General features: G+C 71.6%; 55 protein-coding genes, 3 pseudogenes and 1 riboswitch (2 of these 59 only partly in view). Of the genes and pseudogenes, 38 read left to right on the top strand and 20 right to left on the bottom strand.

Annotation, left to right across the window (positions count from 1 at the left end):
• From AC6F7H_RS29875 to AC6F7H_RS29860, 4 genes are all read right to left on the bottom strand, one after another.
• A protein-coding gene (locus tag AC6F7H_RS29875) for an acyl-CoA dehydrogenase family protein (RefSeq protein ID WP_500760518.1) crosses the window boundary here: on the bottom strand, positions 1 to 298 show its beginning. It extends 824 nt beyond the left edge of the window; only the first 298 of its 1122 coding nucleotides appear in the window; its start codon is at positions 296 to 298; its stop codon lies beyond the left edge, outside the window.
• Positions 295 to 1533, bottom strand: a complete 1239-nt coding sequence (locus tag AC6F7H_RS29870; RefSeq protein WP_500760516.1) for an acyl-CoA dehydrogenase family protein — start codon at positions 1531 to 1533, stop codon at positions 295 to 297. Before AC6F7H_RS29870 ends, AC6F7H_RS29875 begins: the two co-directional genes overlap by 4 nt.
• Positions 1530 to 2507 carry an NADPH:quinone oxidoreductase family protein gene (locus AC6F7H_RS29865; RefSeq protein WP_500760514.1) on the bottom strand — a complete coding sequence of 326 codons (978 nt, stop codon included), beginning with the start codon at positions 2505 to 2507 and terminating at the stop codon, positions 1530 to 1532. Before AC6F7H_RS29865 ends, AC6F7H_RS29870 begins: the two co-directional genes overlap by 4 nt.
• A 94-nt stretch (positions 2508 to 2601) precedes the next feature.
• Positions 2602 to 3174, bottom strand: a complete 573-nt coding sequence (locus tag AC6F7H_RS29860) for a helix-turn-helix domain-containing protein (protein WP_500760512.1) — start codon at positions 3172 to 3174, stop codon at positions 2602 to 2604.
• A 62-nt stretch (positions 3175 to 3236) separates the two neighbouring features.
• On the opposite strand from AC6F7H_RS29860, the gene AC6F7H_RS29855 reads away from it, so the two are divergent.
• From AC6F7H_RS29855 to AC6F7H_RS29840, 4 genes are all read left to right on the top strand, one after another.
• Complete coding sequence (locus AC6F7H_RS29855; protein ID WP_500760510.1) at positions 3237 to 4235, top strand: NAD(P)/FAD-dependent oxidoreductase; 999 nt, start codon at positions 3237 to 3239, stop codon at positions 4233 to 4235.
• Positions 4236 to 4398: 163 nt separating this feature from the next.
• Entirely contained in the window at positions 4399 to 4863 is a 465-nt protein-coding gene (locus AC6F7H_RS29850; protein WP_500760508.1) for an NUDIX hydrolase, read from the top strand.
• Positions 4864 to 4940: 77 nt separating this feature from the next.
• Positions 4941 to 6326: an NADP-dependent succinic semialdehyde dehydrogenase gene (locus tag AC6F7H_RS29845; protein WP_500760505.1), complete on the top strand. Its 1386-nt coding sequence runs from the start codon at positions 4941 to 4943 to the stop codon at positions 6324 to 6326.
• A gap of 25 nt (positions 6327 to 6351) precedes the next feature.
• The gene (locus AC6F7H_RS29840; RefSeq protein ID WP_500760503.1) at positions 6352 to 6588 is read left to right on the top strand and encodes a DUF6213 family protein; all 237 of its coding nucleotides are present in this window, start codon (positions 6352 to 6354) and stop codon (positions 6586 to 6588) included.
• A gap of 42 nt (positions 6589 to 6630) precedes the next feature.
• Here AC6F7H_RS29840 and AC6F7H_RS29835 read toward each other — a convergent pair whose 3' ends face one another.
• Together AC6F7H_RS29835 and AC6F7H_RS29830 are read right to left on the bottom strand one after the other, a co-directional pair.
• Positions 6631 to 7293 (bottom strand): TenA family protein, encoded by a 663-nt coding sequence (locus tag AC6F7H_RS29835; protein ID WP_500760501.1) that lies wholly within the window; start codon positions 7291 to 7293, stop codon positions 6631 to 6633.
• A gap of 183 nt (positions 7294 to 7476) precedes the next feature.
• A complete protein-coding gene (locus tag AC6F7H_RS29830) occupies positions 7477 to 8703 on the bottom strand; it encodes an acyl-CoA dehydrogenase family protein (protein ID WP_500760499.1) in 1227 nt (408 codons plus the stop codon).
• Positions 8704 to 8875: 172 nt separating this feature from the next.
• Between AC6F7H_RS29830 and AC6F7H_RS29825 the strand changes: the two genes are divergently transcribed.
• On the top strand, positions 8876 to 9517 hold the full coding sequence (locus AC6F7H_RS29825) for a TetR/AcrR family transcriptional regulator (RefSeq protein WP_500760497.1): 642 nt from the start codon (positions 8876 to 8878) through the stop codon (positions 9515 to 9517).
• A 2-nt stretch (positions 9518 to 9519) separates the two neighbouring features.
• Here the strand turns inward: AC6F7H_RS29825 and def are convergent, their stop codons facing one another.
• Entirely contained in the window at positions 9520 to 10065 is a 546-nt protein-coding gene (gene def / locus AC6F7H_RS29820; protein WP_500760495.1) for a peptide deformylase, read from the bottom strand.
• A 148-nt stretch (positions 10066 to 10213) separates the two neighbouring features.
• On the opposite strand from def, the gene AC6F7H_RS29815 reads away from it, so the two are divergent.
• The 8 genes from AC6F7H_RS29815 (at position 10214) to AC6F7H_RS29780 (ending at position 18780) form a co-directional block, all read left to right on the top strand.
• Complete coding sequence (locus AC6F7H_RS29815) at positions 10214 to 11452, top strand: Mur ligase family protein (RefSeq protein WP_109380728.1); 1239 nt, start codon at positions 10214 to 10216, stop codon at positions 11450 to 11452.
• Between the two features lie 43 nt (positions 11453 to 11495).
• Entirely contained in the window at positions 11496 to 12224 is a 729-nt protein-coding gene (locus AC6F7H_RS29810; protein ID WP_109380729.1) for a type 1 glutamine amidotransferase, read from the top strand.
• Positions 12225 to 12472: 248 nt separating this feature from the next.
• Positions 12473 to 13498: a 6-phosphofructokinase gene (locus AC6F7H_RS29805; RefSeq protein ID WP_109380730.1), complete on the top strand. Its 1026-nt coding sequence runs from the start codon at positions 12473 to 12475 to the stop codon at positions 13496 to 13498.
• Positions 13499 to 13653: 155 nt separating this feature from the next.
• Positions 13654 to 14604, top strand: coding sequence for a cytochrome c oxidase assembly protein (locus AC6F7H_RS29800; RefSeq protein WP_500760491.1), 951 nt, complete (start codon positions 13654 to 13656; stop codon positions 14602 to 14604).
• Positions 14605 to 14700: 96 nt separating this feature from the next.
• On the top strand, positions 14701 to 15471 hold the full coding sequence (locus AC6F7H_RS29795) for a LytR/AlgR family response regulator transcription factor (protein WP_500760489.1): 771 nt from the start codon (positions 14701 to 14703) through the stop codon (positions 15469 to 15471).
• 9 nt (positions 15472 to 15480) lie between these two features.
• On the top strand, positions 15481 to 15840 hold the full coding sequence (locus AC6F7H_RS29790) for a hypothetical protein (RefSeq protein WP_457455373.1): 360 nt from the start codon (positions 15481 to 15483) through the stop codon (positions 15838 to 15840).
• Positions 15841 to 15865: 25 nt separating this feature from the next.
• Positions 15866 to 17578, top strand: coding sequence for a sodium/solute symporter (locus AC6F7H_RS29785; RefSeq protein ID WP_500760486.1), 1713 nt, complete (start codon positions 15866 to 15868; stop codon positions 17576 to 17578).
• The gene (locus AC6F7H_RS29780; RefSeq protein ID WP_500760484.1) at positions 17575 to 18780 is read left to right on the top strand and encodes a sensor histidine kinase; all 1206 of its coding nucleotides are present in this window, start codon (positions 17575 to 17577) and stop codon (positions 18778 to 18780) included. Before AC6F7H_RS29785 ends, AC6F7H_RS29780 begins: the two co-directional genes overlap by 4 nt.
• A 21-nt stretch (positions 18781 to 18801) precedes the next feature.
• Here AC6F7H_RS29780 and AC6F7H_RS29775 read toward each other — a convergent pair whose 3' ends face one another.
• Complete coding sequence (locus AC6F7H_RS29775) at positions 18802 to 18978, bottom strand: hypothetical protein (RefSeq protein WP_500760482.1); 177 nt, start codon at positions 18976 to 18978, stop codon at positions 18802 to 18804.
• 74 nt (positions 18979 to 19052) lie between these two features.
• Here AC6F7H_RS29775 and AC6F7H_RS29770 point away from each other — a divergent pair, with 74 nt between their 5' ends.
• From AC6F7H_RS29770 to AC6F7H_RS29750, 5 genes are all read left to right on the top strand, one after another.
• Complete coding sequence (locus AC6F7H_RS29770; RefSeq protein ID WP_500760479.1) at positions 19053 to 19547, top strand: Lrp/AsnC family transcriptional regulator; 495 nt, start codon at positions 19053 to 19055, stop codon at positions 19545 to 19547.
• Positions 19548 to 19706: 159 nt separating this feature from the next.
• Positions 19707 to 20504, top strand: a complete 798-nt coding sequence (gene ddaH, locus AC6F7H_RS29765) for a dimethylargininase (RefSeq protein ID WP_500762131.1) — start codon at positions 19707 to 19709, stop codon at positions 20502 to 20504.
• Entirely contained in the window at positions 20501 to 21727 is a 1227-nt protein-coding gene (gene rocD, locus AC6F7H_RS29760) for an ornithine--oxo-acid transaminase (RefSeq protein WP_500760476.1), read from the top strand. Before ddaH ends, rocD begins: the two co-directional genes overlap by 4 nt.
• Positions 21728 to 21911: 184 nt before the next feature.
• Entirely contained in the window at positions 21912 to 24434 is a 2523-nt protein-coding gene (locus AC6F7H_RS29755) for a SpoIIE family protein phosphatase (protein WP_500760473.1), read from the top strand.
• A gap of 24 nt (positions 24435 to 24458) precedes the next feature.
• On the top strand, positions 24459 to 25685 hold the full coding sequence (locus tag AC6F7H_RS29750) for a SpoIIE family protein phosphatase (protein WP_500760471.1): 1227 nt from the start codon (positions 24459 to 24461) through the stop codon (positions 25683 to 25685).
• 24 nt (positions 25686 to 25709) lie between these two features.
• On the opposite strand, the gene AC6F7H_RS29745 is transcribed toward AC6F7H_RS29750, so the two are convergent.
• The 3 genes from AC6F7H_RS29745 to AC6F7H_RS29735 all read right to left on the bottom strand — a co-directional run bounded on the left by AC6F7H_RS29745 (position 25710) and on the right by AC6F7H_RS29735 (position 28988).
• Positions 25710 to 26165, bottom strand: coding sequence for an RpiB/LacA/LacB family sugar-phosphate isomerase (locus AC6F7H_RS29745; protein ID WP_500760469.1), 456 nt, complete (start codon positions 26163 to 26165; stop codon positions 25710 to 25712).
• 363 nt (positions 26166 to 26528) lie between these two features.
• Complete coding sequence (locus AC6F7H_RS29740) at positions 26529 to 27539, bottom strand: cytochrome d ubiquinol oxidase subunit II (RefSeq protein WP_500762129.1); 1011 nt, start codon at positions 27537 to 27539, stop codon at positions 26529 to 26531.
• A 39-nt stretch (positions 27540 to 27578) separates the two neighbouring features.
• Entirely contained in the window at positions 27579 to 28988 is a 1410-nt protein-coding gene (locus tag AC6F7H_RS29735; protein ID WP_500760466.1) for a cytochrome ubiquinol oxidase subunit I, read from the bottom strand.
• Positions 28989 to 29609: 621 nt separating this feature from the next.
• Here AC6F7H_RS29735 and AC6F7H_RS29730 point away from each other — a divergent pair.
• Complete coding sequence (locus tag AC6F7H_RS29730; RefSeq protein WP_500760464.1) at positions 29610 to 30632, top strand: zinc-dependent alcohol dehydrogenase family protein; 1023 nt, start codon at positions 29610 to 29612, stop codon at positions 30630 to 30632.
• 215 nt (positions 30633 to 30847) lie between these two features.
• Here AC6F7H_RS29730 and AC6F7H_RS29725 read toward each other — a convergent pair.
• A pseudogene (locus AC6F7H_RS29725) lies at positions 30848 to 30976 on the bottom strand (IS701 family transposase); the annotation flags it as partial.
• Positions 30977 to 31393: 417 nt separating this feature from the next.
• Here AC6F7H_RS29725 and AC6F7H_RS29720 point away from each other — a divergent pair.
• Positions 31394 to 32119: a lysophospholipid acyltransferase family protein gene (locus AC6F7H_RS29720; protein WP_500760461.1), complete on the top strand. Its 726-nt coding sequence runs from the start codon at positions 31394 to 31396 to the stop codon at positions 32117 to 32119.
• Between the two features lie 81 nt (positions 32120 to 32200).
• Here the strand turns inward: AC6F7H_RS29720 and AC6F7H_RS29715 are convergent, their stop codons facing one another.
• Complete coding sequence (locus AC6F7H_RS29715) at positions 32201 to 32497, bottom strand: type II toxin-antitoxin system Phd/YefM family antitoxin (protein ID WP_500760459.1); 297 nt, start codon at positions 32495 to 32497, stop codon at positions 32201 to 32203.
• 68 nt (positions 32498 to 32565) lie between these two features.
• On the opposite strand from AC6F7H_RS29715, the gene AC6F7H_RS29710 reads away from it, so the two are divergent.
• The 3 genes from AC6F7H_RS29710 to AC6F7H_RS29700 all read left to right on the top strand — a co-directional run bounded on the left by AC6F7H_RS29710 (position 32566) and on the right by AC6F7H_RS29700 (position 34535).
• On the top strand, positions 32566 to 33201 hold the full coding sequence (locus tag AC6F7H_RS29710) for an ATP-dependent Clp protease proteolytic subunit (RefSeq protein ID WP_500760457.1): 636 nt from the start codon (positions 32566 to 32568) through the stop codon (positions 33199 to 33201).
• 7 nt (positions 33202 to 33208) lie between these two features.
• Complete coding sequence (locus AC6F7H_RS29705) at positions 33209 to 33517, top strand: hypothetical protein (protein WP_500760455.1); 309 nt, start codon at positions 33209 to 33211, stop codon at positions 33515 to 33517.
• Between the two features lie 410 nt (positions 33518 to 33927).
• Positions 33928 to 34058: riboswitch (cyclic di-AMP (ydaO/yuaA leader) on the top strand.
• Between the two features lie 3 nt (positions 34059 to 34061).
• The gene (locus AC6F7H_RS29700) at positions 34062 to 34535 is read left to right on the top strand and encodes a C40 family peptidase (RefSeq protein ID WP_500760452.1); all 474 of its coding nucleotides are present in this window, start codon (positions 34062 to 34064) and stop codon (positions 34533 to 34535) included.
• Between the two features lie 95 nt (positions 34536 to 34630).
• Here AC6F7H_RS29700 and AC6F7H_RS29695 read toward each other — a convergent pair whose 3' ends face one another.
• Positions 34631 to 35089 carry an ATP-binding protein gene (locus AC6F7H_RS29695; RefSeq protein ID WP_500760450.1) on the bottom strand — a complete coding sequence of 153 codons (459 nt, stop codon included), beginning with the start codon at positions 35087 to 35089 and terminating at the stop codon, positions 34631 to 34633.
• Between the two features lie 211 nt (positions 35090 to 35300).
• Here AC6F7H_RS29695 and AC6F7H_RS29690 point away from each other — a divergent pair, with 211 nt between their 5' ends.
• On the top strand, positions 35301 to 36161 hold the full coding sequence (locus AC6F7H_RS29690; protein ID WP_500760447.1) for a helix-turn-helix domain-containing protein: 861 nt from the start codon (positions 35301 to 35303) through the stop codon (positions 36159 to 36161).
• Between the two features lie 9 nt (positions 36162 to 36170).
• A complete protein-coding gene (locus AC6F7H_RS29685; RefSeq protein WP_500760444.1) occupies positions 36171 to 36395 on the top strand; it encodes a DUF397 domain-containing protein in 225 nt (74 codons plus the stop codon).
• 87 nt (positions 36396 to 36482) lie between these two features.
• Here AC6F7H_RS29685 and AC6F7H_RS29680 read toward each other — a convergent pair whose 3' ends face one another.
• Positions 36483 to 37610: an 8-amino-7-oxononanoate synthase gene (locus tag AC6F7H_RS29680; RefSeq protein ID WP_500760442.1), complete on the bottom strand. Its 1128-nt coding sequence runs from the start codon at positions 37608 to 37610 to the stop codon at positions 36483 to 36485.
• Between the two features lie 299 nt (positions 37611 to 37909).
• Here AC6F7H_RS29680 and bioB point away from each other — a divergent pair, with 299 nt between their 5' ends.
• From bioB to AC6F7H_RS29660, 4 genes are all read left to right on the top strand, one after another.
• Positions 37910 to 39136, top strand: coding sequence for a biotin synthase BioB (bioB, locus tag AC6F7H_RS29675; RefSeq protein WP_500760439.1), 1227 nt, complete (start codon positions 37910 to 37912; stop codon positions 39134 to 39136).
• On the top strand, positions 39129 to 40418 hold the full coding sequence (locus AC6F7H_RS29670; protein ID WP_500760437.1) for an adenosylmethionine--8-amino-7-oxononanoate transaminase: 1290 nt from the start codon (positions 39129 to 39131) through the stop codon (positions 40416 to 40418). The genes bioB and AC6F7H_RS29670 overlap by 8 nt, the downstream gene beginning before the upstream one ends.
• Before the next feature lies 1 nt (position 40419).
• Positions 40420 to 41151 carry a dethiobiotin synthase gene (gene bioD, locus AC6F7H_RS29665; protein WP_500760434.1) on the top strand — a complete coding sequence of 244 codons (732 nt, stop codon included), beginning with the start codon at positions 40420 to 40422 and terminating at the stop codon, positions 41149 to 41151.
• Positions 41152 to 41273: 122 nt separating this feature from the next.
• Entirely contained in the window at positions 41274 to 41978 is a 705-nt protein-coding gene (locus AC6F7H_RS29660) for a class I SAM-dependent methyltransferase (RefSeq protein WP_500760432.1), read from the top strand.
• Here the strand turns inward: AC6F7H_RS29660 and AC6F7H_RS29655 are convergent, their stop codons facing one another.
• Positions 41979 to 42353, bottom strand: coding sequence for a fic family toxin-antitoxin system, toxin component (locus AC6F7H_RS29655; RefSeq protein ID WP_279337238.1), 375 nt, complete (start codon positions 42351 to 42353; stop codon positions 41979 to 41981).
• Between the two features lie 4 nt (positions 42354 to 42357).
• Positions 42358 to 42636, bottom strand: coding sequence for a toxin-antitoxin system HicB family antitoxin (locus AC6F7H_RS29650; RefSeq protein WP_500760430.1), 279 nt, complete (start codon positions 42634 to 42636; stop codon positions 42358 to 42360).
• 234 nt (positions 42637 to 42870) lie between these two features.
• Here AC6F7H_RS29650 and AC6F7H_RS29645 point away from each other — a divergent pair, with 234 nt between their 5' ends.
• From AC6F7H_RS29645 to AC6F7H_RS29635, 3 genes and pseudogenes are all read left to right on the top strand, one after another.
• Positions 42871 to 43743: an ABC transporter ATP-binding protein gene (locus AC6F7H_RS29645; RefSeq protein WP_500760428.1), complete on the top strand. Its 873-nt coding sequence runs from the start codon at positions 42871 to 42873 to the stop codon at positions 43741 to 43743.
• Between the two features lie 4 nt (positions 43744 to 43747).
• On the top strand, positions 43748 to 46315 hold the full coding sequence (locus AC6F7H_RS29640; RefSeq protein ID WP_500760426.1) for an ABC transporter permease: 2568 nt from the start codon (positions 43748 to 43750) through the stop codon (positions 46313 to 46315).
• Between the two features lie 80 nt (positions 46316 to 46395).
• Positions 46396 to 46608, top strand: a pseudogene (locus AC6F7H_RS29635) (GNAT family N-acetyltransferase); the annotation flags it as partial.
• Positions 46609 to 46699: 91 nt separating this feature from the next.
• Here AC6F7H_RS29635 and AC6F7H_RS29630 read toward each other — a convergent pair.
• Positions 46700 to 48031 carry an ATP-binding protein gene (locus AC6F7H_RS29630; RefSeq protein ID WP_500760423.1) on the bottom strand — a complete coding sequence of 444 codons (1332 nt, stop codon included), beginning with the start codon at positions 48029 to 48031 and terminating at the stop codon, positions 46700 to 46702.
• A gap of 102 nt (positions 48032 to 48133) precedes the next feature.
• Positions 48134 to 48811 (bottom strand): response regulator transcription factor, encoded by a 678-nt coding sequence (locus AC6F7H_RS29625; protein ID WP_500760420.1) that lies wholly within the window; start codon positions 48809 to 48811, stop codon positions 48134 to 48136.
• A gap of 288 nt (positions 48812 to 49099) precedes the next feature.
• On the opposite strand from AC6F7H_RS29625, the gene AC6F7H_RS29620 reads away from it, so the two are divergent.
• The 3 genes from AC6F7H_RS29620 to AC6F7H_RS29610 all read left to right on the top strand — a co-directional run bounded on the left by AC6F7H_RS29620 (position 49100) and on the right by AC6F7H_RS29610 (position 52498).
• Positions 49100 to 50254 carry an AbrB family transcriptional regulator gene (locus tag AC6F7H_RS29620; protein WP_500760418.1) on the top strand — a complete coding sequence of 385 codons (1155 nt, stop codon included), beginning with the start codon at positions 49100 to 49102 and terminating at the stop codon, positions 50252 to 50254.
• 529 nt (positions 50255 to 50783) lie between these two features.
• Complete coding sequence (locus tag AC6F7H_RS29615; protein ID WP_500760415.1) at positions 50784 to 51320, top strand: polysaccharide deacetylase family protein; 537 nt, start codon at positions 50784 to 50786, stop codon at positions 51318 to 51320.
• Positions 51320 to 52498 carry a YncE family protein gene (locus AC6F7H_RS29610; protein ID WP_500760413.1) on the top strand — a complete coding sequence of 393 codons (1179 nt, stop codon included), beginning with the start codon at positions 51320 to 51322 and terminating at the stop codon, positions 52496 to 52498. The genes AC6F7H_RS29615 and AC6F7H_RS29610 overlap by 1 nt, the downstream gene beginning before the upstream one ends.
• A gap of 436 nt (positions 52499 to 52934) precedes the next feature.
• Here the strand turns inward: AC6F7H_RS29610 and AC6F7H_RS29605 are convergent, their stop codons facing one another.
• Positions 52935 to 53570: a DedA family protein gene (locus tag AC6F7H_RS29605; RefSeq protein ID WP_500760411.1), complete on the bottom strand. Its 636-nt coding sequence runs from the start codon at positions 53568 to 53570 to the stop codon at positions 52935 to 52937.
• A 568-nt stretch (positions 53571 to 54138) separates the two neighbouring features.
• On the opposite strand from AC6F7H_RS29605, the gene AC6F7H_RS29600 reads away from it, so the two are divergent.
• The 3 genes and pseudogenes from AC6F7H_RS29600 to AC6F7H_RS29590 form a co-directional block, all read left to right on the top strand.
• Positions 54139 to 54558, top strand: coding sequence for a GNAT family N-acetyltransferase (locus AC6F7H_RS29600; RefSeq protein WP_500760408.1), 420 nt, complete (start codon positions 54139 to 54141; stop codon positions 54556 to 54558).
• A gap of 43 nt (positions 54559 to 54601) precedes the next feature.
• Positions 54602 to 54854, top strand: a pseudogene (locus AC6F7H_RS29595) (GNAT family N-acetyltransferase); the annotation flags it as partial.
• 202 nt (positions 54855 to 55056) lie between these two features.
• Positions 55057 to 55576 carry the beginning of a hemolysin family protein gene (locus AC6F7H_RS29590; protein ID WP_500760406.1) on the top strand. It continues 905 nt past the right edge of the window, so only the first 520 of its 1425 coding nucleotides appear in the window; it begins with the start codon at positions 55057 to 55059; the stop codon falls past the right edge of the window.

Here is a 55576-nt window from a genome sequence, read left to right as displayed (position 1 = left end):
CGACGGCCCGCCCCAGCTCCTCCAGTACGACGGCGGCCTCCCGGTGGGTGGCGCCCTGGCCGCCGCGGTCCTCGGGCACCAGCAGACCGGCCAGGCCCATGCCGTCGGCGAGCGACTTCCACAGTGCCAGGTCGTGCGGGGTGTCCGACTCGGCGCGGGAGATCACCCCGGCCGCGTCGCAGTGGTCGGTGAGCAGGTCCCGGACGGCGGCGCGCAGCGCCTCTTCCTCCTCCGAGTAGAGCAGGTCGGGCTGCGGATCCTCCAGGGGCGTCGTGCTCGTCGTGTTCGTCGTGTTCATCGGGGCAGGTCCTTCCACGCGACGTCCTTGTCGGTACGCGGCTCGGACGGCAGCCCCAGGACGCGCTCGGCGACGATGTTCAGCAGGACCTCGCTCGTCCCGCCCTCGATGCTGTTGCCCTTGGAGCGGAGATAGCGGTAGCCGGCCCCGCGGCCGGTGAAGTCGACCAGTTCGGGGCGGCGCATGGCCCAGTCGTCGTACAACAGGCCTTCCGCGCCGAGGAGTTCCACTTCCAGGCCGCTGATCTGCTGGTTGAGGCGGGCGAAGCCCAGCTTCAACCCGGCGCCTTCGGGGCCGGGCTGGCCGGCCGCGAGCCGCTGACGGAGGCGTTCGCCGGTGAGCCGGGCGACCTCGGCCTCCACCCAGAGCCCCAGCAGGCGCTGATGCAGGTCATGGGTGCGCAGCTCGGGCTGCTCGCGCCAGGTCCTCGCGACCGGGCCGATCATGCCGCCCTCGCGGGGCAGCCGCGTGCCGCCGATGGCGACGCGTTCGTTGTTGAGCGTGGTCCGCGCGACCCGCCAGCCGTCGCCGACCTCGCCGAGGCGGTGGGAGTCGGGGATGCGGACGCCGGTGAGGAAGACCTCGTTGAACTCGGCCTCGCCGGTGATCTGGCGCAGCGGCCGCACCTCGACACCGGGGTCGGTCATGTCGCAGACGAAGTAGGTGATGCCCCGGTGCTTGGGCACGTTCGGGTCGGTGCGGGCGATGAGGATGGCCCAGCGGGCGAGATGCGCGCTGGAGGTCCACACCTTCTGCCCGTCGACCACCCAGTCCTCGCCCTCACGGACCGCCCGGGTGCCGAGGGCGGCCAGGTCGGATCCGGCGCCCGGCTCGCTGAACAGCTGACACCAGACCTCCTCGCCGGTCCACAGCGGACGGAGGAAGCGCCGCTTCTGCTCCTCCGTGCCGTACTGCAGGATCGTCGGTGCCGCCATGCCCAGCCCGATGCCGATGCGCCGCGGGTCGTTGTCGGGTGCCCCGGCGGCCTCCAGCTCGGCGTCGACGACGGCCTGGAGGGATCGCGGGGCGCCGAGTCCGCCGAGCCCCTCGGGGTAGTGCACCCAGGCGAGGCCCGCGTCGAAGCGGGCGCGCAGGAAGTCGAGGCGGTCGGTGTCGGCAGACGAGGGGGGCGGGCCCGCAGGGCCCTCGGTCGAGGGTGGTGGCGGGAGACGGGTGGGCAGCTGTGCGGCCAGCAACTCCCGGGTGCGGCGCCTCAGTTCGGTGGCGTCGGTCATGCCGCGGCTCCGTTCTGCGGTACGGGCAGCACGGCGACGCGTCCGGTGGTGACGCCGTCCGCGACCCGCTGCACGGCGTCGGCGGCGCCGGCGAGCGGCACGCGCTCGCTCACCAGTGGCTTGACGGCACCGCGTGCGGCCAGGTCGGTGAGCTGTTCGTGGCAGTGCTGGACCAGCTTGGGGTTCTTGGTGTTGTACAGGCCCCAGTGCAGGCCGAGGATCGAGTAGTTCTTCACCAGGGCGTGGTTCAGCGCCGGGCTGGGGATCGTGCCACTGGCGAAGCCGACGATCACGATGCGGCCCTCGAAGGCGACGACCTTGGCGGACTGGGCGTAGGCCTGACCGCCGACCGGGTCGTAGATCACGTCGGCGCCCCTGCCTCCGGTGGCGTCCTTCACCGCGGCGATGACGTCCTGCTCACGCCGGTCGATCACCACGTCGCAGCCCAGTTCACGGGCGACGGCCGCCTTCGCGGCGCCGCCGACCACGCCGATGACGGTGGCGCCCGCGGCCTTGCCCAGTTGCACGGCCGCGCTCCCGACACCGCCCGCCGCGGCGTGCACGAGCAGGGTCTCGCCGGCCTCCAGACCGGCCCTGCGGTGCAGCCCGAACCAGCCGGTCTGGTAGCCGATGTGCAGGGCGGCGGCCTCGGCGTCGTCCAGCGCGTCCGGGGCGTCCCGCAGCGCGGCGGCGTCCGCGACGGCGTACTCGGCGAACCCGCCGTACGGCAGCGCGGGGTTGGCGATCACCCGGCGCCCGTCCTCGGTCTCACCGCAGATCTCCAGGCCCGGGGTGAACGGCAGCGGCGGCCTGACCTGGTACTGGCCCCGGCACATCAGCGCGTCCGGGAAGTTGATGTTCGCGGCGCGCACCTTCAGCAGGACCTGACCGTCGCCGGGCGCCGGCCGCGCCACGTCCGTGAGGCGCATGGCCTCGCCCGGCTCGCCGATCTCGTGCACTTGCCATGCCTGCATGGGGAGCCTCCACGGGACTGTGAACGTCGTGTCCGCCTGACCGGGTCCCTCGCATACTAAGCGGTCGCTTGCCGACAGGGAACCGTCGCTCACCTCACGGCCGCCTGGGGCGTGCCCGTACGTGCATCCGCTCCCCCTGCGGGCCGAACAGGCTGAGGAACTCCACCGGCCCCTCCCCCGTCGACCCGAACCAGTGCGGCACGCGCGTGTCGAACTCCGCCGCCTCCCCCTCCGTCAGCACCACGTCGTGCTCACCGAGCACCATCCGCAGCCTGCCGGACAGCACGTACAGCCACTCGTAGCCCTCGTGGGTGCGGGGTTCCGGCTCGAGCCTGCGCTGTGGTTCGAGCACCTTGTACGCCTGGAGCCCGCCGGGCTGGCGGGTGAGCGGCCAGTGGGTGCGGCCGTCACGCCGGATCGGCTCGGAGCGGACGCGCGGATCACCGACCGGCGGCGCACCGACCAGTTCGTCCAGCGGCACCTGGTGGGCCTGGGCGATCGGCAGCAGCAGCTCCAGGCTGGGTTTGCGCAGTCCGGACTCCAGCCGGGAGAGAGTGCTCACGGAGATGCCGGTCGCCTCGGACAGCGCGGCGAGCGTCACCTCCCGCTCCTTCCTGATCCGCCGCAGCCGGGGGCCCACATCCGCGAGAACGTCATCCGTGGTCATACCGATATTGCAGGACCGGCAAAGTCGTTTGTCAATCCGGCAGCAGCTGGGCGACCGTCGTCGTGGAGGTGGTCACGATGGACGAGACACACAAAGACGAGAGCCACAAGAACCAGGCAAGCCGCGAGAACCACGCGAACCACGACGTGGTCGTCGTGGGCGGTGGTACGGCAGGGCTGTCCGCCGCGCTGGTGCTCGGCCGGGCGCGCCTGCGGACGCTGGTCGTCGACGCGGGTGAGCCGCGCAACGCTCCCTCGGCCCACATGCAGGGCTACCTGTCCCGGGACGGGATCCCACCGGCCGACTTCCTGGCGCTCGGCCGGGAGGAGATCTCCCGCTACGGCGTGGAGCTCTGCCGGGACCGGGCCACGGACGTCACCGAGGAGGAGGGGCACTTCACCGTCGTACTGGAGGCGGGACGCACCGTGCGCGCCCGGCGGCTGGTCGTCGCGACCGGGCTGAAGGACGAGCTGCCCGCGGTCCCCGGGGTCGCCGAGCGGTTCGGGCGGGACGTGCTGCACTGCCCGTTCTGCCACGGCTGGGAGGTGCGCGACGAGCCGTTCGGTGTGCTCGCGTCGAGCGCGACGAGCGTGCACCAGGCGCTGATGGTGTCCCAGTGGTCGAAGGACGTCACCTTCTTCCTGCACCGGGTCGCCGAGGCGGAGCTGTCCGACCAGGACCTGCGCCGGCTGGCCGCCGCCGAGGTCGACGTGGTGCCCGGTGAGGTCGCGGAACTGGTGGTCGAGGACGACCGGCTCACCGGCGTCCGCCTCGCTGACGGCTCCGTCCACGCCCGCTCCGTGCTCTTCGTCGGGCCGCGCCCGGTGCCGCAAACGGGCCTGCTGGAGCGGCTGGGCGCGGAGATGAACGAGACCCCGTTCGGCGCGTACCCGGTCGTCGACCCGACCGGTCTGACCTCGGTGCCCGGCGTCTGGGCGGCGGGCAACGCGATCGGTTTCTCCGAGCAGGTCGTCCACGCGGCGAGCGGCGGCTACCGCGCGGCGGCCGCGATCGTCGGGGATCTGTTGATGTCCCGCCTGGACGCCGCCGTGGGCGGGTGACCGTCGAACGCGGCCGGGGTGTGGAGCGCCCGCCCCCGTAGCACCATGGCCGCATGGGCACCACCCTCCGCTTCGCCCGCGTGGTCCGCTACCGCGAGGGCAAGCGCCCCCAGGAGGCGGACATGGTCCAGACGCTGCTCGCCGCGCACCCCGGGGTACGGCCGTGACGGGTGCCCGAAGCGCCGGCCTGCTGGTGTTCCGGCGCACCGGTCACGGGCTCGAGGTGTTGCTCGGGCATATGGGCGGCCCGTTCTTCGCCCGCCGGGAAGCCGGTGCCTGGACCGTACCGAAGGGCGAGTACGACCCCGGCGAGCCGGCCTGGGACGCGGCCCGCCGCGAGTTCCGGGAGGAGCTGGGGCTGCCGCCCCCGGACGGGGAGGCCGTACCGCTCGGTGAGGTCCGGCAGTCCGGCGGCAAGACCGTCACGGTCTGGGCGGTCGAGGCCGACCTCGACCCGGCGACGGCCGTGCCCGGCACGTTCGAGATGGAGTGGCCGCCGAGGTCGGGGCGGATCCAGGAGTTCCCCGAGCTGGACCGGGTGGAGTGGTTCGCCCTGGACCGGGCCCGGGAGTTGGTCGTCACGGCACAGACGGCGTTTCTCGACCGCTTGGCGGAGCACTCGCCCTGAGGAGCCCTTCCGCGTTGCGACGCCCACCGCGGCGCGGGAAGGTCGAGAAGCACAGCCCGTCCCGAGGGAGGCCAGCCATGCCCATCGCAACGGTGAATCCGGCGAACGGCGAGACGCTCAAGACGTACCAGGCCATGGGTGAGGAAGAGATCGAGCGCCGGCTCCAGCTCGCGGAGGCCACGTTCCGTACGTATCGGACGACGCCCTTCGAGGAGCGTGCCCGCCTGTTGCACCGGGCCGCCGACCTCCTCGACGAGGACCGGCAGAACATCGCCCGGGTGATGACCACCGAGATGGGCAAGCCGGTCAAGCAGGCCCGTGCCGAGGCCGCCAAGTGCGCCAAGGCGATGCGCTGGTACGCCGATCACGCGGCGGAACTCCTCGCCGACGAGGAACCCGACGCCTCCGACGTGAAGGACTCCGGCGCCTCCCGGGTCCTGGTGCGCTACCGGCCGCTCGGCCCGGTACTCGCCGTGATGCCGTGGAACTTCCCGCTGTGGCAGGTCGTACGGTTCGCGGCGCCCACGCTGATGGCCGGCAACGTGGGCCTGCTCAAGCACGCCTCGAACGTGCCGCAGACGGCTCTGTACCTGGAGGACCTGTTCCACCGGGCGGGCTTCACCGAGGGCTGCTTCCAGACGCTGCTCGTCGGCTCCGCCGCGGTCGACGAGATCCTGCGGGACGAGCGGGTCAAGGCGGCCACCCTCACGGGCAGCGAACCCGCGGGGCGGGCGGTCGCCTCCACCGCCGGGGAGATGATCAAGAAGACGGTGCTGGAACTGGGCGGCAGCGACCCGTTCGTCGTCATGCCCTCCGCGGACCTGGACCGGGCCGCCGAGGTCGCGGTCACCGCGCGGGTGCAGAACACCGGGCAGTCCTGCATCGCCGCCAAACGCTTCATCGTGCACACGGACGTGTACGACGCCTTCGCCGAACGCTTCACCGCGGGCATGCGGGCCCTGCGGACCGGCGACCCGATGGACGAGGAGACGGATGTCGGCCCCCTCTCCAGCGAGCAGGGCCGCACCGACCTGGAGGAACTGGTCGACGACGCCGTACGCGCCGGGGCCGGCGTGCTGTGCGGTGGTGAGCGGCCCGACGGGCCCGGCTGGTACTACCCGCCGACCGTTCTGACCGGGATCACCCGGGAGATGCGCGTCCACCGGGAGGAGGCCTTCGGCCCGGTCGCCACGCTGTACCGGGCGGCGGACCTGGACGAGGCGGTACTGATCGCCAATGACTCGCTGTTCGGCCTGAGTTCGAACGTCTGGACGCGTGACGAGGCCGAGGTCGACCGGTTCGTCCGGGATCTGGAGGCGGGCAGCGTCTTCGTGAACGGGATGACGGCGTCCCATCCGGCGTTCCCGTTCGGCGGGGTCAAGCGGTCCGGGTACGGACGTGAGCTGTCCGGGCACGGAATCCGCGAGTTCTGCAACATCACCACGGTTTGGCACGGTGCGTGACGTTCCCACGACTACGATCCGGACTGTGAACCGCGAAGTGACTCTGCCTCTGATCGTCGACGACCGCGGTACCCTGCAGGTCACCGCGGCGGACGTGAGCAAACTGCTGCGTACGGTGGGCGGGCGGTGGCTGCGGCTCGTGGAGACCGGGGAGGACCGGCTCGACGAGGACACGGTGGCCGCGCTCACGATCGAGCTGGCGAAGCTGGCCGACCGGATCGACGTGGCCTGCATCGCCCACAGCAGCGGGAGCACGCCCTGAACGGTACGGCGGTGTGAGGCCGTCGCTCTCCGTCAGACGGGGTCAGACGGGCCGCAGCAGCGTCCTCCAGAACAACGCCTCGTAGCTCTGCAGCAGATGACCGTACTCCCGGGCACGGTTCTCGTCGAGGCGGCCCGCGTCCAGGGCGGCCTGGACCGCTTCCGTGGCCGTCCGGTCCAGGACCGGGGCCGGTTCGGCGAAGGAGTCGAAGAACGCGCAGGCCTCGTCGGTGAAGCCGTAGTGGGTGCGCAGTGCCTCGGCGATGGTGGCGCAGTAGCCGCCCCACGCCGAGAAGTTGGCGGTCACCGCCAGGACGGCGTCGGCGGGTGCGGCGTTGAGGGCCAGCCAGGCGATGTAGGCGGGATACGCCTGGCAGCCCGGCAGGGGGTCGTACGCCCCTGCCCGGTCGCCGCCCACTCCGCACGCCGCGGCGAAGGCGTCCAGTCGCCGCGCCGCCGACGCCTCACCCTCGGCGAGGGCGGTGAAGTACGCGGCGGCCCGCGGCTGGTCCGCGGACCTGTCCGCCAGATGCCGGAACGCCCGGCGGTCGGCGGGGATCACCCGGTGCTGCTCGAGGGCGAGCGCGGCCAGGGTGTCCCGGTCGGCCTCCCCACGCGCGATCAGCGGCACGAGGGGGTTGGACCGCGGGTCCGGGGCCAGTTCCCGCGTGATCGTCTCCAGCAGTTCCCCGGCCGTGCGCGTCATAGCGGCCTCCGTCGCGTCGGTCGGCCGGTCGGTCGTGCGGCCGGCTCCCCACGATCGTCCCCCAGGAGCCGGGACCGCGGAACCCGGCCTGCCCCGGCGGTGTGACGGCCCCGCCTTACGGCGGCGTGAATCACACCGCCGGGCCGCCGGCGGTCTTGCTCGCGACTTCCTCGCGGCCGGGACTCAGCGGATGGGCATGCCCGACAGGGTGCGGGCGATGACCAGGCGCTGGATCTCGCTCGTGCCCTCGAAAATGGTGTAGATAGCGGCGTCCCGGTGCATCCGCTCCACCGGATACTCGCGCGTGTAGCCGTTGCCGCCGAGGATCTGTATCGCCTGGGCCGTGACCTTCTTGGCCGTCTCACTGGCGTACAGCTTCGACATCGACCCCTCGGCCGCCGTGAACGGCTTGCCGTTGACCGCCATCCAGGAGGCACGCCACACCAGGAGGCGGGCGGCGTCGATCTGGGTGCGCATGTCGGCCAACTGGAAGGCGACGCCCTGATTGTCGATGATCGGACGGCCGAACTGCTCGCGGGTCTGCGCGTACTCCAGGGCGACCTCGTAGGCGGCGCGGGCGGTGCCCACCGCCATGGCGCCGACGGCCGGGCGGGACGCCTCGAAGGTGGCCATCGCGGCGTTCTTCACCTTCTCACTTCCCTGCCCGGCACGCTCCCGGGCACGTGCGAGGCGCTCGTCGAGCTTCTCCTTGCCGCCGAGCAGGCAGGAGCCGGGGACGCGCACGTCGTCCAGGATCACCTCGGCGGTGTGCGAGGCGCGGATGCCGTGCTTCTGGAACTTCTGCCCCTGGGAGCAGCCGGGGGTGCCCGGCGGGATGATGAACGAGGCATGACCCTTGGAGCCGAGTTCCGGGTCGACGACCGCGACGACGACGTGCACGTTGGCGATGCCGCCGTTGGTCGCCCAGGTCTTGGTGCCGTTGATCACCCACTCGTCCTTGGCCTCGTCGTACACCGCGCGGGTGCGCATGGAGGCCACGTCGGAGCCGGCGTCGGGCTCGGAGGAGCAGAAGGCGGCGAGCTTGACGTCGTCGGCGTCGCCGTACATCTGCGGGATCCAGGTGCCGATCTGCTCCTCGGTGCCGTTGGCGAGGACGCCGACGGCGGCGAGACCGGTGCCGACGATCGACAGGGCGATGCCGGCGTCGCCCCAGAACAGTTCCTCCATGGCGGTGGGGACGCCGAGGCCGGTGGGGTCGAAGTACTGCTGGGCGTAGAAGTCGAGGGAGTAGATGCCGACCTTGGCGGCCTCCTGGATCACCGGCCAGGGTGTCTCCTCGCGCTCGTCCCACTCGGCGGCCGCGGGGCGGATCACATCGGCTGCGAAGCCGTGGAGCCAGTCACGGACTTCCTTCTGTTCCTCGTTGAGCTCCATGGTGAACTCGGCCATGTCCCCTCCAGCGGCGGCGCACGCGCATGTTACTTGTAGTAACCAGCAGTCTGTTACCGGCCGGTAGGGAAAGTCAACTCCCCCGGCCCCCTCGGATCCCGTCCGATACCCGGCACGCCGTCAGTGTTAGTTTGCGCAGGCGTCACCGAATCAGCATGGGTGGGGAGAGATCATGGACACCACACAGCGGACCGATCAGCAACGGTCCGCCGACCGCCGTCGGCGCGAGCTGCTGGAGGCCGCCGACCGGGTGGTGCTCCGCGAGGGCCCCCATGCCTCCATGAACGCGATCGCCGCCGAGGCCGGCATCACCAAGCCGATCCTCTACCGGCACTTCGGTGACAAGGGAGGACTGTACGCCGCCCTGGCCCAGCGGCACACCGACGCTCTCCTGGCCTCGCTGCGGGAGGCACTGGACGCCCCGGCGGACCGGCGCGAGCGGGTCGAGAACACCCTCGACACCTATCTCGCGGCCATCGAGCTGCGCCCTCAGGTGTACCGGTTCCTGATGCACCCGGCCGAGGGCTCACCGGGCGACCAGGGTTTCGACGTCGGCAAGCACTCGGCGCCGTTGCTGCGGCGCATGGGCGAGGAACTGGCCCAGGTCATCGAGGAGCGGCTGGACCTCGGGCCGGGCAGCCAGCAGCTGGCCCGCGTCTGGGGGCACGGGATCGTCGGCATGATGCACGCGGCCGGCGACTGGTGGCTCGGCGAACGCCCCTGCTCCCGGGCTGAATTGGTGCGCAGCCTGGCCGATCTGCTGTGGGGCCGGCTGTCAGCGGCCGGCGACCGGGTCGGCGGCCCCGGTTTCTGAGCTCAGCCGCGCCCGCTCCAGGAGGCCCGCCGTACCTGGCGGGTGATCCTGCGCAGGCGCCAGCCCGTCAGCCGGTCGGCGTAGACGCGGCCCTCCAGGTGGTCGCACTCGTGCTGCAGGCACCGGGCGAAGAACCCGGTGCCGTGCACGGTGACCGGTTCCCCGGTCACCGTGCGGCCCTCGACGACCGCGTGGTCGTGACGTTCCGTCCCCGCCTCCAGGCCGGGCAGGGACAGACAGCCCTCCGGGCCGCGCACCACCACACCGTCCGTCTCGACCAGCCGCGGGTTGACCACATGGCCCAGGTGACGGACGTCCTCGTCGTCCGGGCAGTCGTACACGAACACCCGCAGCGGCACACCGATCTGGTTGGCGGCCAGGCCCACCCCCTGCGCGGCGTACATCGTCGCGAACAAGTCCTCCACGAGGCGGGCCAGTTCCGGACCGAAGTCGGTGACCTCCGCGCAGGGTGCGTGCAGCACCGGGTCGCCGAGCAGGGTGAGGGGCCGTACACGTCCGTGGACGCCCGGGATGGAACCGTTTCGCATGGCGCTCAGAGTACGGTCCTCTCAACAACGCCCGTCTCATCGGTGGTGCCATGGTTCTGGAGTGCGAATGGACCTCGATAGGCTGAGGCCCACACCACGTGGCCGCCAGCCACAGGCGCGGCGCGTACGCAAGGAGGATCGAGACTTGATGGCAGGCAACTCGGACCCGCTCACGCCGCGGGCCAAGCTGGCCGTGACAGCGGGCAAGGCGGTCGCAGCGGCGTCACGCGCCGCGGGACGCGGCAGCGGTTCGGTGATCGGCGGCCGGGTGGCGCTCAAACTCGACCCCGATCTCCTCGCCCGGCTCGCGCAGAACCTGGACTGCGTCCTGGTCTCCGCGACCAACGGCAAGACCACCACCACCCGGCTCATCGCGGAGGCCCTGCGCGCCGCGGGACCGGTCGTGTCCAACGCCCTCGGCGCCAACATGCCCGCCGGCATCACCTCGGCACTCGCGGGCGGCTCGGAGTCGAAGTTCGGTGTCATCGAGGTGGACGAGAAGTACCTCGCCGGTGTCGCCCGGGACACCGACCCCAAGTGCATCGCCCTGCTCAACCTCTCCCGCGACCAGCTCGACCGGGCCGGCGAGACCCGTATGCTCGCGGAGAACTGGCGCGAGGGCCTGGCCGGCTCCAAGGCTGTCCTCGTCGCCAACTGCGACGACCCGCTGGTGGTGTGGGCCGCCTCCTCCTCCCCCAATGTGATCTGGGTCGCCGCGGGCCAGATGTGGAAGGACGACGCCTGGTCGTGCCCGTCCTGCGGCGGTGTGATGCAGCGCCCCGGCGACGACTGGTTCTGCGGCGAGTGCGGCTTCCGCCGGCCCACCCCGTCCTGGGCGCTCTCCGGCGACCACGTCCTCGACCCGCACGGTTCCGCCTGGCCGATCCACCTCCAGCTGCCGGGCCGCGCCAACAAGGCCAACGCCGCGAGCTCCGCGGCCGTCGCCGCCGTGTTCGGGGTGCCGCCGCAGGTCGCCCTGGAGCGCATGTACCAGGTGCAGGCCGTGGCCGGCCGCTACGACGTCGTCCAGTACCAGGGCCGTGACCTGCGGCTGCTGCTCGCCAAGAACCCCGCGGGCTGGCTGGAGACGTTCTCCCTCATCGACCCGCCGCCCGCCCCGGTGATCCTCTCGGTGAACGCCCGCTCCGCCGACGGCACCGACACCTCCTGGCTGTGGGACGTCGACTACACCCGGCTGACCGGTCACCCGATCGTCGTCCTCGGCGACCGGAAGCTGGACCTCGCGGTGCGGCTCGAGGTCGCGAACCAGCAGTTCCAGGTCTGCGACGACCTCGACCAGGCCCTGCAGCAGTGCCCTCCGGGCCGGATCGAGGTCATCGCCAACTACACCGCGTTCCAGGACCTGCGCCGCCGCGTCGGCAACTGACGCGGGCGACGTATCGCGACGTACTCACAAGGACAGTGACTTCATGAGCGACAACGGTCTGCGGATCGTGTGGATCTACCCCGACCTGCTCAGCACCTACGGCGACCAGGGCAACGTGCTCGTCGTGGAGCGCCGGGCCCGGCAGCGCGGCCTCGACGTGGCCCGGCTCGACGTACGCAGCGACCAGCCGATCCCGACCTCCGGCGACATCTATCTGATCGGCGGCGGTGAGGACCGTCCGCAGCGGCTCGCGGCCGAGCGGCTGCGCCGGGACGGCGGACTGCACCGGGCGGTGGAGAACGGCGCGATCGTGTTCTCGGTGTGCGCCGGCTACCAGATCCTCGGCCACGAGTTCATCAACGACCTCGGCCAGCGGGAGCCCGGCCTCGGCCTGCTCGACGTCGTCTCGGTGCGCGGCGAGGGCGCCCGGTGCGTCGGCGACGTGCTGGGGGACATCGACGCGCCGCTCGGGCTGCCGCCGCTGACCGGCTTCGAGAACCACCAGGGCGTCACCCACCTCGGCCCGACGGCCCGCCCGCTCGCCCGGGTGCGCTTCGGCAACGGCAACGGCACGGGGGACGGTACCGAGGGCGCCTACAACGACACCGTGTTCGGCACGTACATGCACGGTCCGGTGCTGGCCCGCAACCCGCAGATCGCGGACCTGCTGCTGAAGCTGGCGCTCGACGTCAACGCGCTGCCGCCGACCGACGACCACTGGTACGAGGCGCTGCGCAACGAACGCATCTCGGCCTCGCAGCAGCCCGCGTAGGACCCGCGCCACGACGTCCGCCCCGGTCGGCGTCCCGGTGTCCGCGAGCCCGTGGACACCGGGGCGCGGGCCTGGTGTCCACAGGGGCGTCACCGGCCCGTCTGACGGCTGGTCCGCACAGGTGAGCGGGCTCGTCCAGTAGGCGGACGCGCGCTGCGGGCCCACCCCCGGATGCCGCTAGGGTGGCGGGGATCGAGCCGGACGACGCGGTCCGGTCCCGGCCCACGGCGAGAAGGTTGTTTCGGGCTATGCGTATTGGTGTCCTCACGTCCGGCGGAGACTGCCCCGGTCTGAACGCCGTCATCCGGTCCGTAGTGCACCGCGCGGTCGTCGACCACGGCGACGAGGTCATCGGCTTCCGGGACGGCTGGAAGGGCCTCCTGGAGTGCGACTACCTCAAGCTCGACCTGGACGCGGTGGGCGGCATCCTCGCCCGCGGCGGCACCATCCTCGGCTCCTCCCGGGTGCGTCCCGAGCATCTGCGGGACGGTGTGGAGCGGGCCAGGGGCCATGTCCAGGAACTCGGCCTCGACGCGATCATCCCGATCGGCGGTGAGGGCACGCTGAAGGCGGCCCGGCTGCTGTCGGACCACGGCCTGCCGATAGTGGGCGTCCCGAAGACCATCGACAACGACATCGCCGTCACGGACGTCACCTTCGGCTTCGACACGGCCGTCGGGGTGGCGACCGAGGCGCTGGACCGGCTGAAGACGACCGCCGAGTCCCACCAGCGGGTGCTCATCGTGGAGGTCATGGGCCGGCACACCGGCTGGATCGCCCTGCACTCCGGCATGGCGGCCGGCGCCCACGCGATCGTGGTGCCCGAGCGGCCCTTCGACATCGAGGAGCTGACCGCGACGGTCGGCGCGCGGTTCTCGGCGGGCAAGCGGTTCGCCATCGTGGTCGCCGCGGAGGGTGCCAAGCCGAAGGCCGGGACCATGGACTTCGACGAGGGCGGCAAGGACGCCTACGGCCATGAGCGGTTCGCCGGGATCGCGCGGCAGCTCTCCGTGGAACTGGAGTCGCGGCTCGGCAAGGAGGCGCGTCCGGTGATCCTCGGGCACACCCAGCGCGGCGGGACACCGACGGCGTACGACAGGGTGCTGGCCACCCGCTTCGGCTGGCACGCCGTGGAGGCCGTGCACCGCGGGGAGTTCGGGATGATGACGGCGCTGCGCGGAACGGACATCGTGACGGTGTCGCTGGCGGAGGCCGTCGAGACGTTGAAGACGGTGCCCGAGGACCGCTACGCGGAGGCGGAGTTCGTCCTGTAGCACCGGCGACGTCCCGCGGTGTCCGTGCCGTCCCGGGCCCGTGACTCTCGCAACACCTGTGAGCAGAACCGCCCCCGGTCGCAGTCGCGGCGGGGGGCGGTTCTAGTCTGGTGCGGACAGACAGCGCACAACCACCACGAATCAGGAGCCGGCGGATGGATCACAGCGGGCACGGCATGACCATGGATCTGCCGCCGTTCACGCTGGGGCGAGGACTCGGCTGGTCGGCGGACCCGTTCTTCCTCGTCACCTGCCTACTGGGGCTGGCGCTGTACGGCTGGGCGGTGGTGCGCCTGACGCGGCGCGGCGACAAGTGGCCGGTGGGGCGGACCGTCTCGTTCGTCATCGGCGTGCTGAGCATCATGCTCATGATGTGCACCAAGCTGAACGACTACGGCATGGTCATCTTCAGCGTGCACATGGTGCAGCACATGATGATCAGCATGGTGTCGCCCATCCTGATCCTGCTCGGCGCCCCGATCACCCTGGCGCTGCGCGCCCTGCCGCCGGCGGGGCGCGGGCGCAAGGGGCCGCGCGAGCTGCTGCTGATGCTGCTGCACAGCCGCTACATGCGCGTCGTCACCCACCCGGTGTTCACCATCCCGATGTTCATCGCGAGCCTGTACGGGCTGTACTTCACCCCGCTGTTCGACATCCTGATGAGCTCCCAGGTGGGGCACATCGCGATGATGGTGCACTTCCTCGCCGTCGGTCTGGTCTTCTTCTGGCCGATCATGGGCGTGGACCCGGGTCCGCACCGGCCGGGCTACCTCATGCGGATGCTGGAGCTGTTCGCGGGCATGCCGTTCCACGCGTTCTTCGGCATCGCACTGATGATGGCGTCCACGCCGATGGTCACCACGTTCCAGAACCCGCCGGCCTCGCTCGGCATCGACACGCTCTCCGACCAGAACGCGGCCGGCGGTATCGCCTGGGCGTTCAGCGAGGTCCCGTCCGTGCTGGTGCTGATCGCGCTGCTCTTCCAGTGGTACGCCTCGGAGAAGCGGCAGGCCAAGCGCACCGACCGTGCCGCGGACCGTGACGGCGACAAGGAACTCCAGGCGTACAACGCCTATCTGGCCTCCCTGCACGCACGCGGGAACTGAGTCCCCCGGCCCCCGCTTCCCCACCACCGGATCTTGCGGGAACGCCCACGTCCGGCACATGTCCAGACGTGGGATTCCCGCCTAGACTCCACCTTCATGCTGCGCGCTCTGGCCGTCGACGACGAACGCCCCTCACTGGAGGAACTGCTCTACCTGCTGAACGCGGACCCCCGCATCGGCAGTGCCGAGGGCGCCGGTGACGCGACCGAGGCGCTGCGCCGCATCAACCGCGCCCTGGAGTCCGGACCCGACGGTCCCGAAGCCATCGACGTCGTCTTCCTCGACATCCAGATGCCCGGCCTCGACGGACTCGACCTCGCCCGGCTGCTCGGCGGGTTCGCCCGGCCGCCGCTCGTCGTGTTCGTCACCGCCCACGAGGACTTCGCCGTGCAGGCGTTCGACCTCAAGGCCGTCGACTACGTCCTCAAGCCCGTCCGCAAGGAGCGGCTGGCCGAAGCGGTCCGCCGCGTCGCCGAACCGCGCGCCGCCGCACAGCACGGCAGTACCCCGCGCATCCCCGTACACGAGCCCGATCCGGACCAGATAGCCGTCGAGCTCGGCGGTGTGACCCGCTTCGTCGCCGTCGAGGACATCACGCATGTGGAGGCCCAGGGCGACTACGCCCGGCTGCACACCGACCGCGGCAGCCACCTCGTACGGATACCGCTGTCCACCCTGGAGGAACGCTGGCGCTCGCGCGGCTTCGTCCGTATCCACCGCCGCCACCTGGTCGCCCTGCGCCACATCGGGGAACTCCGGCTCGACGCGGGTACCGCGAGCGTCCTGATCGGCTCGGAGGAACTCCAGGTCAGCCGACGGCACACCCGTGAACTGCGGGACCTGCTGATGCGCCGGACCACGGGCTAGGGGGACGGCGTGCCCCAGGACCCGACCGAACGCCGCGTGGTCGTCACCGGCCCGCCCCGCCGCGCCCGCCGCGCCTTCGGCTACTACCGCCCGCGGACCGAGATCGACGAGCAGACCACCCTCGGCCACACCTACGTCCGCTCCCTGATGCGCATCCAACTGCGCACCGGTCTCATCGTGTTCGCGATCCTCATGCTGCTCATCGGCCCGCTCCCGCTGGTCTTCGCCGCGGCCCCGGACGCCCGACGGCTGGAGTGGGCGGTCCTCGGCTTCGGGCTGTACCCCCCGCTTGTCCTGCTCGCCCGCTGGTACGTGCGCCGCGCCGAACGCAACGAACGCGACTTCGTGCGGCTCGTCGAGGACCGCTGAGGGCGGGGAACGGAACGCCGGCACCGTGAACTCCAGTTACGCCGTCCCCGCCGTCGCGCTCGTCGTCCTGGCGACCGTCCTCGTCGGCGCCTTCGGCCTGCGCATCTCCCGCACCACCTCCGACTTCTACGTCGCCTCCCGCACCGTGGGCCCCCGTCTGAACGCCGCCGCCATCAGCGGCGAGTACCTCTCCGCCGCCTCCTTCCTGGGCATCGCGGGCCTCGTCCTGGTCCAGGGCCCGGACATGCTCTGGTACCCGGTCGGCTACACCGCCGGCTACCTGGTCCTGCTGCTGTTCGTCGCCGCCCCGCTGCGCCGCTCCGGCGCCTACACGCTGCCCGACTTCGCCGAGGCCCGCCTCGCCTCGCAGGCGGTGCGACGGCTCGCGGGCGCCTTCGTCGTCGGCGTCGGCTGGCTGTACCTGCTGCCCCAGCTCCAGGGCGCGGGACTCACCCTGACCGTGCTCACCGGCGCCCCCGGCTGGCTCGGCGGGGTGATCGTCGCCGTCGTGGTCACCGTCATCGTCGCAGCCGGCGGCATGCGCAGCATCACCTTCGTACAGGCCTTCCAGTACTGGCTCAAGCTCACCGCCCTGTTCGTGCCCGCACTGTTCCTGGTCCTCGCCTGGCAGAGCGACGGGGCGCCCAGCCACGCCTTCGACGAACCCGCCGCCTTCCGCGAACAGCGTGTCGTCCGCATCGACGACACCCTCGACCTGCGGCTCGCCGAGCCGCTGACCGTGACCGTGGACGGCACCGTCGACGGCCGCGAACACACCGGCACCGAACTCCGCCTGCCCGCCGGCACCCACCGCATCGACGGCGGCACCCGGCTGACCTTCGCCGAGGGAGCCGAGGTCCCGGCCGCCGGGCGGGGTGCCGACGACGCCCTGTCGCCCTCGCGGGCCGAGTCCCGCGAGGAACGCCCGCTGTACGCCACGTACGGGCTGATCCTCGCCACCTTCCTCGGCACCATGGGCCTGCCGCACGTGGTGGTCCGCTACTACACCAGCCCGCACGGCGTCGCCGCCCGCCGCACCACCGTCGCCGTCCTCGGCCTGATCGGCGCCTTCTATCTGCTGCCCCCGGTCTACGGAGCCCTCGGCCGGCTGTACGCCCCCGACCTCACCCTCACCGGCAGCGCGGACGCCGCCGTGCTTCTGCTGCCCGGCCGCATGATCGGAGGAGCGGGTGGCGACCTGCTCGGCGCGCTGGTCGCCGGAGGTGCCTTCGCCGCGTTCCTGTCCACGGCGTCCGGGCTGACCATGGCCGTGGCCGGCGTGATCACCCAGGACGTCCTGCCCTCACGCGGCGTACGGCACTTCCGGCTCGGCACGCTGCTCGCCATGGCCGTCCCGCTCGGGGCGAGCATCCTGGTCGGCGGGCTGCCGGTGGCCGACGCGGTCGGGCTCGCCTTCGCCGTGTCGGCGTCCTCGTTCTGCCCGCTGCTCGTCCTCGGTATCTGGTGGCGCCGGCTCACCCCGCCCGGGGCGGCGGCCGGCATGCTGGTCGGGGGCGGCTCCGCCTTCGTCGCCGTCGCCGCGACCATGGCCGGCTTCCCGGGCCGGGGCGCACTGCACGCGCTGCTCGCCTGGCCCGCCCTGTGGTCGGTGCCGCTGGGCTTCCTCACCATGGTCCTGGTCTCCCTGGCCACCCCCGGCCGGGTGCCGCCCGGCACGGCGGCGGTGCTCGCCCGGTTCCACCTGCCGGAGGAACTGCGGACGGAGGTGTCCAAGTGAGCGGATTCCTGGCGGGCCTGTGCGTCGCCGTGCTGCCCCTGCTGGCCGCGGGCTTCTGGCTCGGCCGACGCACCGCCCGGCCCGCCAGTCTCGCCGGACTCGGCACGCCCGTCGAGCACGCCACCTTCGAGACCCTGCACACCGCCTCCCTGGCCACGCCCCCGCTCCGGGCGGGCCTGACCGAGGAGACCGCCGGCAGATCCGCCCGCAAGCTGCGCTCCCTGCTCGGCACCGACGCCCTGTGCCTCACGGACCGCGAGCAGGTCCTCGTCTGGGACGGCGCCGGCGCCCATCACCGTACCGAGATCATGGAACGACTGGCCGGACCCCTCGATTCCGGCCGCGGTGAGGCGTTCCCACTCAGCTGCGACACCCCCGACTGCGCGGTGCGGTGGGCCGTCGTCGCCCCGCTCACCGTCGACGACCGGGTGCACGGCGCGCTCGTCGCCTGCGCGCCCCGCGAGTCCGCGGTCCTGGCCCGGGCGGCCGGGGAGGTGGCCCGCTGGGTCTCCGTCCAGCTCGAACTGGCCGACCTCGACCAGTCCCGCACCCGCCTCATCGAGGCCGAACTCAGGGCACTGCGGGCCCAGATCTCCCCGCACTTCATCTTCAACTCGCTCGCCGTGATCGCCTCGTTCGTACGCACCGACCCCGAGCGCGCCCGCGAACTGCTCCTGGAGTTCGCCGACTTCACCCGTTACTCGTTCCGCCGGCACGGCGACTTCACCACCCTCGCCGACGAACTCCACGCCATCGACCACTATCTGGCGCTGGTCCGCGCCCGCTTCGGCGACCGTCTCTCCGTCACCCTGCAGATCGCCCCCGAGGTGCTGCCGGTCGCGCTGCCCTTCCTCTGCCTGCAACCGCTCGTCGAGAACGCCGTCAAACACGGCCTCGAGGGCAAGACCGACAAGTGCCACATCCAGATCACCGCACAGGACGCCGGCGCCGAAGCCCTCGTGGTGATCGAGGACGACGGCGCCGGAATGGACCCCGGCCTGCTGCGGCGCGTTCTCTCCCGCGAGGTCGACCACACGGGCGGCATCGGTCTGTCCAACGTCGACGACCGGCTCCGCCAGGTCTACGGCGACGACCACGGCCTCGTCATCGAGACCGCGGTGGGCGCGGGCATGCGGGTCACCGTCCGGCTGCCGAAGTACCAGCCGGGCGTGCACCTGGCGGGGCGGCTCACGCCGAAGTGAGCGCCGAACGCCACGGGCGGCTCAGTCGCTGCGCGTGGCGACCATTGCGAGGGTGATCAGCCCCAGGACGACCCAGCCGAACCACAGCCATCCGTTGCTGCCGAGCGCCACCGTGTAGGCCGTCACGGCGACGAGGCCGCCGACGGTGAGCACTCCCATGGTCTTCGTCGAGCTCGAACCGTTGCGGGAACCGGGCATCGCGACACCCTCCTCATGGTCCTGGTGTTCGGTTTTTCTCCATGGTGCCCCGGTTCTGCCGTTACGGTGCCGGTATGAACAGCAGGCCCGCACCGTTCGACGAGCTGGACCGAAAGATCGTCACCGCTCTGATGGCGAACGCCCGGTCGTCCTTCGCCGAGATCGGCGTGGTCGTCGGGCTGTCGTCCACGGCGGTCAAGCGCCGGGTGGACCGGCTCCGCGAGACGGGGGTGATCACCGGGTTCACGGCCACGGTGCAACCGTCGGCGCTGGGGTGGCGCACGGAGGCGTACGTCGAGGTGTACTGCGAGGGGGCGGCGCCGCCCCGGCGGCTGGCGGAGGTGGTGCGCAACCACCCGGAGATCGCCGCGGCGATGACGGTGACCGGTGGTGCGGACGCCCTGCTGCATCTGCGGGCGCGGGATGTGGACCACTTCGAGGAAGTACTGGAGCGGATCCGCGCGGAGCCGTTCATCCGGAAGACGATCAGCGTGATGGTGCTGTCCCATCTGATCCCGGAGAGTCCGGAGGCGGGGGCGAGCCAGCCGGCTCCCCAGGACCCGGGGTAGGACGCAGCGGACGTGCGCCGAGCAGTGGGAACACGCAGTATTCCTGCGTGAACACGCAACTCTCGTTCCTTGTCGCCCGCCCCGGTCGCTTTCTACCGTGGACTCACCCCTGATGACACCGCGTGGAAGCGGAGGCACCCCTCTGTGACCGGTCCCCCTGTGCCGTCCCCACGGCGCTATCTCGTCTGCGACCCCGGGCACTTCGCCGTGCGGTACGCGATCAACCCCTGGATGCGTCCCGACCGTCCCGTCGACGTCCCCCTGGCCCAGCGGCAGTGGCGGACGCTGGTCGACGTCTACCGCGCGCACGGTCACACCGTGGAGACCGTGCGGTCCGTGCCCGGTCTGCCCGACATGGTGTTCGCCGCGAACGCGGCGGTCGTCGTCGAGGGCCGCGTCCTCGGCTCCCTGTTCCTGGCGCCCGAACGGCGCCCCGAGTCCGTGCCGTACGAGAGCTGGTTCAAGGCGGAGGGCTTCGACGTCCACCGTCCCGAGTCGGTGTGCGAGGGCGAGGGCGACCTGGTCCCCGCCGGGCGCTGGATCCTCGCCGGCACCGGGTTCCGCACCACCCGTGAGGCGCATCGGGAGGCACAGGAGTTCTTCGGCGTGCCCGTGATCAGCCTGACGCTGGTGGATCCGTACTTCTACCATCTGGACACGGCCCTGTTCACACTGGACGAGGAGAACATCGCGTACTACCCGGAGGCGTTCTCGCCGGGGAGCCGCGAGGTGCTGGCCCGGCTGTATCCGGACGCGGTGACCGCGACCCGCGAGGACGCGATGGCGTTCGGCCTGAACTCCGTCTCCGACGGGCGCCACGTGTTCATCTCCCCCGAGGCGACAGGCCTCGCCGCCCGGCTCACCGACCGCGGCTACGTCCCCGTCCCCGTCGACCTGTCCGAGTTCCACAAGGCGGGCGGCGGGATCAAGTGCTGCACTCAGGAGATCCGCTCATGACCACTGCCGTCCGTACCCGTTCGTCCGCCGAGCTGATCGGTGCGGAGGAACCGGTCCTCGCGCACAACTACCACCCGCTGCCCGTGGTCGTCGCCCGTGCGGAGGGCGCGTGGGTGGAGGACGTGGAGGGCCGCCGCTACCTCGACATGCTGGCCGGCTACTCGGCGCTCAACTTCGGCCACCGGCATCCCGCGCTGACCGAGGCGGCACACCGTCAGCTGGACCGGCTCACGCTCACCTCGCGTGCCTTCCACAACGACCGGCTCGCCGAGTTCGCGGAGCGGCTGGCGGCGCTGACCGGGCTGGACATGGTGCTGCCCATGAACACCGGCGCGGAGGCGGTCGAGAGCGCGGTGAAGGTGGCCCGCAAGTGGGCCTACGACGTGAAGGGCGTCCCGGCCGACCGGGCGACGATCGTGGTCGCGGCGGACAACTTCCACGGCCGGACGACGACCATCGTCAGTTTCTCCACGGACGAGACCGCACGCGCCGGTTTCGGGCCCTTCACACCCGGCTTCCGGGTCGTGCCGTACAACGACCTCGCGGCGCTGGAGGCGGCGGTCGACGAGACGACGGCCGCGGTGCTGATCGAGCCGATCCAGGGCGAGGCGGGGGTGAACATCCCCGACGACGGCTATCTGGCGGGCGTGCGGGAGCTGACGCGCCGCTCGGGGTGCCTGTTCGTCGCGGACGAGATCCAGTCGGGGCTGGGGCGCACGGGCCGCACGCTGGCCGTGGAACACGAGTCGGTCGTCCCGGACATGGTCCTGCTCGGCAAGGCCCTGGGCGGCGGCATCGTCCCGGTGTCGGCGGTGGTGGCCCGGCGCGAGGTGCTCGGGGTGCTGCACCCCGGGGAGCACGGGTCGACCTTCGGCGGCAACCCGCTGGCCGCCGCCGTCGGTACGGCGGTGGTGGAGTTGCTGGAGACGGGCGAGTTCCAGCGCCGGGCGGCGGACCTGGGCGTGGTGCTGCGCGGCGGACTGGAAGCTCTGGTCGGCAAGGGCGTCGTCGGCTTCCGCTCGCGCGGACTGTGGGCGGGCGTCGACGTCGACCCCGTGCTGGGCACCGGCCGGGAGGTGAGCGAGCGTCTGATGCGGGAGGGGATCCTGGTCAAGGACACCCACGGGTCCACCATCCGGCTGGCCCCGCCGCTCACCATCGGGGGCGAGGAACTCCAAGAGGCCCTGGAGACGCTGGGGAAGGTACTGGGCCAGGGCGGCTGACCCGCCCGGACCCCGGCCACCGTCCCGTTCCCACCCGCCTGACCCGCCTGACCGCGGTCCGGAGGGTGGGAACGGGCGTTTCCGGCCGGCGCCGGGAAGCCCCCTGCCCGGTTCCCGGGTGAAGATGGGGATGAAGATGGGAACAAGAGGGGGTAGACCACTCTCAGCGACAGAGAGGTCGGCCGTGGGCGGACACGAGGACGGACACGAGGGACCGGACGTTGCCCGACAGGGGTTCGACGTCGCCGACGCCGTTCCCCTGCTGCTCGATCCGCAGGGCGTCGTGACGAACTGGACCGGTCCGGCCGAGCGGCTGCTGGGGTATCCGGCGGCCGAGGCCGTGGGCAGGAAGCTGGCCGAGCTGCTCACCGCCGAGGACGCCGAGCGGGTGCCGGACCTGCTCGGGCAGTGCCGGGCGGACGATGGCTGGGCGGGCCCGATGACGGCCCGGCACCGGGACGGACGGCCGGTCCCCGTCATGGTCCGGATCATGCGGACCATGGAGCCGCGGGGCCGCTCGTCCCTGCTGGTGCTGCTGTCGGAGCTGACCGGTTCCTTCGGCCGACGCATGAGCCGCTCCGCCGGCTGGGACATGAGCCGCGAGGTGCTCGATCAGATGGTCTCCGGATCGTCGATCGGGCTCGCGATCGTGGACACGGACCTGCGGTACGTGTGGTCGAACACCGCCCTGGAGCAGTTCGGCGGCGGCCCGGCCCAGCGGCGGCTGGGCCTGCGGTTCGCCGACGTCCAGCCCGGACTGGACGCCGAGTCCGTCGAGGCTCAGATGCGCCACGTGCTGGAGACCGGCGAGCCGGTGGTCGGCCACGAGTACGTCGGCCAGGTCCGTTCGGCGCCGCTGCGCGAGACTGCGCACATGCTGTCGTTCACCCGGCTCGACGACGACCGGGGCCGCCCGATGGGCGTCTACTACAGCGTCGTGGACATCACCGAGCGGCACCGCGCCCGTCAGCGGCTCGCCCTGCTCGACCGGGCCGGCGAGCGCATCGGCCGCACACTGGACGTCATGCGCACCGCCCAGGAGCTGGCGGACGTCGCCGTCCCGGAGCTCGCGGACTTCGTGGCCGTGGACCTGCTGGAGACGGTGGTGCGGGGTGCCGAGCTGCCGCCCGGACCGCTCGCGGAGACGGACCGGGTGCAGCTGCGCCGCGCGGGCCACCGGTCGCTGTACGAGGACCTGCCGCGGAAAATCCTGGAGACGGGCGCGGTGACGAACTTCCTGGCCGGTTCACCGCCGGTCCGCTGCCTGACCACGGGCCGGTCCTGGCGCCAGGAGCAGCTCGACCCGCTCGCCACGGAGTGGATCGACGGCACACCGGACGGCCGGAGGGCCACCTTCCTCGAGCTCGGTCTGCAGAGTGCGATGGTCGTGCCGATCCGCGCCCGGGGCATCACCCTGGGTGTCACCGGCTTCTTCCGGCGCCGCCCGGACCCCTTCAGCGAGGACGACCTGACCCTGGCCGAGGACCTCGTCTCCCGCGCCGCCGTCTGTGTGGACAACGCCCGGCGCTACGCCAGGGAGCGCGACGCGACGCTCGTACTGCAGCGCAGCCTGCTGCCCCGCCGGCTCCCGGAGCTGGACGCCGTCGAGGTGTCGGCCTGTTACCGCCCGGCCGACGAGCTGACCGGCCTGGGCGGCGACTGGTACGACCTGATCCCGTTGTCGGGTGCCCGCGTCGCCCTCGTCGTCGGAGAGGTCCCCGGCCACGGCATCGCCGCCGCCGCGGCGATGGGCCTACTGCGTACCGCCGTACGGACCCTGGCCGCACAGGATCTGCCGCCCGAGGAGGTGCTCGCACATCTCGACGACCTGGTGTCCGGCTCGGCGCGGGAGGAGGGCGCCGAGCCGGACGAGCCGGAGGGGACCTCCGGCCAGGCCGTGGGCTCCGGCTGCCTGTACGTCGTCTACGACCCGGTCGACGGCCGGTGCGCGATGGCCGCCGCGGGCCATCCCGTACCCGCCCTGGTGGCACCCGACGGCACGGTCGGCTTCGTCGATCTGCTGCCGGGGCCCCTGCTCGGCGTGGGTGGCCCGCCGTTCGAGGCGATGGAGCTGTCCCTGGCCGAGAGCAGCACGCTCGCCCTGTACACCGACGGTCTGCTGACCGACACGAAGACCGGTTCGACCGCGGGCGGCCAGGATCGGTTGCGCCGGGTACTGCAGAGGGCCGCGCCCTCACTGGAAACACGGTGCCGGGCCGTGGTGGACGCCCTGGTGCCGATCCGTCCGTACGACGACGTGGCACTGCTGATGGCCCGTACCCGGCTCCTGGACTCCGACCAGGTGGCGGCCTGGGACCTGCCGCCGGATCCGGCCGTGGTGGCCGAGGCCCGCAGGACGGCCACCCGGCAGCTGACCCACTGGGGTCTGGACGAGCTGGTCTTCAGCACGGAACTGATCGTCAGCGAACTGGTCACCAACGCCATCCGGCACGCCGCCGGCCCCGTCCGCCTGCGGCTGATCCGGGAGCGCGCGCTGGTCTGCGAGGTGTTCGACGGCGGCGCCACCACACCGCACCTGCGCCATCCCCGCGCCATGGACGAGGGCGGACGCGGGCTGCTGCTGGTCTCGCAGCTCGCTCAGCGGTGGGGCACCCGTTTCGTTCCCGACGGGAAGGTCATCTGGGCCGAGCAGTCGCTGAGCGGACCGGGGGATCTTCCCCTCGAGACGGCCTTCCCCCTGGAATGACGCTCCCGTCAGGAGGCGGTGGCCATGACACAGACGGCGATCGACTACGCGGCGGTGTACCAGGCCCTGCCCGGCATGGTGGCGCTCCTCACCCCCGATCTGGTGTACGCGGATGTGAACGAGGCGTTCGTCCACGGGACCGGGAAGTCCCGGGAGGAACTGCTGGGCCGCTACCTGTTCGACGTCTTCCCGGACAACCCGAACGACCCGGACTCCTCGGGCGCGCACAACCTGCACGCCTCCCTGCTGCGGGTCGTGGCCACCGGCGAGCGCGACACCATGGCCCTGCAGCGCTACGACGTCGAGAGCCCGGAGCGGCCCGGCGAGTGGGAGGCGCGCTACTGGAGCCCGGTGAACACGCCGGTGCTGGGCGGCGACGGCTCCGTGGTCCTGATCGTGCACCGGGTCGAGGAGGTCACCGAGCTGATGCGGGCCCGCCACCGCGCGGGTGTCGACCAGAGCCGGGTCCTGGAGGCCGAACTGTACACGCGCGCCCGCGAGCTGCAGGAGCTCAACAACCGCCTGCGCCAGGCGCACGCCCGGGAGCGGCAGGTGGCACTGGCGCTGCAGAGGTCCATGCTGCCCGCACCGCGGCAGGTGGGTCACCTGGCCGCCGTGCGCTACCGGCCGGCGGTGGGCGCGCTCAACGTCTGCGGGGACTGGTACGACCTGGTCGACCTGGTGCGCGGCCACCGTATCGGCGTGTCCGTGGGCGACGTGGTCGGGCACGGACTGGAGGCGGCCGGCGTCATGGGCCAGCTGCGCAGCGCGCTCACCGCCGCCTCCCGGGTCGCGGCGGGGCCCGCCGAGGCGCTGGACGTCGTGGCGCGCTACGCCCACGTGGTCGACGGCGCCGAGTCGGCGACCGTGGTCACCACCTTCGTCGACTTCGACCGGCACACCATCGACTACAGCAGCGCCGGTCATCCCCCGCCGGTGCTGGCCCACCCGGACGGGCGGGTGGAGTTCCTCGACCGGGCCACCGACCCCCCGCTCGACGCCCGTCCCGAACCGGTCCGCAGACCGGAGGCGACGACCACGTTCACGCCCGGGGCGACTCTCGTGCTCTACACCGACGGTCTGGTCGAACGCCGCCGGGAGGACATCGACACCGGGCTGCTCCGGCTCGCCGAGTCGCTGCGCCGCCACCGGTCACGGGATCCGGAGTCGCTGGCCGACATCGTGCTGCGGGAGTTGCTGCCGCCCGGCGGCGCCACCGACGACACCGCGCTGGTCGTCGTCCGGCTGTGATCCGCCGCGGGACAGCGGTACGGCTCAGCCGGTGGGCCGGGCGTCGTCGAGCCGGTCCACCCGGTCCACGTTCTGCCGGTCGTCCGCGTCCTGTCCGGCCGCCCCGGCGAACCAGGCGTCGAGGATCTCCTTCAGCAGCGGCTCGGACGTCAGCCGCAGGCCGAGCGCCAGCACGTTCGCGTCGTTCCAGCGGCGCGCGCCGTCCGCCGTGTAGGCGTCCGTGCACAGGGCTGCCCGTACGCCCGGCACCTTGTTGGCCGCGATCGAGGCACCCGTGCCGGTCCAGCAGCACACCACCGCCTGGTCGACGGTCCCCTCGGCGACGTCGCGGGCGGCCGCCTCGGAGCAGAACGCCCACCGCGAGTCGCCCCCGGGGCTCAGGGCGCCGTGTACGCGCACCTCGTGGCCGCGCTCGCGCAGTTCGGCGAGCAGGGCCCGGGCGACGGGTTCGTCCATGTCGGAGGAGACGGAGATCCGCATGGGGCGAGCCTACTCGCGCGTGCGGCGACCGGCGGCGGCCGGGCGTCGCACGCGTCCCCGCCGCCGCCCCCGCTGAGGGGCGCTCGGTGAGAACGCCCGAGCCGTGACCGGGATGCCGAACCCGGCCGCGATCCGCACGAGCGTGTCGTGCGTAGCAGGTACACGGCCTCGGTACCGGCGGCAGTCGCATGTCCGACTGTCGCCGATTCGGCTGTGGTTCCGGCGTGACGGTTCCGGAGTGCTGTCATCGGGCCGGCCCTTGACGGTGGCCGGGATCGGCCCCGTGCGTGGGGACGTTGTCCGAGCAGCAGCCGGGGCGGCCATGCCCTTCCTCCAGCCGCGCACCGGCGTAGGCGCCTCGGTTCACCGCGACGAGTGCTGGTCGGCGGCTCCCCGCTGGAAGGTGGCGTACAGCAGCCACAGCGACGGGACGAGCACCACCGCTCCCACGCCCAGCACCACGAGGACCGCCGACAGCACGGAGGCGCTCGCCGCGGCCTCGGTCACCGTCGTACTGCCGACCAGCAGGGCCGGGTACTGGGCTGCGCCCCACGCCCACAGGACGGCGGCGACCGCCAGGGCCGCGGCCGCGCGGGCGGCCACGAAGCGCTGCCGGGCCAGCAGAGCGAGGCCGGTCAGACCGGCTACCACGCTGATGATCACCAGTGGCAGCGCGCGGTGGGTCAGCCCGTGGAACAACTCGGGGGCGTCCGCGTTCAGCACCGCGATGCCCGCAAGGGCCACGACGCCCGCTGTCAGGCCACTGACCACCGCGTCGCGGGTGAAGGCCGCGGCGAGCTCCGGCCGTCCCTCCCGGTGCGCGTCGGCGCACAGGTACACCGCCGCCAGGTGCGCACAGGTCACCACGGCCAGCAGCCCGCCCAGCAGCGACGTCGGATTGAGCCAGCTGGTGACCACGTCGCCTTCGGCGAGCCCCGGCGGAACGCGGCCGGAGGCGACACCGCCCGCCACCGTGCCGAGGAAGAACGGCGTCAGCAGCGACGACAGCGCGAAGCACGCGCCGAACAGCCGCTGCTGCCACAGTTCGGTGCTCGCCTTGCGGAAGGCGAAGGCGGCGCCCCGGGCGATGATGCCCAACGCGGCGAGGGTGAGCGGGATGTACAGGGTGGACATCACCGCGGCGAACACCGGCGAGAAGGCCGACCACAGCATCACGACCACGAAGATCAGCCACACGTGGTTGGCCTCCCAGACCGGCCCGATGCTGTGCTCGATGAGCCCGCGCCGGGCCCGGCCGCGCTCGGCGCCGCCGGCCAGCAGGTCCCAGACTCCGGCGCCGAAGTCGGCTCCTCCGAACAGGGCGTAGCAGGTCAGGCCCACCCACATCACGGCGAGCGCCGCGTCCGCGAGCACGGTCACCTCCAGGGGGTCGTACAACGGGCTGCGGGAGAATCACACGACGGGATAACCGGTGACGTCCTCCTCCTGCGGTGCGCGCGGCACCGGGGTGCCCCGGGCAAGGCGGCGCAGGACGTAGACGGTCGCGACGGTCATCGCGGCGTACACCACAAGCACCAGCCACAGTCCGGTCATCAGGCCGGGAGCAGGGTTGACGGCATCGCGCACGCTCATCAGGCCCCACACGATCCAAGGCTGACGGCCCAGCTCCGTGACGGTCCAGCCGCATTCGAGGGCCACCACCGCGGCCGGGCCGCCGACCGCGGCCAGCGCCAGGAAGAGGCGGGGGGTGGACAGCTCGCCGCCGGTACGGCGACGGCGCCACCACGCCCACAGCAACCACACGCCGAGGGCGAGCAGGAAGAAGCCGACGGCGACCATCAGGTCGAACGCCCAGTGCACGCCGGTGACCGGCGGATGCTGGGCGGGCGGCACACGATCGAGGCCCTTGACGACGGTGTCGGGACGGTAACCGATCAGCAGCGACAGCCCGTTGGGGATCTCCAGGCCGTACTTCAGCCCGTTCTCACCCGCGACGCCGCCGATCGTCAGCGGTACGTGCGAACCGGTGCGGTAGACGCCTTCGGCGGCCGCGAGCTTGGTCGGCTGGTAGTCGGCCAGGAAGCGTGCCGCCCAGTCGCCCACGACGATCTGGAACGGTGTCACGATCGCGCCCAGCGTGAACGGGATGAAGAACCCGGCCCGGTGGTAGGTGTCGCGGCGCCCGCGCAGCATGGCCACGGCGTACACGGCGGCGGTCAGGAACGACGCGACCATGAAGGCCGCCAGAATCATGTGCACGGTCTGCGGCGGGCTGGCCGGGTTGAGCATCGCCGCCCACGGATCGACGTCGACCACCTTGCCCTCGCGCAGGGTGAAGCCGCGCGGCTGGTTCATCCAGGCGTTCGCGCACACGACGAAGAACGCCGACGCGGTGCCCGCGATCACGATGGGGAGGCCGACCAGCAGATGGCGGCGGGGTGGCAGCCGGTCCCACGCGTACAGGTAGATGCCCAGGAAGATCGCCTCCACGAAGAAGGCGATGCCCTCCAGTGCGAAGGGCAGCCCGATCACCTGACCGAACCTTCCCATCAGGCCGGGCCACAGCAGTCCCATCTCGAAGCTGAGGATCGTGCCGGACACGGCACCCACGGCGAACAGCACCCCCATGGCACGCGCCCACCGGCGGGCCAGCAAACGGTGCGCCGGGCTGCCGGTGCGGATGCCGTACCACTCGGCGAGCAGTGTCAGCGCCGGGAGCCCGACGCCCAGACAGGCCACGATGATGTGCCAGGCGAGGGAGAAACCCATCTGCGCCCGCGCCGCCGCCAGATCGCCCTCCGACACCCGGTCGGCCGCGTATCCGACGAGCACCCACGGACCGGTGAGCAGGGTGTGCGTCATGAAACCCGTCAGTACCCAGATCGGACGGTCGAAACCGGTATCCGGCGAAACGGCAGACCGAAGGTACGAAAGGCAGGTCGGGGCGTGGTGATGCCCCTCGGCGAGGAGACCGAGCAGGCCGTCGCCGGTCGACCCCGTCGGGAGGGCACGGTCTGGTCATCTCTGCGGCGATCCGCCCCGCGGCACGCTCGGCCGACACATGCTCGACCTCGGCGAAGGAAGCCTCCCGCGACCGGGAGCTTCTCGGTTTCGTCGTCGTCAGCGTATGTGGCCGAGAAGCGTTGTCACGTTGACGGGGGTGTGAGCGGCCGGGGGCGTGCCGGGGCGTGTTGCGGCCTGGCCGGTGCTGCCGGTGACCTGTTCCCGGATGGTGAAGCAGAGCCTGTCCGCCCGCGCGGAAAACCGGGTACCTGGGTGGTGCGGATCTCCTCCTGCCCGCGCCCGCGGCGGGGGCAGGAGGAGATCGCGGCCCTGGGCACAGGCTGCCTGGGCGGGTGAAACGGGTGACCGCGGGGCCGCCCGGCAGCGCCCTGCACTCTCTGCCGCAGTGCTCGGCCTTTCATGGTCGGGAGCCCCCGGGTCCGCCCCTCGACCGATCACAGCAGGTAAGGAGCAGCAGCCATGCGCGGTGTCGTGATGCGCGCCCCCGGAGATGTCCGGGTGGAGCAGCGCGAGGACCCGGGGATCGTCTCACCGACGGACGCGGTGATCCGTCTGTCGGCGACCTGCGTGTGCGGGTCGGACCTGTGGCCCTACCGTGGGATCGAGCCCGTCCGGGGCCCGGCCCCGATGGGCCACGAGTACGTGGGCGTCGTGGAGGAGGTCGGCGGCGAGGTGACGAACATCAGGCCCGGCCAGTTCGTGGTCGGCTCGTTCTTCGCCTCCGACAACACCTGCGAGATCTGCCGGGCCGGCTACCAGTCCTCCTGCGTCCACCGCGAGCCCATGGGCGCGCTCGGCGCCCAGGCGGAGCGGCTGCGCGTCCCGCTCGCCGACGGCACCCTGGTCGCCACACCCGACATTCCCGACGACGACCTGGTCCCCGGCCTCCTGGCCGCCTCCGACGTGCTCGGCACCGGCTGGTTCGGCGCGGCGGCCGCCCAGGCCGGTCCCGGCAAGACGGTCGCGGTCGTCGGCGACGGCGCGGTCGGTCTGCTCGCGGTACTGGCCGCCCGGCGGCTCGGCGCGGAGCGGATCATCGCCATGAGCCGCCACGCGCCGCGCCAAGAGCTCGCCCTGGAGTACGGCGCCACCGACATCGTCACCGAACGCGGCGACGACGGCGTGGCGAGGATCAAGGAGCTGACCGGCGGGCTGGGCGCGCACTCGGTCATCGAGGCGGTCGGCACCCAGCAATCGATGTGGCAGGCCATCGGTTCCACCCGCCCCGGCGGGCACGTCGGCTACGTGGGCGTCTCCCACGACGTGGCACTGGACGGTCAGAAGTTGTTCTTCTCCCACGTGCACCTGCACGGCGGCCCGGCCCCGGTGCGGCAGTACCTGCCCGAGCTGATCGACCTGGTCTGGAACCGCCGGATCGATCCTGGCAAGGTCTTCGACCTCGCCCTCCCCCTCGACCAGGCCGCCGAGGCCTACCGCGCCATGGACGAACGCCGCGCCATCAAGCCCCTGCTGCAGGTGTGACCCCGCTGCCGAGCCGCTTGCCCGCACCCCTCCCCCTCGGCGGAGCCGGGGCGAGCGGCTCACCCGGACACCGCCGTCCCTGCCGGACCGACGCACAGCGGCAGCCGACGACGCGGACCATGTCGGTGACGGTAACCTCCAGCGGGGCGCGGGCGAGGTGGCGGGCGATCTCGTCGGGCCGGCTGATGCTGCGGCGGGCCGGTATCCCCCGCTGCCGGGCCGGGCAGCCCGCGGACATGGTCCCGCGTCCGCCGGCGTGGCTCCACCCGCGCGAAGCGGGCTCCCGTCCGCAGGAAGAGTTCTTCGGGTTCCAAGCCCCAGCCGTTCGTCGGTACGTCGTGGATCACGGCAACGCACTGCTCGTCGCACCGTCATTACATACCGCCAGGACGTTGACCAGGACGAATACAGAAGTCCGACTGGACTGCCAGCTGGACGACTTCACAACGGACGTGCCCAGGTCATCGGCACTTCAACGCGAGATCGATCTGTCGTGCGCGCCGCGGCAGGCGCCGCCGGCGCCAAGCCGCATGAGAGCTCGGACTCAACTGGACGAGTCGGCGGAGGGGCCAGGCAGGTGCCTCGGACGCCCGCACCTCACGGCTGACGAGAAGTCAGCAAAGTCGGCGAAGGGTCAGCATGTGCCCGGTCGAACGCGGTTGCAGATGCCTGCGGATGCGCGTGGGCCGGCACCCGGGATCATAGACTTGACCTGCGAAAACCCCGAGCCGAAGCGGACCTGGTGAAGTGAGGGACGAGCCGTGTTCTACTACTTGCTCAAATACGTGCTGCTGGGCCCGCTGCTGCGACTGGTCTTCCGGCCTCGAATAGAGGGCCTGGAGCACGTGCCGTCGTCCGGTGCCGCCATCGTCGCCGGCAACCACCTGTCGTTCTCGGACCACTTCCTGATGCCCGCGATACTCAAACGGCGCATCACCTTCCTCGCCAAGGCCGAATACTTCACCGGTCCCGGCGTCAAGGGCCGGCTGACGGCGTTCTTCTTCCGCAGCGCGGGGCAGATCCCGGTCGACCGCTCCGGCAAGGACGCCGGCCAGGCCGCGATCCGGGAGGGCCTCGGAGTGCTGAACAGGGGGGAACTGCTCGGTATCTATCCGGAGGGCACCCGGTCGCACGACGGGCGCCTCTACAAGGGCAAGGTCGGGGTCGCGGTGATGGCCCTCAAGGCCGGCACCCCGGTGATTCCCTGCGCGATGATCGGCACCTTCGAGGCGCAGCCGCCCGGGAAGGTCCTCCCCCGCATCCACCCGGTGGTGATCCGCTTCGGCAAGCCCCTCGACTTCTCGCGCTACGCCGGCTTGGAGGACGAGAAGGCGATACTGCGCGCCGTCACCGACGAGATCATGTACACCATCCTGAGCCTGTCCGAGCAGGAGTACGTCGACCAGTACGCGGCCGTCGCCAAGGCGGAGGACGCCGAGCGCAAGGCGGCGGAGAAGCGCCGGCTGCCGCGGATGCCGCTGAGCTGACCGGCCCCGTCCGAAAACGGAACCGTGCACCCCCGCCGCGGCGGGGGTGCACGGTTCCGTTTTCGGGGCCTTCTCGGCGACTTACGAAGTGGCCGTTCCGCGGTGCTCCGCGGCGATGCCGAAGCGCTGCTGTTCGCGTGGAGCGGACGCCGCCTCGTGGACGCCGGAAACCGTGCTGACCACCTGATCCCCGGTGGGCTCCCGTCGCGCGTCGAGCTCCTGGAGCTGCTCGAGTCGTCGCAGGTCATCGGCGGACACAAGGGCGACGAGGGGCTTTCCGTGCCGGGTCACGACGACGCGCTCACCGCCGTACACCACGCGGTTGATCAGGTCGGCGAGTTCAGCCCTGGCTTGCGTCACCGGAATCTCGTAGGCCATGCCCCCATCATAACGTCACGTACGTCCTGTACATTTTTTACAGACAGCTGCCGCGAGGAGGGGCTCCCATGACCCGACCGTCCGCCCGCCACGTCCTGCCCGAGTTCACCGAACACACGGTGTCCGGGCGCCGGAGCACGGATCCGTACTCGAAGCTGATGGAGGAGCGGATCGTCCTCCTCGGGACACCGATCGACGAGACCTCCGCGAACGACGTGATCGCCCAGTTCATGTACCTGGAGCACCGGGACCCCGACCGGGACATCTCCCTCTACGTCAACTCGCCCGGCGGCTCCTTCCACGCCATGTCGGCGATCCACGACACCCTGCGCTACATCGCCTGCGAGGTGGAGACGGTCTGCCTGGGCCAGGCGGCCGGGACGGCCGCGCTGCTGCTGGCCGCCGGGACGCCGGGCAAGCGGTACGTACTGCCCGGGGCGCGGCTGGTGCTCCGTCAGCCCGCGCTGACGGAGCCGGTGGAGGGCAGGGCGAGCGATCTGGCCGTCCAGGCCGAGGAACTGACACGCGTTCGGGCCCGGCTCGAGGAGATGCTGGTCCGGCACACCCGTCGCACCCCGGAGCAGGCACGGTCGGACATCGAGCGGGACACAGTCCTCGACGCCCGGGCGGCGGTGGACTACGGCCTCGCGGACCGGATCGTGACCCGCCGCGAGGGCCTCCAGACCACTCCCGGCACGAGGTGAGCCGTCGATGCTGCCTCCCGAGTTGCCTCCGCTGCCCTCACTGACCCGCGCCGAGGCCGAGCTGATCGACCGTTACCTCGAGGCCGTCGACCTGCTCGGCCGGATCAACCCGGCCCGCGACGGCGACACCTACCAGGGGCTGCGCGCCGCGCAGGCACTGGTCGGCAAGGCCGTCGCCCTGCGCGACGCGCTGGCCCTGATGCACAGGCGCGGCGAGACCGAACTGCACACCGCCACCCTGGCCCGCGCGTTGCGGGTGCTGGACGGCGAGCGCCGCACGGCCCGCGTCATCCTGCCGCCGGGCTCCGGCAGTTGACGCTCCTACCGGTCCGGGCGGGGCGTGCGCCGGTGTCATGTCCGCACCTGAGTCGAAACGGACCAAAAGACGTACCCCCAAGCGGCGTAGATCCACGGCTTCTTTTCGGGCCGCCAAGGTTGCGCACCGCACGCGTTCCTTTTCGGAATCAAGCATTCCGACGCTGGTCCGGGGCTCCTCGGCGCTCTGGACGGCAGCCCGAACGCAGCACTGTCCACCCGAACGGATGAGTGGTGAGTAACAACACAAACCCCCGGCTCCGGTGGGATTTCGGGCCAACCATTGCCAAGATCGCTCACTGACGACAAGCCCCCGCCGCCGCGGCGGGGCGATCCGGGCGGACGCCGAGTCCTGCCGCTGCCCGGATGACCGGTCGACAGGAGTGGATCGGCAGGAGTGGAGGACCCGAGCACGACGGGTCGCCGGAGCGGGGGTTCCCGTTCCGAGCAGCCCTTGGGGTGAAGCCGCACGTGTGCGGCCGGGCAACTTCGCCAGCCCGAATCCGACAGGTCATCCTTCACAGGCGGCTGACGAAGGGTTGCGCATGACCGCGCTCAATCGTGTCCCGTCTCTCATGGCCCGGGCCGGCACGGCCTCGGCCCTCACCCTCGCCGCCGTGGGCGGCTCACTCGTGGTTCCCGGTGCCGCCTCGGAGGCGGCGGCCGCGAGTACGTCCGCCAAGGCTCTCCAGGTCGCGGCCTCCAAGAAGGGTTCGCCCTACCGGTGGGGCGCCACCGGACCGTCCCGCTTCGACTGCTCCGGCCTGACCCTCTACTCGTTCAAGAAGGCGGGCAAGCAACTGCCGCGCACCGCAGCCCAGCAGTACAACAAGACACGCCAGGTCTCGGCCTCCAACCGCAAGGCGGGCGACCTGGTGTTCTTCCACTCGGGCCAAAACATCTACCACGTCGGCATCTACGCGGGTCAGAACAAGATCTGGCACGCCCCGAAGACCGGGGACGTGGTACGCCTGCAGAAGATCTGGACCCGCAGCGTCTGGTACGGCCGGGTCAGCTGATCCGCGGGGGCGGCGGCATTCCCCCTGTCGCCGCCCCCGCCACTTTGTCGGGGAGTCACCGACGCGACCGGGGCCGCGCTGTTCCGTCGTGGCCCCTACGGCTCCTGCCGTCCCACCGCCGTGACCGGCTCGGCCGGGACGGCCCACGGGAGCACGACGAAGACGGTCTTGCCGCCCTCCCTGGTGGGGCGGACCCTCATCCTGCCGCCGCGTTCCGCGGTCAGCCAGCGGATGATGACCAGCCCCCGGCCGTTGTCCTGCTGGACCGCGGCGGGGAGCCGCTTGGGGAGCCTCGGATGACTGTCGGTGACTCCGATGCGCAACCGCTCGTCGTGGTCGAGGGCGATGTCCACCGTGAACGTGGGTGACTGTCCGAGGGTGTGCTGCACGGCGTTGGTGGCCAGTTCGGACACGATCAGCCGCACGGTGTCGGACACTTCCGTGTCCGCCGGCATGCCCCACTCCGCCAGCGTGTCCACCACATGGGCGCGCGCGGCGGAGACCGAGGCTGGATCGCTCGGCAGAGTGATGGATGCTTCCAAATGGTCTGCCATGGCGACGTCGTCCCTTTCCCACGGGTCCACGGTCCGGCACGGAGCGGCTGATTCGAGTACGGTCCCGCACTGATGCTTCGTCGCCAGAGTGCCATCACCGCAGGGTGTGGGCGACGATACGGCTGAGATATGCATATATCTGTCGCTCAAATCGGTGAACTCTGCAACAAGAGACCGTATGTGGGTGACTCATAGGCAGTAAGGGGGAACGATGCAGCACGGTCCCGCGGTACGCCGCCGGAAACTGGGCGCCGAACTGCGCTCGCTGCGCACGTCTGCGGGGCTCACGAGCGGCGAGGCGGCCCGCCTGGTGGGCTGGCACCAGTCGAAGGTGAGCCGGATCGAGACGGGCACGAGCGGGGTGAAACCGGCCGATGTGCGGTTACTCCTCGACGCCTACGGCCTGGCAAACCGTCAGCTGCGGGAGCTTCTGCTGGTGCTGGCGGGGTCCGACGACAGCGGTGGACGGCACCACTGGTGGCACGCGTACCGGGGGGTACTGCCGCCCACCTACCGGGACTTCATCAGCCTGGAGTCCCAGGCCAGTGCGATGCGCACCCTGGAGACCACGGTGGTTCCCGGGCTGCTGCAGACACCCGAGTACGCGCGGGCGGTGACCGAGGCCGCGCTGGAGGGCGCCTCGAAGGAACGGCTGGACACGCTGGTGGAAGTGCGGCTGGCCCGGCAGGACGTACTGCGGACGGAGCCGCCCCTGGAGCTGGCCGCGGTCCTGGACGAGGCGGTGCTGCGCCGGGAGGTCGGCGGTCCCGGCGTGATGACCCGACAGCTGAACCGGCTGGTGGAGGCGGCACGCCTTCCCCAGGTGCGGCTCCAGATCCTGCCGTTCACGGCAGGGGCGCACATCGGCGTCACCGGCCCTTTCGTAATCTTCTCATTTTCGCGCACTTCCGATCTGGATGTTGTAGTTCTCGACCACTTGACGAGTAGCCTCTATCTCGAGCGGAAAGAAGACCTCCGGGTGTACTCGGAGGCTTTCAACGCCCTTTCGATCCACGCCCTTTCGCCCGAGGACTCGTTGGATTTCATCGCCGGGACAGCTGCCGGCGCGTAAGGAGGCACGATGCCCGCACCGCCTCGGACCCTTCCCTCCAGCACCGACCTGCACGGTGTGCGGTGGCTGCGCAGCAGCTACAGCACGGGCGCGAACAACTGCGTCGAGACGGCCCGGCCGACCACCGGCCCAGGTGCCGGGCTGCTCGCCGTACGCGATTCCAAGGACCCGGCCGGGCCCGCGCTGCTCATCTCCCCCGGGAGCTGGGCGAAGTTCGTGGCCGCGGTCCGCTGACCGGTAGCACCACCGACCCGACCACCCGTCCGGCACCCCCAGCCGAGCCACCCGTCGTCGAGCGACCCACGGTCGTGCCCCGCCGACTCATGGCCGTGTCTCGCCGACCACCTGTACAGCGCGTTCGATCTCGGCCCCGGACAGGTCCGCGCGGGCGGTCAGTCTGAGCCGTGAGATGCCGTCGGGCACGGAGGGAGGGCGGAAGCAGCCCACGGACAGGCCGGCCGCCCGGCAGTCGGCCGCCCATCGCACGGCCTGCTCCGGGGACGGGGCCCGCACGGAGACGACCGCGGCGTCGGGGCGCACCGCGTGAAGACCCGCGGCCGTCAGCCGTCCGTGCAGTTCGCGCGCGACCTCGCCCGCCCGTGCGGCACGCCCGGGTTCCCGGCGCAGCAGCCGGAGCGCCGACAGCGCGGCGCCGACGGCCGCGGGGGCGAGGCCCGTGTCGAAGATGAACGTCCGGGCCACGTTGACGAGGTGGTCGACGACCCGTGCCGGGCCGAGCACCGCACCGCCCTGACTGCCGAGCGACTTGGAGAGCGTGACCGTCGCGACGACGTCGTCGGCGCCGGCGAGTCCGGCCGCGTGCGGGGCGCCGCGTCCGCCGTCGCCGAGCACCCCGAGGCCGTGGGCGTCGTCGAGCACCAGTCCCGCGCCGTGTTCCCGGCAGGCCGCGGCCAGCGCGGTGAGCGGGGCGGCGTCCCCGTCGACCGAGAAGACCGTGTCAGACACGGCGACGGCCGGCCCCCCGTGCCCGTCCAGCGCCTTGCGCACGGCGTCCGGGTCGGCGTGCGCCGCGACCCGCGTCCCGCCGCGGGCCAGCCGGCAGCCGTCGATCAGCGAGGCGTGGTTGCCCGCGTCGGACACGATCAGCGAGCCGTGCGGGGCCAGCGCGGTGACGGCGGCCAGGTTGGCCGCGTAGCCGGAGGAGAGGACGAGGGCCGCCTCGAAGCCGCAGAAGTCCGCCAGTTCGCGCTCCAGCGCGGTGTGCAGTTCGGTGGTGCCGGTGACGAGCCGGGACCCGGTGGCACCGCCGCCCCAGGTCCGCGCGGCCCGTGCCGCGCCCTCGGTGACCTCCGGATGGCGGGCCAGGCCCAGGTAGTCGTTGCTCGCCAGGTCGAGCAGCGGTGCGTCGGCGGCCCGCGGGCGCAGGGTCCGGACGAGTCCGGCCCGGCGCCGCAGCTCCGCCTGTTCGCCGATCCAACCGAACGCCATGGGTCCTCCGGGGCTTTGTAGGCACTGCGCAGACCCTAGCCCCCGAGGCAACCGCCCATGGTGTGGCAATATCCACACGTCAGTGCGTGTGGATTTGTGGAGACTCTCCTTGGCCCGAGACATTCCGTGGGACAGGATCGACTCTCGTGACTCCGCTCCCCGCCTGAGGAGGGGGCTTCCGACCCGAGGGTTGCGGTCCAGCCCGAACCGACCCCTTGCGGGACAAACGGAATCCACCACCGACTCAGGAAGCAATTCCTCCACCGGCCGAAGCCGGTGGTTCCCTCGCTAGGAGACCAATGGACCTGCTGAACACGCTGGTGGACAAGGGGCTGCGGCGCGAGACGCCGACCCGTGAGGAAGCGCTGGCCGTCCTCGGGACGTCCGACGACGACCTGCTCGACGTGGTGGCCGCGGCCGGGAAGGTGCGGCGGCACTGGTTCGGCCGACGGGTGAAACTCAACTACCTGGTCAACCTCAAGTCGGGCCTGTGCCCGGAGGACTGCTCCTACTGTTCCCAGCGGCTCGGTTCCAAGGCCGACATCCTCAAGTACACCTGGCTCAAGCCGGAGCAGGCATCGGAAGCGGCCGCGGCCGGGCTGGCGGGCGGCGCCAAGCGGGTGTGCCTGGTGGCCAGCGGCCGGGGCCCGACCGACCGTGACGTGGACCGGGTCTCCGACACCATCAAGGCGATCAAGGAAGGCAACGAGGGCGTCGAGGTGTGCGCCTGTCTCGGTCTGCTCTCCGACGGCCAGGCGGAGCGGCTGCGCGAGGCGGGGGCGGACGCCTACAACCACAACCTGAACACCTCCGAGGCCACCTACGGGGACATCACCACGACGCACACGTACGCCGACCGGGTGGACACCGTGCACAAGGCGCACGCGGCCGGCCTGTCCGCCTGCTCCGGGCTGATCGCCGGCATGGGTGAGAGCGACACTGATCTGGTCGACGTGGTGTTCTCGCTGCGCGAGCTGGACCCCGACTCGGTGCCGGTGAACTTCCTGATCCCGTTCGAGGGCACGCCGCTCGCCGAGGAGTGGAACCTCACCCCGCAGCGGTGCCTCAGGATCCTGGCGATGGTGCGGTTCGTGTGCCCGGACGTCGAGGTGCGGATCGCGGGCGGCCGGGAGGTGCACCTGCGCACGATGCAGCCGCTCGCGCTGCACCTGGCCAACTCGATCTTCCTCGGCGACTACCTCACCAGCGAGGGCCAGGCGGGGCGGGCCGACCTGGAAATGATCGCGGACGCCGGGTTCGAGGTGGAGGGCACCGACCAGGTGACCCTGCCCGAGCACCGGGCGGGCGGGTGCGGGTCGCACGACGGCGGCGGGGTCTGCGGTACGGCACCCGCGGGTGCGGGAGCGTGCGCGGGGACGTCGTCCTCCGGTGGGTGTGCGGAGACGGAGGCGCCCGCGGGTGTCGAGACGGCCGCGGAGGGGGCCGGCCGGGCCGACGGGCCGCGTACCGATCTCGTCGCGGTCCGCCGCCGGGGCGCCGGAACGGATCTCGCTCCCAATGCCTGAGCGGTCCGTGCCCGAGTTGCTCGAGCTGGACCGGCGGCACGTCTGGCATCCGTACGGGCCCATGCCGGGACGCGGGGAGCCACTGGTCGTGGAGTCGGCGACCGGGGTGCGGCTCAGGCTCGCCGACGGCTCGGGCGAGCTGGTCGACGGGATGGCGTCCTGGTGGTCGGCGATCCACGGCTACAACCACCCGGTGCTGAACGAGGCCGCGACCGACCAGCTCGGGCGGATGAGCCATGTGATGTTCGGCGGGCTCACCCACGAACCCGCCGTCCGGCTGGCGAAGCTCCTCGTCGACATGTCGCCCGACGGGCTGGAGCACGTCTTCCTCGCCGACTCCGGTTCGGTCTCCGTCGAGGTCGCCGTCAAGATGTGCCTGCAGTACTGGCGTTCGCTCGGACGGCCCGAGAAGCGGCGGCTGCTGACCTGGCGGGGCGGCTACCACGGGGACACCTGGCAGCCGATGTCGGTCTGCGATCCCGAGGGCGGGATGCACGAGCTGTGGACCGGGGTCCTGCCGGAGCAGGTGTTCGCCGAGGCCCCGCCCGCGGAGTACGAGGAGGCGTACGCCGACCACCTGCGGGAGCTGATCGGGCGGCACGCCGGGGAACTGGCTGCGGTGATAGTGGAGCCGGTGGTACAGGGCGCGGGCGGGATGCGCTTCCACTCCCCCGCGTACCTGCGGGTGCTGCGCGAGGCGTGCGACGCGCACGACGTGCTGCTGGTGTTCGACGAGATCGCGACCGGGTTCGGGCGCACCGGCGCGCTGTTCGCGGCGGAGCACGCGGCCGTGACCCCGGATGTGATGTGTGTCGGCAAGGCGCTGACCGGCGGCTACCTGACCATGGCGGCGACACTGTGCACCGCGCGGGTGGCCGAGGGCATCTCGCGCGGCGAGGTGCCGGTGCTGGCGCACGGTCCGACCTTCATGGGCAATCCGCTGGCGGCGGCCGTGGCCTGCGCCTCGATCGAGCTGCTGCTCGGACAGGACTGGCGCGCGGAGGTCAAGCGCATCGAATCGGGCCTGCGGGACGGGCTGAGCCCGGCGGCGGAGCTGCCGGGCGTCCGTGACGTGCGGGTCCTCGGCGCCATCGGCGTCGTCCAGCTCGATCACGCCGTGGACATGGAGGCGGCCACGCGGGCCGCGGTGCGCGAGGGTGTGTGGTTGCGGCCGTTCCGCGATCTGATCTACACCATGCCGCCGTACGTCACCGGTGACACGGACGTGGCCCGGATCGCACGCGCGGTGTGCGCTGCGGCTGCGGCCACTCAGGAAGGATGACATGCCGGTACTGGTGATCACGGGTACGGGTACCGAGGTCGGCAAGACGGTGGTGACGGCGGCGGTCGCCGCGACGGCGCTGGCGGCGGGCCGGTCGGTGGCCGTGCTGAAGGCGGCGCAGACGGGTGTGGCGCCGGACGAACCCGGAGACGCCGAGGAGATCACACGGCTCGCCGGTGCCGTCACGGCCGCCGAGATCGCCCGGTACCCGGACCCGTTGGCGCCCGCCACCGCCGCCCGCCGGGCCGGCCGGGCTCCGGTGCATCCGCACGACGTGGCCGAGGCGGCCGCCAAGCTGGCCACCGAGCACGACCTGGTGCTGGTGGAGGGCGCCGGCGGACTGCTCGTACGGTTCGACGCGGCCGGCGGGACGCTCGCGGACGCGGCGGCACTGCTGGCGGCGCCGGTGCTGGTGGTGGTGTCGGCGGGCCTGGGCACCCTGAACGTCGCGGAGCTGACGGCCTGCCACCTGCGCTCGCGCGGGCTCACCCCGGCGGGTGTGGTGATCGGCAGCTGGCCCGCCGAGCCCGATCTGGCCTCGCGCTGCAACCTGCAGGACCTGCCGGACGTGACGGGGGTCCCGCTGCTGGGCGCGGTGCCGGCCGGGGCGGCCGCCCTCGCCCCGGCCGGCTTCCGGGCCTCGGCACCGCACTGGCTGGCACCCCGGCTGGACGGCACCTGGGACGCGGAGGCGTTCCAGGTGCGGGAGGCACCCCGGGGGCAAAGGACGTGACGGAGCCCGGGACGAGGGACGCGAGGTGTCTTCACGGGGCACAATCGCGGTAAGGCCGGTCCTGGGGGCACAGTCCTCGTCCCCCCGGGCTTCTCGGCTTCCTCACGGCAGGAAGGCTCCCCATGTCCGCCGGCTCCGCGAAGGTGGCGCGGGATCCCGTGCACCATCCGTTGTTCGCCCGCTGCTACGCCCGGCTCAGTGTCACCGCGGAGACCCGCGGGGGCATGGCCGCGGTGCGCCGGAGGCTGCTCGACGGGCTGTCGGGCCGGGTGATCGAGGTCGGCGCCGGCAACGGCCTCAACTTCGCTCACTATCCGGGCACCGTCTCGGAGGTCGTCGCCGTCGAGCCGGAACGGGTACTGCGCCGACTGGCCGTGGAGGCCGCCTTGCGCGCCCGCGTCCCGGTGGATGTCGCGCCGGGTACGGCGGAGGCGCTGCCGGTCGAGAGCGAGGCGTTCGACGCGGCGGTGGTCTCCCTGGTGCTGTGCAGTGTGCGGGACCTGCCGCGGGCGCTCGCGGAACTCCGGCGGGTGCTGCGGCCGGGCGGTGAGGTGCGGTTCTTCGAGCACGGCCGGGGCGGCGGCCGGGTCATGCGCCTCACCCAGCGTGCCCTGGACCGGACGGTGTGGCCGCCGCTCGCCGGTGGCTGCCATGTGGCGCGCGACCCGGTGGGCGCGTTGCGGGAGGCGGGGTTCGAACTCGGCCCGTACCGGCGGACGCTGATGCCGGAGAGCGGCCCGAGGCTGCCGACGTCGTACTGCGTCCTGGGCACCGCGTGGCGACCGGTGACCGATGCGGTGGCCGGCGCGCCGACCGGCCGGAACTGATCACTCGCTCCAGCGGCGCAGCTCGGCGGCGATGTCGTCCACGGACGCCTCACCGTTCTTGACCAGCCGGGCCAGATCGCGCACCTGCTCCGGCGAGGTGACGACCTTCAGACCGCTGGCGACGAGGTAGGCGTACGCGACGGCGGAGGCGAACAGGGCGTTGGAGCGTTCCAGCGCGGGCACGTGGAGCAGCAGCTGGAGCAGCGCGGCGGCACGGGCCTGCGGGCTGCCGTAGACGGGGACGTCGAATATCTCGGCCTCGTGACGGGCGACGGCGGCAACAAGGGCTCCCCAGTCGGTGACCTGGGGGTCCCCCGGAGTCTGCCGTTCGGCGAGCATCAGCAGCCAGGCGAGGTCGATGCGCAGACCGTCCAAGGGATCAGCGGCGACCTTCGCGCGGGCCCTCGGGGTTCTTCTCCCCCGCTCTCGGCGTCGCCCGGGCGGGCACCGCCCCGTCGAACTCCTCGGCGAAGACGCTCTCGTACTGCTTCATGAAGTCGGCGGCGGCCTCCACGAAGGTGTGGCCGACCTCGCCGGCGTCCTGCCGGACCAGTTCCTCGATGTAGCGATTGACGCTCATCCCGCGGGCCAGTGCGCGCTCCCGCGCCGCTCGGGCGGTGCCCTCGTCCACGCGTACGTTCAGCCGGGTCTTCGCCATGCCTCGAAGCTAGCGCCGAGGTGCTAACACCGGCAAGGGCCGTCATGGAGCGTGCCCCTTACAGCGATATGGGGCGGTTTTGCGCCTGTGGGGGATATTTGGCGTGGAGCGGGTCACACTAGCCTCGGGCGCGGCAGGCACCTGGGCACGGTTCGATGCCCGCACGTACAGATCTCCGCCTGCCCACATGTCGGCATATTCACATCTCCACATCTCCAGACGGAGGAGGCGGCCTTGTCCACACCTGCTGCGGAGCACTCCCCCGGCCTCGCGTCGGCGGACGGAATCGCGGCCCGCGCGCGCGGCCTGACCAAGGCGTACGGATCCGGCGAGACGACCGTGCTCGCCCTGGACGCGGTGGACGTGGTCATCGCGCGCGGCCGGTTCACCGCGGTGATGGGACCCTCGGGGTCCGGGAAGTCGACACTGATGCACTGTCTGGCCGGACTCGACACCGTTTCGGCCGGACAGGTGTGGCTCGGCGACACCGAGATCACCGGGTTGAAGGACCGTGAGCTGACCCGCCTGCGCCGGGACCGGATCGGGTTCATGTTCCAGTCGTTCAATCTCATCCCGACTCTGAACGCGTTGGAGAACATCACCCTCCCGATGGACATCGCGGGCCAGAAGCCCGACGAGAAGTGGCTGGACCAGGTCATCGACACACTCGGCCTGCGGAACCGGCTGAAGCACCGGCCGGCCCAGCTCTCCGGCGGCCAGCAGCAGCGCGTGGCCTGTGCGCGGGCGCTGGCCTCCCGGCCCGAGCTGATCTTCGCGGACGAGCCGACCGGCAACCTCGACTCGCGCGCCGGTCTGGAGGTGCTCGGCTTCCTGCGCGAGGCCGTCGACCTGCTGAACCAGACCGTGGTGATGGTCACGCACGACCCGGGCGCCGCCTCCCACTCCGATCTGGTGCTGTTCCTGGCGGACGGCCGCATCGTCGACGAGATGCGGCGGCCCACGGCGGAGGCGGTGCTGGAGCGGATGAAGCGGTTCGACGCGCTCCGCGCCCAGAGCGACGACGGCGGCCTCGCTCCCGGCCTCACCTCCGGCCTCGCCGACGACGGGGCCGTGCGGCCCGACGAGTCGGTCCCCGGCAAGGGCTGAGACCGTGCTGAAGGCGACGCTCAGGAGTTTCCTCTCGCACAAGGGGCGACTGCTGCTGTCCGCGCTGGCCGTCGTCCTGTCCGTGGCGTTCGTCGCGGGCAGTCTGATCTTCTCCGACACCGTCGCCCACACCTTCGACCGGCTCTTCGCCTCCACCTCCGCCGACGTGACCGTGTCACCCCCGGACGACCTGGAAGCGGCTGTGCCCACCGGTCAGGTCCGGACCGTGCCGGCCTCGCTCGCCGAGCGGCTGGCCGGGATCGAGGGGGTCGAGTCCGCCCGCCCGGTCGTCAGGGTCGGGAACGTCACGGTCGTCGACAGCGACAACGAGCCGGTGGGACCGACGACCGGCGCACCGACGCGTGCGGTGGCCTGGTACGCCGACGAACACGGCGTCGCGGAGCTGGCCTCCGGCCGCGCCCCGCGCGGTGCCGGGGAGGCCGTGCTGGACGCGGACACCGCCGACGCCAGGGACGTGGCGATCGGCGACACCCTGTCGGTGCAGGCTCAGCCGGGCACCTTCCGCGTCAAGATCGTGGGGATCGCCGCCTTCACCACCCCCAACCCGGGCGCGGCCCTCATCTTCCTCGATCCCGAGGTCGCCGCCGTCGAGCTGCTGGGCTCGGCGGACCGGGCCACGAGCATCGCCGTCGAGGCGGCGCCGGGTGCGACCGCCGAGGAGGTCGACCACCGTGTCACCGAGGCGCTCGGCGCCGGCACCTACCGGGTGGAGACGGCCGACGAGCAGGCCGCGACGGCCACCGACGAGCTGGGCGATTTCCTCGCCGTGATCAAGTACGTGATGCTCGGCTTCGCCGGGATCGCCGTGCTCGTCGGCATCTTCCTGATCGTCAACACCTTCTCGATGCTGATCGCGCAGCGCACCCGCGAACTCGGGCTGCTGCGGGCGATCGGCGCCGACCGGCGGCAGGTGCGCCGGTCGGTGCTCACCGAGGCGGTGCTGCTCGGCCTGTTCGGCTCGACGCTGGGCATGGCGACCGGTATCGGGCTCGCCCACGGGCTGATCCGGCTGATGGGCGTCTTCGGCATGAACCTGAACGCCACAGAGATGGTCATCGGGTGGGGCACGCCCGTCACGGCGTACGTGGTCGGGGTCGGGGTCACCTTCGTGGCGGCGTACCTTCCGGCCCGCCGCGCGGCAGAGGTGTCCCCGATGGCCGCCCTCGCCGACGCCGAGGTCGCCGGGGTGGGTCGGCCGTTGCGGACCCGCGCGGTGGTGGGTTCCGTCGTCGGGGCGCTCGGCGCGGCCGCTCTGGTGGGCTGTGCCGTCTCCACCGAGACGGGGCCGGCGGCATCCCTGCTGGGGCTGGGCGTCGTGCTGACCCTGATCGCGGCCGTCGTCGCCGGTCCGTTGCTGGTGCGGCCGGTGATCCGGGTGCTGGGCGGGGCCTTCCCCGCCCTGTTCGGACCGGTCGGGAGGATGAGCCAGCGCAACGCCCTGCGCAATCCCCGCCGTACGGGTGCCACCGCCGCCGCACTGATGGTGGGACTCGCCCTGGTCTGCGGCATGTCGGTGGCCGGCACCTCCATGTCCCGCTCCTTCGACGAGCAGATCGACAGGACGCTGGGCGCCGATTTCGTCATCCAGAACGCCAACTTCCTGCCGTTCTCCCAGGAGGTCACCGACAAGGTGCGGGACACGGAGGGCGTGGGCGTCGTCGTACGGCAGCGGTTCACGCCGGTGGCGGTGCGGCTGCCGGACGGGAAGAGGATCGAGACGACCGCCGCCGGGTACGACCACCGGATCGACGACGTCGCCCGGCTCACCTACGCGAGCGGCGACACTGCGGCGGCACTGGCCGACGGCGGTATCGCCATGGACGCCGGATTCGCCGCGGACCACGGCGTCCGGACGGGCAGCAGGATCCCTGTCGAGTTCCCGGGCGGGCAGCGCACCGAGCTGACCGTGGGCGCCCTCACCGACATGGAGAGCGGTGAGGGCTTCGGCGTGCAGGGCGGACTGTTCCTCGGCATCGCGGCGGTCGAGAAGTACGTGCCCGGCGGGCAGGACTCCGCGCTGTACGTGAACGCCGCCGACGGCACGAGCGCGGATGAGCTCCGTGACCGGCTGGAGACCGCTCTCGACCCGTATCCGCAGGTCCAGGTACGGGACCAGGCCGATTACAAGGATCTGGTGCACGACCAGATCGCGGTCCTGCTGTACCTCGTCTACGCCCTCCTGGGGCTGGCGATCATCATCGCGGTGCTCGGCGTGGTCAACACCCTGGCGCTGTCGGTGGTGGAGCGCACCCGGGAGATCGGGCTGCTGCGGGCCATCGGGCTGGCCCGGCGGCAGCTGCGGCGCATGATCCGGCTGGAGTCGGTGGTGATCGCGGTGTTCGGCGCGGTGCTGGGTCTCGTGCTGGGGCTGGTGTGGGGCGTCTGCATGCACCAGGTGCTGGCACTGCGGGGCATGACCGCGCTCGCGATCCCCTGGGGCACGATCGTGGCGGTCGTCGTCGGTGCGGCGGTGATCGGCGTCGCCGCGGCGCTGCTGCCCGCCCTCCGCGCGTCGCGGATGAACGTCCTGGAGGCGATCGCGCACGAGTGACACGCGCGTGGGCTTTCGCGCCGGGCGTCCGGATCGTGGAATTCCGTGGCGCGGGCGGCGCGGCCTGCTGGGATCGGCATATGACCGAGTTGCGTACACAGGCCGCGACGCCCGAGGGCCTGGGCACCGTACCGGCCTTCTGGAAGGTCGCCGCCGAAGGCACGATCACCAGCGACGACCGGGTCGGCGTGGAGCGGCCGGGCACGCGCGCCCCCGAGGCGCTGCTCCTCGCCGAGAAGGGGGCGGAGCCCGTCGGCACCGTGCTCGCGGGCTTCGACGGGTCGAGGTGCCACTCCCCGCAGGGGAGATGAGAACTCGGGCGGCTGCGACACGAACTGACGTTGCCCTGGAAGATCACTGAAGGTGTTGGGGACTTCTGCGGATCTACGCCGATGGCAGGCGGACCACCAGCCGGGCGCCGCCGAGGCCGCCGTCGGTCGGTGGGGGGTCCTGGTCGGCGTAGGCGACACCGCCGTGAGCGGTGACGACCTTGCCGACGATGGCGAGGCCGAGTCCCGAGCCGCCGGCGTCGCGGGAGCGGGCCTCGTCCAGGCGCGTGAAGCGCTCGAAGACGCGGAGACGATCCGGCTCGGGGATGCCGGTGCCGTCGTCGCTGACGGTGAGTTCCACGGTGTTCCCGTGCTGGTCCAGCCTCACCCGCACATGGTGTGCCGCGTGTCGGCGGGCGTTGTCGAGCAGGTTGCGCACCACGCGGCGCAGTGCCTCCACGTCACCCCGTACCCGGCCGGCGGACACGCCGCGCGCGTCGATGGCAGCGGTGGAGAGGCCGCGTTGGTGCCGCACCTCGGCCAGCACCACCTCGTCCAGGTCGACCACCCGGCCCGAGGGACGCCGGGCCGCGGGATCCTCGCTGCGGGCCAGGGCCAGCAGCCCTTCGACCAGGTCGTGCAGGCGCAGGGTGTCCTCCAGGAGCTCGGCGGCGGTCTTCGGATCGCGCTCGGGATCGGAGTAGGCGGCCATGACCTCCAGCTGGGCCATGATGGCGGCGAGCGGACTGCGCAGTTCGTGGGCCGCGTCGGCGACGAAACGCCGCTGGGCGGCGGACGCCTGATCCAGGCGGCCCAGCATGTCGTTGAGGGTGGTGGCCAGCGCGTGCACCTCGTCCTGGGACTGGGGCAGGTCCAGGCGACGATGCAGGCCGGTGGCGCTGATCTCGGCGGCCTGGCGGCGCAGCGTCTCCACCGGGCGCAGAGTCCGTCCGGCGGTGAGCCAGATGGTCCAGGCGACCAGCGTGGTCAGCGCGGGCACCCCGACGGCCAGGCCGGCGACCAGACTGTCCAGGGTGCGTTCGGACTGCTCCAGGGAGACGGCGGCGATGATCGTGACCGGTGCGCCCTTCAACCGGGCCGGCCTCGCGGTCACGCGGAAGTCACCGCCGTCCCCGATGGGGAGGTCCGTGAGAGTCGCCGTGTGGCCGGCCCTGATCCGGGCGGGCAGCGGGTGCGGGAAGCCGCCGGCCTGGCCCGGGTGGATGTCGTAGTCGGAGCTGGAGACGACGTGCCCCGAGGAGTCGACGACCACGACGACGTCGACGTCGCTGCCATTGGAGGGGATGAGGTCGCGCAGCCGGTGGTCCCGAACCAGGGCGGAGACGTCGGAGACCCGCTGCTGGGCCGTGGCGTCCAGGTGACTCCATGTGGAGCGCCGCAGTCCGGCGAGGAGGCCGAGACCTGCCGCGATCACCGCCACCGCCACGACAGAGGTGGCCCACAGCGTGACGCGTGAGCGAAGGGTGAGCCGGCGATACCGTCGCGGCCACCATGCGAGCACCCGGATCAGACGGGAGCGGGCAGACACTCAGCCGCCCCGTTCGTCCAGCCGGTACCCCACACCGCGCACCGTCGCGATGGAGGAGCGGCCGTACGGGGTGTCGATCTTGCGGCGCAGGTAACCGACGTACACCTCGACGATGTTCGGATCGCCTTCGTACCAGGCGTCCCAGACCTGGGCGAGCAGCTCCGTCTTGCTCACTACGGCATCCGGATGACGCAACAGGTACTCCAGCAGTCCGAACTCGCGGGGAGTGAGTTCCAGGACGGTGTCACCGCGACCGCAGCGGTGGGCGCCGGGGTCCAGCCACAGATCGCCGGCGCGCAGCACGGCGGGGCGCTGGGGAGTGCGGCGCCGCATCAACGCGCGAACATGGGCCAGCAGCACGACGAAGGAGAACGGCTTGGTGAGGTAGTCGTCGGCGCCCAGGTCGAGCGCGTCGGCCTCGTCGTACTCGCCGTCCTTGGCGGTCAGGACCAGCACGGGAGTGGTGACGTCCTCGGTGCGCAGCGTGCGGCACACGTCGTAACCGTTGCGTCCCGGCAGCATGAGATCCAGGATGATCGCCGCGTAGTCACCGTACCGGGCCAGGCGCAGCGCGCTCTCGCCGTCGTACGCGATGTCGACGCCGAAGCCCTCGGCGCGCAGCCCTCGCTCCAGCGCGGCCGCGATATGCCGTTCGTCCTCGACCACCAGCACCCGCACGTGCCTCTCCTCCCAGGGGGCCGAACGGCCGCTCCGGGCCCTGGACAGGGGCGGCCGAACGGTGGTCTCCGCTGTCGAGTCTAGATGCAAAGCGCTGGTCAGCGTGCCGCTCTCAGCGTTCTCCCAGGTAAGGCTCAGCACGCGTTCAGGAGTTCTCAGCGGTCTCTCAGGAGGGTCCCCGCACAGTGGGGGAAGCGGCTCGCCGCGTGGGCACGGCGCCTGCGGGAGGAGCCACCCTCGACGAAAGGTGTCCCTGTGGCTTCGACTTCCGTGCGGCAACGAGAGCACGTGTCCACGACTCGCCCCTCCCTCCGTACCGCACAGAAGCCCGCACTCCAGATCCACGAATTCCGCTTCCCCCGTCCGGCCCCCGCGTGGCGCTGGGCCCTGATCGCGGTGGCCGGGTACGCCGCCGGTCTCGGGGCCTCCGCCGTCGGCGTACCCGCCCCGTTTCTGCTGTCTTCCCTCGTGCTCGGCGCGGTCCTTGCCCTGACGGGCAGGGTCCGGGGCCGGCTGCCCGGTCCGCTGAACCGTTCCTCACAGGCACTGGTCGGCGCCCTCATGGGCAGCTACCTCACGGCGTCCGCTCTGGCCGCGGCGGCCCCGGTCGCGCTGCCGCTGACGGCCGTGACCGCGGCCACCGTGGCGCTGAGTGTCGCGGTGGCCTGGTTTCTCGCCCAGCGGGGGAGCACCAGCAAACCCAGCGCTGTCCTCGGCATGGTTCCCGGCGGCTCGGCGGCCATCGTCAGCTGCGCCGACGAACTGAAGGCCGACGTGCGGCTGGTCGCCTTCATGCAGTACCTGCGGGTCGGTCTGGTGGCGACCATCACGCCCCTGGTCGCCCACTGGATCATGACGTCGCCCGGGCGGTCCGGGGGCCAGGCGTCACACGGCGGGCCGGCGCACTCCGGGTTCCCGCACCTCGTCGCCGGATCGAACCAGCTCACCGGCCTGCTGGTCCTCGTCGGCGTCTGCGCGGTCGGGGTCCTGGCAGGGCGGCGGCTGAGGCTGCCCACCCCTGCGCTGATCGGGCCCATGCTGCTCGCGCTGGTCGTGACCCTGAGCGGTGTGCTGCCCGGTTTCGCGCCGGCCGGACTCCTGCAGAACGCCGTCTTCGTCCTCGTCGGCCTGGACGTCGGCGTACGCTTCACGCGCGACACGCTCGTGCGGGTCAGGCGACTGCTGCCGTCGATCCTGGTCGGTATGGCGGCGGTCTGCGCGGGCTGCGCCGGGCTGGCGTGGATCTTCGCGAAGGCGACCGGCACTCCTGTCGTGGACGCCTACCTCGCCACCACGCCCGGAGGTATCAACGCGGTCCTGGCCACGGCCGTCTCCGGTCACGCGGACGTCGCGCTGATCTCCACGGTGCAGAGTCTGCGACTGCTGCTCGTGGTCCTGGTCACCCCCCTGATCATCCGCCGACTGGCGGTGAGCCGGGCGTAGCCCGGCGTCCTGACGCCGCCCCACCGGCGCCGAGCGGTGGACCTACACCACCAGCGGCGCCGTGGACTCCTCGCCCGCGGTTGTCCGCGGCACCGTCTACGTCGGTAGCAACGACGGCATCAACATGAACGACGCCACGGTGTTCGCCCTGGATGCCGCCAGCAGCGCTGGGTTCGGTCGACTGGCAACGATGATGTTCGTGGTGACGCTCCGTGGGAGACGTTCGCTGATCACCAGGTCAGCCTGGCACCACAGCGGAAGTATGGGGTGCACTCACGGCCGCGTGTGGAGACCTGGCCCGGGTCGATGGGGGGCGTGCCACCGGCTACGGCAGATGGGGGACCCCGAGGCCAAAGCCGCAAGGCCGACAATTGGTTCCATTAGCACCCGAATGGAACATTAATCTTAGGCACGGCGCGCCATTTACCTACTTTCCCGTGCGCAGCCATGGGTTTCATTGGATGTTTCATTACCTCTGTAGTGAAAACTTCAATACTTACATCCGGTTATTCCGCCTTACGGTGTGCACATGAACGGTCGCGAGACACCGGTGCACCGCCGCAGCGCCCTGTACTCGGGCGCCGGGGTGCTCCTGGCAGGTGTACTCACCGCAGGCTGTACGGACAACCGTGGCATCGCTCATGCTCCCCCTGCCCACGCCGGCCCGCCTCCCCGTGCGCGGAAGGTCCCGGGCGCCGTACGCCCCGCACCGGGGCCCCGCCGCTTCCCCGGCCGCCCGGTCCAGATCGAGTGCGGCCCTCGCAACCGCGCCCACGTCGCCCTCACCTTCCACGGCCGGGGCGACCCCGCCCTCGCCCGCACCGTCCTCGCCGAAGCCGAACGGGCCGGCTACCCGCACGTCCTCTCCTACGACGTGGACTCCCTCGACTTCACTTCTCCGGGCGTCGCCGCCGCCACCCGCAAGGTCGCCGGCGAACTGCGTGACGGGTCCGTGGTCAGCCTGCACTTCGGCTCCCCGGACGCGGTTGCCGCACTGCCCCTCCTGCTCACCGAAATCAGCCGGCGCCGACTGCGCGCGGTGACGACCACGGAGCTGCTGACCTGATGCTTCCCTCCCCGCGCATTACCGCCGCCCTGCTCGCGGGCGTACTCGTCGCCGCACTGACCGCCTGCGCCGGTGGCGAAGGCCGGCCCGTGCAGTCCCGCACCGAGGCCGCGACGCCGCCCGGGCCCGGGCGGGCCGAGCCCTCGCCTGGACTGCCCGGGATGCCGCCCGTGCTCGACCCGAAGGACATCTACGCGGCCGACCGGGCGGGAAAGTTCGCACCGGCGGTCAAAGATTTCCCGTCCCGGGTGTACGTCCCCAACACCGGCTCCCACACGGTGTCGGTGATCGACCCGTCGACGTACAAGGTCATCGAGACCATCCCCGTCGGCAACCAGCCTCAGCATGTCGTCCCGTCCTGGGACATGAAGACCCTCTGGGTCAACAACAACCTCGGCGACAGTCTCACGGCCATCGACCCGGCCACCGGGAAGACCGGCCGCACCGTGGAGGTCTCCGACCCGTACAACCTCTACTTCACCCCGAACGGCAAGTACGCCGTCGTCATGGCCTCGATGGACCGTGAACTGGTCTTCCGTGACCCGAAGACCATGGACCGGGCCAAGACCGTCCCGGTGAACTGCGCGGGCGTCAACCACGCCGACTTCACGGCGGACGGACGGTACTTCATCGTCTCCTGCGAGTTCTCCGGCGAACTCCTCAAGGTCGACACGGAGAAGATGAAGGTCGTAGGGCAGCAGAAGCTGCCGATGCAGGGCGCGATGCCGCAGGACGTCAAACTCTCGCCGGACGGCAGGACCTTCTACATCGCCGACATGATGGCGCACGGCATGTGGGTGCTCGACGCCGAGAAGTTCACCACCCCGAAACTGCTGCCCACCGGCAAGGGCTGCCACGGGCTCTACATCAGTCGCGACTCCAGGCGGATGTACGTCACCAACCGGAACGAGGGATCGGTCTCCGTCTTCGACTTCGCAGCCGACAAGCTGACCGAGAAGTGGCACCTGCCCGACGGCGGCAGCCCCGACATGGGCGGAGTGTCCGCGGACGGCAAGGTGCTGTGGCTGTCCGGGCGTTACGACGCCGAGGTGTACGCGATCGACACCACCAGCGGCAAGCAGCTGGCCAGGATCCCGGTCGGCAGCGGACCTCACGGGCTGGCCGTCTACCCGCAGCCCGGCCGCTACTCGCTCGGCCACACCGGCGTCTTCCGCTGACCACACCCCACGCCACCGCTCGCCGGGTCCCGCGCAGCGCGGGCCGCGGCAGGACGAGCAGCACCCCGCTTCCGGCCATCCCGGTCAGCGCGTGCCCCAGGGAGAAGGCGTGGCCGGCGGCGTGGTCCACCGGGGCCGGCAGTTGTGGGCGCGGCCGGGCCATCGCCGGTCTCAGCAGCGTCGAGGTCAGCGCCGCCGCGTTCATCGCGACCGCAGCCCACGCGGCCTGCCGGAAGGCCCGGTGCCGCAGCAGCACGACGACCACTGCGGCGACCGCCGGCCGCAGCGTCATCTGATCCCAGGCCACATCGGTCAGAAACCGCAGCACCCGCACGTACAGGGCATGGTCCGGTGCGGACGCGTGCAGCGCCGTCGCCGCGCTGACGTCGGCGTGCTGGACCCACTCGATGAACCCCATGCAGGCCCCGGCCGCCGGTCAGGACGCGCGGCGGGCACTGCGCCGCGCCTTCAGCAGCTCGATCGCGACCGGAAGGACGGAGACCACGACGATGCCGACGAGGATCGCCTCGATGTTGTTCTTGACGAAGGCGATCTGCCCGAGGAAGTAGCCGAGGACGGTGACGCCCGAGCCCCAGGCGATGCCGCCGATGATGTTGTAGACCACAAATGTGCGGTAGTTCATGCCGCTCACTCCGGCCACGATCGGCGTGAAGGTGCGCACGATGGGCACGAACCGGGCGAGCACGATCGAGCGCGGCCCGTACTTCTCGAAGAAGTCGTGGGCCTTGGCCACGTTCTCCTGCTTGAAGAACTTCGAGTCGGGGCGGCGGAACAGCGCGGGGCCGACCTTGCGGCCGAACAGGTACCCCACCTGGTCGCCGGCGATGGCCGCCGCCACGACCAGCGTGCAGACCAGCCACAGCGGCTGTGTGAGGTACTGCCGATCCGCCACGAGCAGGCCGGTGGTGAACAGCAGCGAGTCGCCGGGCAGGAAGAAGCCGATCAGCAGACCCGACTCGGCGAAGACGAGCGCCAGGATGCCCAGCAGGCCGAAGGCCGAGATCAGGTGGTCGGGGGCGAGCCAGGCGGGGCCGAGCGCGAGAGAGGTCATAGGGCGAGGACTCCTGGGACGGATGGGTGCGGCGCGGGTCGGTGAGAGTGGGGTGGGCGGCTACTCGACGGCGGCGGGGGCCAGCACGCCGGCGGTGACCCGCCGGCCGGGGCGACCGGACACCCACCATGCCGCATCGGCCGTCCCAGAACTCACCCTGAGAACCAGCTGATTCTCTGTCCACAGAACCCGGGGCTCGACAGAATCTGGGACTGGCCATCCTTCCAGTCCTCGTCCTCGAAGACATGGGGCCAGGTATCACAGCGGGGGTGCGATCCATCGTCATCGTGTGTCGCCAGACCATCTCCTGGTCCGACGCTCCCGCTACCCCGTGCCCCTGCACACGGCGAAACAGCCGGACCTCGACCATCCTCATACCGGCGGTCGGCGCCGCCCGAGGAACAGGGAGACGAAGCCGCCGACGAGTAACCGCAGGACGCACGCCATCGGCAGGGCCAGGAAGAGTTGCTCCTCCTGGCCCTGCCGATGACGGTGAGCAACCCGCGATGTCCACCCTCGGCACTGAATCCGTTCGCCAGACAGGCCGGCGCTCTGCTTGGCTCGCCCCATGAGTGATCTCCACATCCGCCACGCCACCCTCCCGGACATCGACACCGTGCTGCGGTTCTGGCGCGACGCCGCGGAAGGAACGAGCATCAGCGACGACCACGACGGAGTGGCCCGACTCATCACACGAGACCCCGAAGCCCTGCTCCTCGCCGAGCGCGACGGCCTGCTCACCGGAACCGTGATAGCCGGCTTCGACGGATGGCGCTGCTCCGCCTACCGACTGGCCGTACACCCCGACCACCGCCGGCAGGGCATCGCCACCGCCCTGCTGGAAGCCGCGGAACAACGCTTCGCCGCCCTCGGCGGGCGACGCGTCGACGCCATGGTCCTGGAGGCCAACGAACAGGCCCACCACACCTGGGCCGCGGCCGGCTACCAGCGCGAGGGCCACTGGCGACGCTGGGTCAAGCCGCTGTAGACACGGGCAGGACTCCACGGACGCTTGTGAGCCGCCAAGATCCGACGGCTGGCGCTGCCGTCTGTACCGGCTCGCGGTACACCCTGACCACCGCGGGCAGGGCATCGCGTCCGCGCTGCCGGCCGCCGCCGAGGAACGGTTCACGCGGCTCGGCGGGCGCCGCGGACGCGATGGTGCCGCAGCGCGACGAGACCGCCCACCGCGCGTGGGACGCCGCCGGATACGCACCGGAAGAACGCCGGCGGCGCTGGGTCAGACCTCTCCCGGAGGACGGCCGGAGACAGGGGCCGGCATGACGGCGGACGTCGGGTGACCCCGCGGGACACCTTTGCTGACCCTTTACGCTAGGAGGGTCACTCGGTCATCCATGAAAGGTTGTGTGCGTCCGCCCATGGGCGAGCCTCCCAGTAGTACGCGACATCGCGGTCCCCGACAGAGCCGTACACGACGTCGCACGGTAGTCCACTTCCCGCCCGGTCACGGGACGGGGGCGGCCCGATGACAGAAGTGCTCCTTCTCCTGGTGGCGATCCTGCTCTCCCTCGCCTGCGGCGCGTTCGTCGCGGCCGAGTTCTCCCTCACCACTGTCGAGCGGGCGGAGCTGGAGCGGGCGGTCGAACGCGGCGAGCGGGGCGCCGTCGGCGCGCTCAAGGCCGTACGGAACCTGACCTTCCAGCTCTCCGGGGCGCAGCTCGGCATCACGGTCACCAACCTGGTGGTCGGCATGCTCTCCGAACCGTCGATCGCCGCACTGATCTCCGGCCCACTGAGGGACATCGGTGTCTCCGCCTCGGTGGCGAGTTCCCTGGCACTGGTGATCGGCACGGCTCTGTCGACCGTCTTCCTGATGGTGGTCGGCGAACTGGTGCCCAAGAACTGGGCGATCTCCTCGCCGCTGGCCGTCGCCAAGAACGTGGGCAACGCACAGCGCTGGTTCAGCGCCGCCTTCCGCCCCTTCATCACGCACCTCAACAACACGGCCAACCGCATCGTGCGCCGCTTCGGTGTGGAACCCGCCG

The sequence above is a fragment of the Streptomyces sp. MMS24-W38 genome, from assembly GCF_059889265.1.
The sequence above is the reverse complement of the archived record's forward strand: the minus strand, read 5'-3'. Positions and strand labels throughout refer to the sequence as shown.

Coding starts and splice junctions, on each gene's coding strand:
- AC6F7H_RS29870 (WP_500760516.1), bottom strand. CDS start 1,533: ATGACCGACGCCACCGAACTGAGGCGCCGCACCCGGGAGTTGCTGGCC.
- AC6F7H_RS29865 (WP_500760514.1), bottom strand. CDS start 2,507: ATGCAGGCATGGCAAGTGCACGAGATCGGCGAGCCGGGCGAGGCCATG.
- AC6F7H_RS29860 (WP_500760512.1), bottom strand. CDS start 3,174: ATGACCACGGATGACGTTCTCGCGGATGTGGGCCCCCGGCTGCGGCGG.
- AC6F7H_RS29845 (WP_500760505.1), top strand. CDS start 4,941: ATGCCCATCGCAACGGTGAATCCGGCGAACGGCGAGACGCTCAAGACG.
- AC6F7H_RS29835 (WP_500760501.1), bottom strand. CDS start 7,293: ATGACGCGCACGGCCGGGGAACTGCTGGAGACGATCACGCGGGAACTG.
- AC6F7H_RS29830 (WP_500760499.1), bottom strand. CDS start 8,703: ATGGCCGAGTTCACCATGGAGCTCAACGAGGAACAGAAGGAAGTCCGT.
- AC6F7H_RS29825 (WP_500760497.1), top strand. CDS start 8,876: ATGGACACCACACAGCGGACCGATCAGCAACGGTCCGCCGACCGCCGT.
- def (WP_500760495.1), bottom strand. CDS start 10,065: ATGCGAAACGGTTCCATCCCGGGCGTCCACGGACGTGTACGGCCCCTC.
- AC6F7H_RS29815 (WP_109380728.1), top strand. CDS start 10,214: ATGGCAGGCAACTCGGACCCGCTCACGCCGCGGGCCAAGCTGGCCGTG.
- AC6F7H_RS29810 (WP_109380729.1), top strand. CDS start 11,496: ATGAGCGACAACGGTCTGCGGATCGTGTGGATCTACCCCGACCTGCTC.
- AC6F7H_RS29805 (WP_109380730.1), top strand. CDS start 12,473: ATGCGTATTGGTGTCCTCACGTCCGGCGGAGACTGCCCCGGTCTGAAC.
- AC6F7H_RS29800 (WP_500760491.1), top strand. CDS start 13,654: ATGGATCACAGCGGGCACGGCATGACCATGGATCTGCCGCCGTTCACG.
- AC6F7H_RS29795 (WP_500760489.1), top strand. CDS start 14,701: ATGCTGCGCGCTCTGGCCGTCGACGACGAACGCCCCTCACTGGAGGAA.
- AC6F7H_RS29775 (WP_500760482.1), bottom strand. CDS start 18,978: ATGCCCGGTTCCCGCAACGGTTCGAGCTCGACGAAGACCATGGGAGTG.
- AC6F7H_RS29770 (WP_500760479.1), top strand. CDS start 19,053: ATGAACAGCAGGCCCGCACCGTTCGACGAGCTGGACCGAAAGATCGTC.
- rocD (WP_500760476.1), top strand. CDS start 20,501: ATGACCACTGCCGTCCGTACCCGTTCGTCCGCCGAGCTGATCGGTGCG.
- AC6F7H_RS29750 (WP_500760471.1), top strand. CDS start 24,459: ATGACACAGACGGCGATCGACTACGCGGCGGTGTACCAGGCCCTGCCC.
- AC6F7H_RS29745 (WP_500760469.1), bottom strand. CDS start 26,165: ATGCGGATCTCCGTCTCCTCCGACATGGACGAACCCGTCGCCCGGGCC.
- AC6F7H_RS29735 (WP_500760466.1), bottom strand. CDS start 28,988: ATGACGCACACCCTGCTCACCGGTCCGTGGGTGCTCGTCGGATACGCG.
- AC6F7H_RS29730 (WP_500760464.1), top strand. CDS start 29,610: ATGCGCGGTGTCGTGATGCGCGCCCCCGGAGATGTCCGGGTGGAGCAG.
- AC6F7H_RS29715 (WP_500760459.1), bottom strand. CDS start 32,497: ATGGCCTACGAGATTCCGGTGACGCAAGCCAGGGCTGAACTCGCCGAC.
- AC6F7H_RS29710 (WP_500760457.1), top strand. CDS start 32,566: ATGACCCGACCGTCCGCCCGCCACGTCCTGCCCGAGTTCACCGAACAC.
- AC6F7H_RS29705 (WP_500760455.1), top strand. CDS start 33,209: ATGCTGCCTCCCGAGTTGCCTCCGCTGCCCTCACTGACCCGCGCCGAG.
- AC6F7H_RS29700 (WP_500760452.1), top strand. CDS start 34,062: ATGACCGCGCTCAATCGTGTCCCGTCTCTCATGGCCCGGGCCGGCACG.
- AC6F7H_RS29695 (WP_500760450.1), bottom strand. CDS start 35,089: ATGGCAGACCATTTGGAAGCATCCATCACTCTGCCGAGCGATCCAGCC.
- AC6F7H_RS29690 (WP_500760447.1), top strand. CDS start 35,301: ATGCAGCACGGTCCCGCGGTACGCCGCCGGAAACTGGGCGCCGAACTG.
- AC6F7H_RS29685 (WP_500760444.1), top strand. CDS start 36,171: ATGCCCGCACCGCCTCGGACCCTTCCCTCCAGCACCGACCTGCACGGT.
- AC6F7H_RS29680 (WP_500760442.1), bottom strand. CDS start 37,610: ATGGCGTTCGGTTGGATCGGCGAACAGGCGGAGCTGCGGCGCCGGGCC.
- bioB (WP_500760439.1), top strand. CDS start 37,910: ATGGACCTGCTGAACACGCTGGTGGACAAGGGGCTGCGGCGCGAGACG.
- AC6F7H_RS29670 (WP_500760437.1), top strand. CDS start 39,129: ATGCCTGAGCGGTCCGTGCCCGAGTTGCTCGAGCTGGACCGGCGGCAC.
- bioD (WP_500760434.1), top strand. CDS start 40,420: ATGCCGGTACTGGTGATCACGGGTACGGGTACCGAGGTCGGCAAGACG.
- AC6F7H_RS29660 (WP_500760432.1), top strand. CDS start 41,274: ATGTCCGCCGGCTCCGCGAAGGTGGCGCGGGATCCCGTGCACCATCCG.
- AC6F7H_RS29650 (WP_500760430.1), bottom strand. CDS start 42,636: ATGGCGAAGACCCGGCTGAACGTACGCGTGGACGAGGGCACCGCCCGA.
- AC6F7H_RS29615 (WP_500760415.1), top strand. CDS start 50,784: ATGAACGGTCGCGAGACACCGGTGCACCGCCGCAGCGCCCTGTACTCG.
- AC6F7H_RS29610 (WP_500760413.1), top strand. CDS start 51,320: ATGCTTCCCTCCCCGCGCATTACCGCCGCCCTGCTCGCGGGCGTACTC.
- AC6F7H_RS29605 (WP_500760411.1), bottom strand. CDS start 53,570: ATGACCTCTCTCGCGCTCGGCCCCGCCTGGCTCGCCCCCGACCACCTG.
- AC6F7H_RS29600 (WP_500760408.1), top strand. CDS start 54,139: ATGAGTGATCTCCACATCCGCCACGCCACCCTCCCGGACATCGACACC.